65 protein-coding genes (1 of these 65 cut by a window edge) are annotated in these 52,884 nt (G+C 48.0%); 15 read left to right on the top strand and 50 right to left on the bottom strand.

The window, feature by feature from the left end:
• Positions 1-157: 157 nt before the first annotated feature.
• From H9L42_RS06520 to H9L42_RS06505, 4 genes are all read right to left on the bottom strand, one after another.
• Positions 158-481: a LytTR family DNA-binding domain-containing protein gene (locus H9L42_RS06520; RefSeq protein WP_187302579.1), complete on the bottom strand. Its 324-nt coding sequence runs from the start codon at positions 479-481 to the stop codon at positions 158-160.
• A gap of 259 nt (positions 482-740) precedes the next feature.
• Positions 741-938 (bottom strand): DNA-directed RNA polymerase subunit omega, encoded by a 198-nt coding sequence (gene rpoZ, locus H9L42_RS06515; RefSeq protein WP_187302578.1) that lies wholly within the window; start codon positions 936-938, stop codon positions 741-743.
• Positions 939-1,547: a guanylate kinase gene (gene gmk, locus H9L42_RS06510; RefSeq protein ID WP_187302577.1), complete on the bottom strand. Its 609-nt coding sequence runs from the start codon at positions 1,545-1,547 to the stop codon at positions 939-941.
• Positions 1,548-1,660: 113 nt separating this feature from the next.
• Positions 1,661-2,545 (bottom strand): YicC/YloC family endoribonuclease, encoded by an 885-nt coding sequence (locus tag H9L42_RS06505; protein WP_187302576.1) that lies wholly within the window; start codon positions 2,543-2,545, stop codon positions 1,661-1,663.
• A gap of 230 nt (positions 2,546-2,775) precedes the next feature.
• Between H9L42_RS06505 and H9L42_RS06500 the strand changes: the two genes are divergently transcribed.
• The 3 genes from H9L42_RS06500 (at position 2,776) to H9L42_RS06490 (ending at position 5,250) form a co-directional block, all read left to right on the top strand.
• Positions 2,776-3,120 carry a helix-turn-helix domain-containing protein gene (locus H9L42_RS06500; RefSeq protein WP_187302575.1) on the top strand — a complete coding sequence of 115 codons (345 nt, stop codon included), beginning with the start codon at positions 2,776-2,778 and terminating at the stop codon, positions 3,118-3,120.
• Positions 3,121-3,209: 89 nt separating this feature from the next.
• Positions 3,210-4,883, top strand: a complete 1,674-nt coding sequence (locus tag H9L42_RS06495) for an Rqc2 family fibronectin-binding protein (RefSeq protein ID WP_187302574.1) — start codon at positions 3,210-3,212, stop codon at positions 4,881-4,883.
• A gap of 142 nt (positions 4,884-5,025) precedes the next feature.
• Complete coding sequence (locus tag H9L42_RS06490) at positions 5,026-5,250, top strand: hypothetical protein (RefSeq protein ID WP_187302573.1); 225 nt, start codon at positions 5,026-5,028, stop codon at positions 5,248-5,250.
• Between the two features lie 10 nt (positions 5,251-5,260).
• On the opposite strand, the gene H9L42_RS06485 is transcribed toward H9L42_RS06490, so the two are convergent.
• The 13 genes from H9L42_RS06485 to ylxM form a co-directional block, all read right to left on the bottom strand.
• On the bottom strand, positions 5,261-5,902 hold the full coding sequence (locus H9L42_RS06485) for a flavin reductase family protein (protein ID WP_187302572.1): 642 nt from the start codon (positions 5,900-5,902) through the stop codon (positions 5,261-5,263).
• Positions 5,899-6,828: an RluA family pseudouridine synthase gene (locus tag H9L42_RS06480; protein WP_187302571.1), complete on the bottom strand. Its 930-nt coding sequence runs from the start codon at positions 6,826-6,828 to the stop codon at positions 5,899-5,901. Before H9L42_RS06480 ends, H9L42_RS06485 begins: the two co-directional genes overlap by 4 nt.
• Entirely contained in the window at positions 6,806-7,285 is a 480-nt protein-coding gene (gene lspA, locus H9L42_RS06475; RefSeq protein ID WP_187302570.1) for a signal peptidase II, read from the bottom strand. Before lspA ends, H9L42_RS06480 begins: the two co-directional genes overlap by 23 nt.
• A gap of 45 nt (positions 7,286-7,330) precedes the next feature.
• Positions 7,331-7,948 (bottom strand): DivIVA domain-containing protein, encoded by a 618-nt coding sequence (locus H9L42_RS06470; RefSeq protein ID WP_187302569.1) that lies wholly within the window; start codon positions 7,946-7,948, stop codon positions 7,331-7,333.
• Positions 7,949-7,960: 12 nt separating this feature from the next.
• Positions 7,961-8,461 (bottom strand): cell division protein SepF, encoded by a 501-nt coding sequence (locus H9L42_RS06465; protein WP_243235677.1) that lies wholly within the window; start codon positions 8,459-8,461, stop codon positions 7,961-7,963.
• Between the two features lie 12 nt (positions 8,462-8,473).
• Positions 8,474-9,178 carry a YggS family pyridoxal phosphate-dependent enzyme gene (locus H9L42_RS06460; protein ID WP_187302568.1) on the bottom strand — a complete coding sequence of 235 codons (705 nt, stop codon included), beginning with the start codon at positions 9,176-9,178 and terminating at the stop codon, positions 8,474-8,476.
• Positions 9,179-9,193: 15 nt separating this feature from the next.
• On the bottom strand, positions 9,194-10,192 hold the full coding sequence (locus tag H9L42_RS06455) for a biotin/lipoyl attachment domain-containing protein (protein ID WP_187302567.1): 999 nt from the start codon (positions 10,190-10,192) through the stop codon (positions 9,194-9,196).
• Between the two features lie 52 nt (positions 10,193-10,244).
• Complete coding sequence (gene trmD / locus H9L42_RS06450) at positions 10,245-10,985, bottom strand: tRNA (guanosine(37)-N1)-methyltransferase TrmD (RefSeq protein ID WP_187302566.1); 741 nt, start codon at positions 10,983-10,985, stop codon at positions 10,245-10,247.
• A gap of 8 nt (positions 10,986-10,993) precedes the next feature.
• The gene (gene rimM, locus H9L42_RS06445) at positions 10,994-11,491 is read right to left on the bottom strand and encodes a ribosome maturation factor RimM (RefSeq protein WP_187302565.1); all 498 of its coding nucleotides are present in this window, start codon (positions 11,489-11,491) and stop codon (positions 10,994-10,996) included.
• A 78-nt stretch (positions 11,492-11,569) separates the two neighbouring features.
• Positions 11,570-11,803, bottom strand: a complete 234-nt coding sequence (locus tag H9L42_RS06440) for a KH domain-containing protein (RefSeq protein WP_187302564.1) — start codon at positions 11,801-11,803, stop codon at positions 11,570-11,572.
• Between the two features lie 17 nt (positions 11,804-11,820).
• On the bottom strand, positions 11,821-12,060 hold the full coding sequence (gene rpsP, locus H9L42_RS06435; protein WP_187302563.1) for a 30S ribosomal protein S16: 240 nt from the start codon (positions 12,058-12,060) through the stop codon (positions 11,821-11,823).
• A gap of 61 nt (positions 12,061-12,121) precedes the next feature.
• Positions 12,122-13,462, bottom strand: a complete 1,341-nt coding sequence (gene ffh / locus H9L42_RS06430; RefSeq protein WP_187302562.1) for a signal recognition particle protein — start codon at positions 13,460-13,462, stop codon at positions 12,122-12,124.
• Positions 13,463-13,473: 11 nt separating this feature from the next.
• The gene (gene ylxM / locus H9L42_RS06425) at positions 13,474-13,830 is read right to left on the bottom strand and encodes a YlxM family DNA-binding protein (protein WP_187302561.1); all 357 of its coding nucleotides are present in this window, start codon (positions 13,828-13,830) and stop codon (positions 13,474-13,476) included.
• Between the two features lie 274 nt (positions 13,831-14,104).
• Between ylxM and H9L42_RS06420 the strand changes: the two genes are divergently transcribed.
• Positions 14,105-14,635, top strand: coding sequence for a cysteine hydrolase family protein (locus H9L42_RS06420; RefSeq protein WP_187302560.1), 531 nt, complete (start codon positions 14,105-14,107; stop codon positions 14,633-14,635).
• Positions 14,636-14,716: 81 nt separating this feature from the next.
• On the opposite strand, the gene H9L42_RS06415 is transcribed toward H9L42_RS06420, so the two are convergent.
• From H9L42_RS06415 to H9L42_RS06380, 8 genes are all read right to left on the bottom strand, one after another.
• On the bottom strand, positions 14,717-15,313 hold the full coding sequence (locus H9L42_RS06415) for a manganese catalase family protein (protein WP_187302559.1): 597 nt from the start codon (positions 15,311-15,313) through the stop codon (positions 14,717-14,719).
• Positions 15,314-15,316: 3 nt separating this feature from the next.
• Entirely contained in the window at positions 15,317-15,571 is a 255-nt protein-coding gene (locus H9L42_RS06410) for a spore coat protein CotJB (protein WP_187302558.1), read from the bottom strand.
• Positions 15,568-15,822 (bottom strand): spore coat associated protein CotJA, encoded by a 255-nt coding sequence (locus tag H9L42_RS06405; RefSeq protein ID WP_243235676.1) that lies wholly within the window; start codon positions 15,820-15,822, stop codon positions 15,568-15,570. Before H9L42_RS06405 ends, H9L42_RS06410 begins: the two co-directional genes overlap by 4 nt.
• Positions 15,823-15,889: 67 nt before the next feature.
• On the bottom strand, positions 15,890-16,567 hold the full coding sequence (locus tag H9L42_RS06400) for an LrgB family protein (RefSeq protein ID WP_187302557.1): 678 nt from the start codon (positions 16,565-16,567) through the stop codon (positions 15,890-15,892).
• 2 nt (positions 16,568-16,569) lie between these two features.
• Positions 16,570-17,022, bottom strand: coding sequence for a CidA/LrgA family protein (locus tag H9L42_RS06395; protein ID WP_346726291.1), 453 nt, complete (start codon positions 17,020-17,022; stop codon positions 16,570-16,572).
• On the bottom strand, positions 17,019-19,094 hold the full coding sequence (locus H9L42_RS06390) for a heavy metal translocating P-type ATPase (RefSeq protein ID WP_187302556.1): 2,076 nt from the start codon (positions 19,092-19,094) through the stop codon (positions 17,019-17,021). Before H9L42_RS06390 ends, H9L42_RS06395 begins: the two co-directional genes overlap by 4 nt.
• Positions 19,095-19,162: 68 nt before the next feature.
• Positions 19,163-19,432: a DUF6110 family protein gene (locus H9L42_RS06385; RefSeq protein WP_187302555.1), complete on the bottom strand. Its 270-nt coding sequence runs from the start codon at positions 19,430-19,432 to the stop codon at positions 19,163-19,165.
• 117 nt (positions 19,433-19,549) lie between these two features.
• Positions 19,550-19,972: a Fur family transcriptional regulator gene (locus H9L42_RS06380; RefSeq protein ID WP_187302554.1), complete on the bottom strand. Its 423-nt coding sequence runs from the start codon at positions 19,970-19,972 to the stop codon at positions 19,550-19,552.
• A 236-nt stretch (positions 19,973-20,208) separates the two neighbouring features.
• On the opposite strand from H9L42_RS06380, the gene H9L42_RS06375 reads away from it, so the two are divergent.
• The 4 genes from H9L42_RS06375 (at position 20,209) to H9L42_RS06360 (ending at position 23,122) form a co-directional block, all read left to right on the top strand.
• Positions 20,209-20,571, top strand: coding sequence for a metal-dependent transcriptional regulator (locus H9L42_RS06375; protein WP_187302553.1), 363 nt, complete (start codon positions 20,209-20,211; stop codon positions 20,569-20,571).
• A gap of 222 nt (positions 20,572-20,793) precedes the next feature.
• Positions 20,794-21,639 (top strand): amino acid ABC transporter substrate-binding protein, encoded by an 846-nt coding sequence (locus tag H9L42_RS06370; protein WP_187302552.1) that lies wholly within the window; start codon positions 20,794-20,796, stop codon positions 21,637-21,639.
• A 24-nt stretch (positions 21,640-21,663) separates the two neighbouring features.
• Entirely contained in the window at positions 21,664-22,356 is a 693-nt protein-coding gene (locus H9L42_RS06365) for an amino acid ABC transporter permease (protein ID WP_187302551.1), read from the top strand.
• A 10-nt stretch (positions 22,357-22,366) separates the two neighbouring features.
• Positions 22,367-23,122 (top strand): amino acid ABC transporter ATP-binding protein, encoded by a 756-nt coding sequence (locus H9L42_RS06360; protein WP_187302584.1) that lies wholly within the window; start codon positions 22,367-22,369, stop codon positions 23,120-23,122.
• A 165-nt stretch (positions 23,123-23,287) separates the two neighbouring features.
• Here H9L42_RS06360 and H9L42_RS06355 read toward each other — a convergent pair whose 3' ends face one another.
• From H9L42_RS06355 to H9L42_RS06280, 16 genes are all read right to left on the bottom strand, one after another.
• Entirely contained in the window at positions 23,288-24,121 is an 834-nt protein-coding gene (locus H9L42_RS06355; RefSeq protein ID WP_187302550.1) for a metallophosphoesterase, read from the bottom strand.
• A gap of 27 nt (positions 24,122-24,148) precedes the next feature.
• Positions 24,149-26,542 carry a homocysteine S-methyltransferase family protein gene (locus H9L42_RS06350; RefSeq protein ID WP_346726290.1) on the bottom strand — a complete coding sequence of 798 codons (2,394 nt, stop codon included), beginning with the start codon at positions 26,540-26,542 and terminating at the stop codon, positions 24,149-24,151.
• A complete protein-coding gene (locus tag H9L42_RS06345) occupies positions 26,529-27,173 on the bottom strand; it encodes a methionine synthase (RefSeq protein WP_187302549.1) in 645 nt (214 codons plus the stop codon). Before H9L42_RS06345 ends, H9L42_RS06350 begins: the two co-directional genes overlap by 14 nt.
• A 1-nt stretch (position 27,174) precedes the next feature.
• Positions 27,175-28,035, bottom strand: coding sequence for a methylenetetrahydrofolate reductase [NAD(P)H] (metF, locus tag H9L42_RS06340; protein WP_187302548.1), 861 nt, complete (start codon positions 28,033-28,035; stop codon positions 27,175-27,177).
• A 232-nt stretch (positions 28,036-28,267) separates the two neighbouring features.
• Positions 28,268-29,086 (bottom strand): urease accessory protein UreD, encoded by an 819-nt coding sequence (locus H9L42_RS06335; protein WP_187302547.1) that lies wholly within the window; start codon positions 29,084-29,086, stop codon positions 28,268-28,270.
• Positions 29,087-29,097: 11 nt separating this feature from the next.
• The gene (gene ureG / locus H9L42_RS06330) at positions 29,098-29,706 is read right to left on the bottom strand and encodes an urease accessory protein UreG (protein WP_187302546.1); all 609 of its coding nucleotides are present in this window, start codon (positions 29,704-29,706) and stop codon (positions 29,098-29,100) included.
• 18 nt (positions 29,707-29,724) lie between these two features.
• Positions 29,725-30,411 (bottom strand): urease accessory protein UreF, encoded by a 687-nt coding sequence (locus H9L42_RS06325; protein WP_187302545.1) that lies wholly within the window; start codon positions 30,409-30,411, stop codon positions 29,725-29,727.
• Positions 30,412-30,416: 5 nt separating this feature from the next.
• Positions 30,417-30,902: an urease accessory protein UreE gene (locus H9L42_RS06320; RefSeq protein WP_187302544.1), complete on the bottom strand. Its 486-nt coding sequence runs from the start codon at positions 30,900-30,902 to the stop codon at positions 30,417-30,419.
• Positions 30,903-30,919: 17 nt separating this feature from the next.
• Positions 30,920-32,638, bottom strand: a complete 1,719-nt coding sequence (ureC, locus tag H9L42_RS06315; RefSeq protein ID WP_187302543.1) for an urease subunit alpha — start codon at positions 32,636-32,638, stop codon at positions 30,920-30,922.
• Position 32,639: 1 nt separating this feature from the next.
• Positions 32,640-33,014 (bottom strand): urease subunit beta, encoded by a 375-nt coding sequence (locus H9L42_RS06310; RefSeq protein ID WP_187302542.1) that lies wholly within the window; start codon positions 33,012-33,014, stop codon positions 32,640-32,642.
• Between the two features lie 10 nt (positions 33,015-33,024).
• A complete protein-coding gene (gene ureA / locus H9L42_RS06305) occupies positions 33,025-33,384 on the bottom strand; it encodes an urease subunit gamma (protein ID WP_187302541.1) in 360 nt (119 codons plus the stop codon).
• Between the two features lie 17 nt (positions 33,385-33,401).
• Entirely contained in the window at positions 33,402-34,778 is a 1,377-nt protein-coding gene (locus H9L42_RS06300) for a sigma-54 interaction domain-containing protein (protein WP_187302540.1), read from the bottom strand.
• 21 nt (positions 34,779-34,799) lie between these two features.
• Positions 34,800-36,146, bottom strand: a complete 1,347-nt coding sequence (locus tag H9L42_RS06295; RefSeq protein WP_187302539.1) for a Na+/H+ antiporter NhaC family protein — start codon at positions 36,144-36,146, stop codon at positions 34,800-34,802.
• A 383-nt stretch (positions 36,147-36,529) separates the two neighbouring features.
• Positions 36,530-37,447 (bottom strand): SufD family Fe-S cluster assembly protein, encoded by a 918-nt coding sequence (locus H9L42_RS06290; protein ID WP_187302538.1) that lies wholly within the window; start codon positions 37,445-37,447, stop codon positions 36,530-36,532.
• Entirely contained in the window at positions 37,440-38,171 is a 732-nt protein-coding gene (locus tag H9L42_RS06285) for an ABC transporter ATP-binding protein (protein WP_187302537.1), read from the bottom strand. The genes H9L42_RS06290 and H9L42_RS06285 overlap by 8 nt, the downstream gene beginning before the upstream one ends.
• 12 nt (positions 38,172-38,183) lie before the next feature.
• Positions 38,184-38,888, bottom strand: coding sequence for a pseudouridine synthase (locus tag H9L42_RS06280; RefSeq protein WP_187302536.1), 705 nt, complete (start codon positions 38,886-38,888; stop codon positions 38,184-38,186).
• A gap of 187 nt (positions 38,889-39,075) precedes the next feature.
• Here H9L42_RS06280 and H9L42_RS06275 point away from each other — a divergent pair, with 187 nt between their 5' ends.
• Together H9L42_RS06275 and H9L42_RS06270 are read left to right on the top strand one after the other, a co-directional pair.
• Positions 39,076-39,864, top strand: a complete 789-nt coding sequence (locus tag H9L42_RS06275; RefSeq protein WP_187302535.1) for a threonine/serine exporter family protein — start codon at positions 39,076-39,078, stop codon at positions 39,862-39,864.
• Positions 39,861-40,322, top strand: coding sequence for a threonine/serine exporter family protein (locus H9L42_RS06270; RefSeq protein ID WP_187302534.1), 462 nt, complete (start codon positions 39,861-39,863; stop codon positions 40,320-40,322). Before H9L42_RS06275 ends, H9L42_RS06270 begins: the two co-directional genes overlap by 4 nt.
• Positions 40,323-40,331: 9 nt before the next feature.
• Here H9L42_RS06270 and H9L42_RS06265 read toward each other — a convergent pair whose 3' ends face one another.
• The 5 genes from H9L42_RS06265 to H9L42_RS06245 form a co-directional block, all read right to left on the bottom strand.
• On the bottom strand, positions 40,332-41,735 hold the full coding sequence (locus H9L42_RS06265; RefSeq protein ID WP_187302533.1) for an ASKHA domain-containing protein: 1,404 nt from the start codon (positions 41,733-41,735) through the stop codon (positions 40,332-40,334).
• Positions 41,736-41,817: 82 nt separating this feature from the next.
• Positions 41,818-42,834 carry a uroporphyrinogen decarboxylase family protein gene (locus tag H9L42_RS06260; RefSeq protein WP_187302532.1) on the bottom strand — a complete coding sequence of 339 codons (1,017 nt, stop codon included), beginning with the start codon at positions 42,832-42,834 and terminating at the stop codon, positions 41,818-41,820.
• Between the two features lie 14 nt (positions 42,835-42,848).
• On the bottom strand, positions 42,849-43,013 hold the full coding sequence (locus H9L42_RS06255) for a hypothetical protein (protein ID WP_187302531.1): 165 nt from the start codon (positions 43,011-43,013) through the stop codon (positions 42,849-42,851).
• Between the two features lie 15 nt (positions 43,014-43,028).
• Positions 43,029-44,198 (bottom strand): uroporphyrinogen decarboxylase family protein, encoded by a 1,170-nt coding sequence (locus H9L42_RS06250; RefSeq protein ID WP_187302530.1) that lies wholly within the window; start codon positions 44,196-44,198, stop codon positions 43,029-43,031.
• A 10-nt stretch (positions 44,199-44,208) separates the two neighbouring features.
• A complete protein-coding gene (locus H9L42_RS06245) occupies positions 44,209-44,853 on the bottom strand; it encodes a cobalamin B12-binding domain-containing protein (RefSeq protein ID WP_187302529.1) in 645 nt (214 codons plus the stop codon).
• Positions 44,854-45,068: 215 nt separating this feature from the next.
• Between H9L42_RS06245 and H9L42_RS06240 the strand changes: the two genes are divergently transcribed.
• The 4 genes from H9L42_RS06240 to H9L42_RS06225 are packed head-to-tail and all read left to right on the top strand — an operon-like array spanning position 45,069 to position 48,313.
• The gene (locus H9L42_RS06240) at positions 45,069-45,770 is read left to right on the top strand and encodes a GntR family transcriptional regulator (RefSeq protein ID WP_187302528.1); all 702 of its coding nucleotides are present in this window, start codon (positions 45,069-45,071) and stop codon (positions 45,768-45,770) included.
• Positions 45,771-45,787: 17 nt separating this feature from the next.
• Entirely contained in the window at positions 45,788-46,423 is a 636-nt protein-coding gene (locus H9L42_RS06235) for a cobalamin B12-binding domain-containing protein (protein ID WP_187302527.1), read from the top strand.
• Positions 46,424-46,446: 23 nt separating this feature from the next.
• Positions 46,447-47,136 (top strand): DUF1638 domain-containing protein, encoded by a 690-nt coding sequence (locus H9L42_RS06230; protein WP_187302526.1) that lies wholly within the window; start codon positions 46,447-46,449, stop codon positions 47,134-47,136.
• A gap of 19 nt (positions 47,137-47,155) precedes the next feature.
• Positions 47,156-48,313 carry a uroporphyrinogen decarboxylase family protein gene (locus H9L42_RS06225; protein ID WP_187302525.1) on the top strand — a complete coding sequence of 386 codons (1,158 nt, stop codon included), beginning with the start codon at positions 47,156-47,158 and terminating at the stop codon, positions 48,311-48,313.
• Positions 48,314-48,660: 347 nt separating this feature from the next.
• Here the strand turns inward: H9L42_RS06225 and H9L42_RS06220 are convergent, their stop codons facing one another.
• Positions 48,661-49,515 (bottom strand): Mrp/NBP35 family ATP-binding protein, encoded by an 855-nt coding sequence (locus tag H9L42_RS06220; protein ID WP_187302524.1) that lies wholly within the window; start codon positions 49,513-49,515, stop codon positions 48,661-48,663.
• A gap of 111 nt (positions 49,516-49,626) precedes the next feature.
• Entirely contained in the window at positions 49,627-50,772 is a 1,146-nt protein-coding gene (locus tag H9L42_RS06215; RefSeq protein ID WP_187302523.1) for an aldo/keto reductase, read from the bottom strand.
• Positions 50,773-50,877: 105 nt separating this feature from the next.
• Here H9L42_RS06215 and H9L42_RS06210 point away from each other — a divergent pair, with 105 nt between their 5' ends.
• Positions 50,878-51,288, top strand: coding sequence for a MerR family transcriptional regulator (locus H9L42_RS06210; protein WP_187302522.1), 411 nt, complete (start codon positions 50,878-50,880; stop codon positions 51,286-51,288).
• Positions 51,289-51,302: 14 nt separating this feature from the next.
• Here H9L42_RS06210 and H9L42_RS06205 read toward each other — a convergent pair whose 3' ends face one another.
• On the bottom strand, positions 51,303-52,592 hold the full coding sequence (locus H9L42_RS06205) for an FAD-dependent oxidoreductase (protein WP_187302521.1): 1,290 nt from the start codon (positions 52,590-52,592) through the stop codon (positions 51,303-51,305).
• 48 nt (positions 52,593-52,640) lie between these two features.
• Positions 52,641-52,884, bottom strand: partial view of a LysR family transcriptional regulator gene (locus H9L42_RS06200; protein WP_187302520.1) — the end only. It continues 623 nt past the right edge of the window; 244 of the gene's 867 nt are visible here — the last part of the coding sequence; its start codon lies off the right edge, out of view; its stop codon occupies positions 52,641-52,643.

Genomic DNA, 52,884 nt, shown 5'->3' with positions numbered 1-52,884 from the left:
GGGTTCCTGCTGTCAATATTTTAATTATCACGGAGCATAATCTCTCATAAAAGATAAGCCCCGAATCCATCGGGGCCTATCTTAAAGATTTTTTGGGACATTTTCAAAAATGCTTGACAGGCATTTTCGTAAAAATTACTAATTTCGGGCGTTTTTATCATTTAATATATTCCCCAAAGATTTTTCGCCCTCTGCGAAAGCACTCCCTTCCAAGGAAAACCCGAAATCCGCCTTCCATATAAACCGTCTGATCCGCCATACGCAGAATCTTATCCATGTTAAAAAGGTAACTCCGATGGCAGTCAAGGAACCGCTCGTCAACATATTGTTTCAAAAAATCCATATTGCAATAAAAAACTGTTTTTCCGCTCTCCGTGATTAAAATGGCCTGCCTTCTTCTCTTTTCAATATAAAGGATTTCGTCCAGATAGACACGGCGTATCTCCTTTGCTGTTTTGACTGGAATATACTTGCAAACCATAAGGCATCTCCTTTCCATAAAGAAATAAACGCTCGGGCATTATCGCTTTTTTTAACCAGCAATTCCTCTCATATCCGACACTTTTATTTTTTCATAAAAGGCAGATGCTGTCTATCCTCAATTCCGATCAAATAGTCTGAATTTTCAACTATTTTCTAAAATTTCCCATCCCTCGCTAAATCTATCTTTTCTGAATTGAAAAAAATGAGTGATACAAAAACAGCACCACTCACTTCTATCTAACTCTTTGGGATTCGCTCTATTCCTCTTCGCGCCGGTACGTAATCAGGTCTTCGGCGATTTCATTAGCCGCGATGGATACCGGTTTATCCACGTCCGCCTCTGTCAGCTTCGGTTTTCCATCGATAATATCTCTCGCCCGTTTTGCCGCCAAAATTACCAATGTATATCTGCTGTCGGCTTTCTTTCTTATTTCATTAATGGATGGATATAACATTTACAATTCCTCCTTATATCGTTCTATAATCTTATATACGTCTTCTGACACTCTGGAATGCTCTGCCATGATAATGGCTGTAACACGATTTACCGCGTCCTGCAGTTCTCCGTTGACCACGCAGTAGTCATATTTATCAATATAAGCAATCTCATTCAGGGTTTCCCCCAGTCGTAGTTCAAGCGATTCCTCCGTTTCGCTGCCTCTTCCCGTAATTCGTTTGCGCAATTCCGACATGGATGGCGGGAGGATAAAGATAAACACCGCTTCCGGATAAGCCTCTTTTATCTGGAGCGCGCCCTGAATATCGATCTCCAATACCACATCGATTCCCGCGTTCATCATATCCATGACTTCCATTTTCGGAGTTCCGTAAAAGTTTCCGTAAACTTCCGCGTATTCCAAAAACCCGCGTTCTTCGATAATTTTCTGAAATTCCTCTTTGCTTACAAAAAAATAATTGACTCCATCGATCTCACCGTCCCTTGGCGCTCTCGTTGTCATGGAAACGGAAAGCCGAATATTTTCATTTTCCAGTATTTCCTTGCATATCGTTCCCTTTCCAGCGCCGGAAGGCCCTGAAATTACAAATAATCTGCCCTTCTGCATCGCGTTCTCCTTATCCGTTTGTGCGATTATTAATTATAGCATGCAGGAAATTGGCATTCAACCTAAATTTTCGCCTGCTTTTCTAAAAAACATACCTTATGCCCCAGGGCTGTCTATTCAATATTCTGCACCTGCTCCCGGATTTTTTCGATCTCGCTTTTAATGTCCAACATCAGATTGGTAATTTCAATATCATTCGCCTTCGAACCAATAGTATTTGTTTCCCGATTCATCTCCTGAACGAGAAAATCCAACTTTTTCCCTACAGGCTGTGAGCTCTTTTCAATAATACTCTTCAGCTGAATCATATGGCTGTCCAGCCGCACCAGCTCTTCCGTGATACTGCATTTGTCCGCGAAAACCGCTGCCTCCAGCAGGATCCGATCTTCTGGAATGTCCACGTGATTCCCGATGAGATCCCGAATCCGTTCTTTCAGCTTTTCCGCATAGATTTCGGCTACCTGTGGAGAACGGGCTTCAATTTTCTTGACCGCTTCCCGAATCAGTCCGCCGCGCATCAACAGATCCTCCGCCAGCTTCTCTCCTTCTACACTGCGCATATGGTCAAGATTCCGCAGCGCGTCTTCCAGAGGGATCTGAATCGCGCTGCGGATTTCCTCTTCATCTTCTACATCCGGGATCGCCTTCATAACATCAGGAAGCGTTGCTAAAAACTGCAGAGTCACATCATCATGAAGATCGAATTTCTCCCTCAGTTCACTCAGATTATCCAAATACTGCTGCGCTACCATGGTGTTAAGCTTGACTGTCACGTCATCTTCTGTCAGATTCTCAACAATAATGGACACATCTACTTTTCCTCTGCTGACAGTGCGTTTGACGATATTCTTTATCATTTCTTCCGCAAAGGAATATCTCCGTGGCATCTTCACGCTGATGTCTCCGTAACGATGGTTCACTGATTTTATCTCAACTGTAATATTTCTTTTTCCATCGGAATGTTCGCTCCTTCCGAATCCTGTCATGCTTTTTATCATGCGCCTGTTCTCCTTAACCTTGAATCATAATGCGAAAAATAAGTGCCGATTATTTCTATTCTACCACTTTTGCCCTTCCAAGTAAACCAGCGCTGAACGCCTTCTTTCCCATCTGTCGCTTCATATCATCCTATGCATTTTCATGTAAAACTATGTATTTTTTTGTAAAAATCCGCTATGATAGACTCCTGCATTTTTGTTCTGAATTTTTACAAAAGGGAGTGTTATTTGTGGTATTGCAAAAAAATTTATCCGTTATGATGAATGTAATCCGAAGGAGCCGAAATCTATCTATCACCCAATTTTCCGAAGAGCTTGGGCTTTCACGTTCTTATACACAGGCGCTTCTGAATGGTCGTGGAAATCCCAGGATGGATACCATCGAACATATTGCCTCGCGTTTACAAATCAGCCCTTTGCTCCTGCTCTGCTGTTCCTATTCGGAAGAACAACTGGAAATTTTCCTGCTTCTTTTACTTCTCATCCGGCGGATCTCCGCGCTTTCCTCAGCAAAACAGACAGAATTTCTTGTCTTATTTCAAAAACTACTCTCACTGATGCCAGCTGAATCCTAGTATATCATAAGTTGCGATAAACCATATTCTTGTGTTAAACTGATAGACAGCCGCCGCTTCCTATGCGGCAGCAGAATCGAGGTGAAATTATGGCTTTTGATGGAATTGTAACAAACGCGGTCGCGCACGAATTAAAAGATACGCTGCTTCTCGGAAAAATCGAGAAAATCTACCAGCCGGAATCGGACGAGCTGGTTTTTCACATTCATACAAAAAAGGGGAACTATCGGCTGTATGCTTCTTCAGGAAGCGATCACGCTCGGATTCATCTGATTACAGAAAATCCACCTAATCCTCCGGTGCCTCTGGCTTTCTGCATGCTCCTGAGAAAGCACCTGCAGGGCGGGCGCATCATTGAAATCAGCCAAAAAGATTCGGAGCGAATCATTGAAATCGTTCTGGAGACCATCGACGAACTGGGCTTTTCCGCAAATAAAAAGCTGATTTTCGAAATCATGGGAAAACACAGCAATATTATTTTAGTCGACATGCGGACCGGAAAAATTATGGACAGCATTAAACGAGTCTCTATCGATAAAAATCGTGCCAGACAACTCCTTCCCGGAAAGATTTATGAGTATCCGCCCGCGCAGGATAAAATCCCCTTCCTCCTTTTGACTCGATCCCAGGCAGAAAGAATCGAACCGGATCCCAAGACCCTCCTTAATACCATCGGCGGCATTTCCCCCGCTGTCGCGCAGGTCCTGGCAGACAGCCCGGATGTCTACGAAAAAATAGAGGAAATCCGAAGAAATCTCGCCAGCGGACACCTGAGTCCCCGGGTTTATTTGAAGGAAGACGGCAGCCCCGGCGACTTTCATGTCATACCTCTGGAAACCTATCCGAAGCAGATCGAGTTCGACACGGTCAGTGAAATGCTTGATTATTATTTCGTACACAGGCAGTCCTCCAACCGAGTCAAACAAAAATCTTCTGATTTAAAAAAAGTCCTGTCCTCGGCGCTCAACAAGCTTTATCTCAAGCGGCAGAGACTGGGCGAAGATCTTCTCCGTGCAGAGAATTCGGAGAAGTATCGTCTCTACGGGGAACTGCTGACCGCCAACATTCATCAAATTCCTTCCGGCGCTGATTCTGTTACGGTAACCAGCTATTACGACGGAAGCGAAGTAACCATCCCTCTGGATCCAAAGTATCCGCCCGCAAAAAACGCTCAGCGATACTTTAAAAAATATGGCAAGGCCAAGACGGCCCGCAAAGAGAAAAAGATTCAAATGGAAGAAACGGATCAGGAAATCGCTTATCTGGAATCCGTATCCTCCTTTTTGGAAACGGCATCTTCCATTGACGAGGTAGAATCCATCCGCGAGGAGTTAGTAGAATCCGGCTATCTCAAAAAGCGTAAAAGCACAGGAATCCAAAGGAAAAAGAAAGCACAGCCTTTTCAGTATACGACTGAGGATGGCTTCCGTATTCTTGCCGGGCATAACAATAAAGAGAATGATCTTCTTACCTTTAAAATGGCCGGACCAAAGGATTACTGGTTCCATACAAAAGATATTCCCGGCTCCCATATTATTCTTTTTACAGAAGGAAAGGAGCTGACTGAAACGGCTATTTTCGACGCGGCGGCAGCGGCGGCTTATCACAGTAAAGGAAAAAGTTCGGAAAACGTACCGGTAGACTACACCCAGGTACGTTATGTGAAAAAGCCCGCGGGCGCAAAACCGGGGATGGTAATTTTTACGCATAACCGGACGGTTTATGTAACGCCGCGGCTCCCGGGGGTGGATGCTTCCTCTTAATTACAAAAAAAGGCAATCACATTACATTATATGTTCTTTTTGTTAATTTTTTCAATTTTTTATTGATTTATGTAAAAAATTGGTATATTCTAGTAATACTACACTGCTAGATCCCATTTTTTTCTAAAGGAGGAATTACGAGATGGAAAAAAATCTTGCAACAGAACGAAAAGAACAAATGCAACCAATGGAACCCGGAATAATGGAACACAGAGGGAACAGCACAGATCCGACGCAACATTCCTGCTCCCTCTGCGGCCAACTATATCACAGTTTTGCCTTTAAAGGCGGCTATATCTGTGAAGACTGCCTGCAATCGATCAAATATCCGGAAAAAGCTTCGGATCCCCCTGCAAAAAAAGCCTGATAACACAGCGTCAGAGCCGCCGCCCGCGGCTCTGCTTCTTTTTGCGGAAAGTATTTCGCCTCTGCTCTGCGGCCAGCCTTTTTTTCGTCTTTGGCTTCATGACTGAAAATCCGAACCTGCCGAGAGGCTGCCTTCTCAGCCCAAAGTATTCTCCATGATTATAGCAGATCAGTCCAGCTTTATCCAGTCGTATTCTTCCCGTCTCATCGATCCATTCCTCCGCCGCCTGCACATTAACGATTTCCGCTATGAACATATCATGGCTTCCGTATTCATGGATTTCTTTTACTTTGCACTCCAGATTAACAGGCGACTGCGCGATCAGAGGCGCTTTCACCTTTTCCGCAGGCAGCGGCGTCAGCTTCTGCTCTTTAAATTTGTCGGTATCCCGTCCTGATTTTACGCCGCAGTAATCGGTGGCAAAGGTCAGCTCCTCTGTTGTCAGATTAATAACGAAATCTCCCGCGTTTTTTATGATTTCATGGGAATATCGTTCTTTGCGGATTGATACATAGGTCATTGGTGGATCCGAATTAACAATTCCTGTCCACGCGACCGTAATAATATTTCCGTGATTTACATCTCCACAGGAAACCATCACGACCGGTACGGGATTCAGCATCGTTCCCGGCTTAAAGCTTCTTTTTTTCATAACCGTTTGTTTCTCAACCTTTCTAAAACCTTCTGAAAATCTTCCGGAGGCTCTGCCTCAAATTCCATATATTCCCCTGTAGCAGGATGGCGAAATCCCAGCACCCTGGCATGGAGCATCTGCCCTTTCAGGCCAAAGGGATTTTTGGAAGGTCCATAGACGGGATCTCCCAAAAGGGGATGGTGGATATAGGCCATGTGGACCCGAATCTGATGGGTACGCCCCGTCTCCAGCCGCGCTTCAATCCGCGTAAAGGTTCCAAAGCGCTCCAAAACCCGATAATGGGTAACCGCTCTTTTGGAATTTTTCTCTGTTACCGCCTGCTTCAGCCGGTTCTTCGGATCTCTGCCAATAGGCGCGTCTACAGTACCTTCCTCATCCGGAAAGTTGTTATATACAATGGCCTCATAGACTCTGGTAATACGATGCTCTGCCAACTGCTCCGCCAGAAAATTGTGCGCTCGGTCGTTCTTGGCGATCATTAACAGACCGCTGGTATCTTTATCAATTCGGTGGACAATACCTGGCCGAATCACACCATTGATGGAGGACAGACTGCCCCCGCAGTGGTATAAAACCGCGTTTACCAGCGTGCCCCTGTCATTGCCCGCCGCCGGGTGGACAACCATCCCCCTCGGTTTATTTACCACCAGCATATCTCCATCTTCATAGACAAGATCCAGCGGAATCGGTTCCGCCGCGACTTCCAATTCCTCCGGCTCAGGTATCGCCAGCGTAATTTCCTGCCCTTCTTCGACTTTATACTTTTTACTGTCACAAACATCGCCGTCCACCAAAACGCCTCCCTCACGGATTCGCTTCTGCAGAAAGCTTCTGGAGATTTCCGGAAATGCCTGAGAAAGCACCTGATCCAGTCGGCTTCCCTGCTGTTCCGCTTTCACCTTATATACTTCCGTTTTCTCCATTTTTCTCCTCTTTTAAACCTTTTCCATCTATAAAGAGCATATAAATCACCAGCAAGCCGCAGCCTACACATACAAAAATATCCGCAATGTTAAAAATCGGAAATACCCGAAAATCAAAATAGTCCACCACATATCCGAGAACCGCCCGATCTACAACATTTCCAAGGCCCCCTCCCGCCACAAAGGCCAAAGATAGAAGAAGCAGCGGATGCGCTTCTTTTCTCTTTTTAAAGATATAAATCAGTGCCGCGAAAATCACAATAAGGGGAAGAACAATTAACAGGACCCTTAAACCTTCCATCAGACTGAAGGCGGCCCCGGTATTGTGAATATACGTGATGTGAAAAAAATCAGAAATAACCGGAATGGACTCATTCAGTTCCATATTAATGGTCACTCCCTTTTTTACAATCTGATCCAAAACCACGATTACGGCAATTATTATATAGTATCGCATCTAAAAATTACGGGGCATTTCTGCCCCGCCTCCACTCTTATTTTTTTAAGCTTTTCTGTGAACCATAGTTTTCATTCGGCTTTCTGCCCCATTGGCGCCTGTTTTCTTTGTTCCCGCTTCTGGTAATTCCTCCAGATCCTTCATTTTCAATCCACTGCGTGGTTTTTCAGCGGATTTAGGCGCCGCGGCCTGCGGACTGCTTTTCAGTTCCGGGAACAGTTCCTCTGTCATGGAATCGAAATGCTGAAGTTCCATCTCCAAAAGTTGCCTATATTTTGCGCGAAAGCTTTTTACACGGCCGCGCAACGCGGCGCTTTCTTCATTCATACGCTCAATAGCCTCTTTTGCCTCTCTCTGCATATTCTGAGCTTCCATCTCCGCGTTTTTCAGCAGAATCTGGGCCCTTTTTTCGGCGCTGGCAGAAATGTCCCCCATTAGAGCCTTAGCGGTTTCCAATGTATCCAGGACAGCGCTTTCCGAACTTTTATACTTTTTTAATTCCTCGGTCAGCTGCTCTTTTTCAGCTCTCAACTGGCGATTTTCCTCCAGAATCCGCTCCAGATCCAGTGTAATTCGATCCAAGAACTCATTGACTTCATCTTCCTTAAACCCTTTCAGGCTTCTCGAAAACTCTTTTTCCTGTATTTCTAAAGGGGAAATCATATCATACCTCCGTTACTTCCAAGGGTTACTGTTCTTTTTCTCATTTTCAAAGGAGAACCCTTTGTGGTTGACACCCGCGGTAATATCCACATTTTCCGGCGCGAAAACGAAGATATTGTTCGCTACTTTTTGTACGTTTCCGTTCAGCGCGTAAGTAGCTCCGCTCAGGAAATCAAAGATCTTTCTCGCCGTATCCGACTCAATACGCTCCAAATTAATGATAATCGGCTTTTTGCTTTTCAGGCTATCCACTAGCTTTGGACATTCTTCAAATCCGGAAGGCTCAATTACCACGAGTTTGAACGCGCTGGTGATGGCGCTGACCGTGCGGTTCTGCATCGGAATTACCTTTCCATCATTATGCGATTCCGGGCGAGACGCCTGAAAGGACGTCCTCGTTTCTGAGTACCGCCGTTCCGCTGACTTTGTCGCCGGCTGAATTTCTTCGTATTCTTCCTCTTCTTCGTAATCGTCAATTCCTACTAAATCTTTAAATTTTCCTAAAATACCCATAACAACCTCCCGTTATTTTTGTTTGCTGTAATCTCTTTCCCCAAAAATTGCCGTTCCCACGCGAATCAGATTGGAGCCCTCCAGAATCGCCACTTCAAAATCATGGGACATGCCCATGGAAAGATATTGAAAATCCAACCGTTCATGCTCAATCTGACTGTATTGATCGTAAAGCTTTTTCACTTCCGCGAAATAGACGCGTATGTCATTGGGATCTTCCGCAAAAGGCGCGATACACATCAGTCCCCGGATTTTGATATTCGGGCAGTTTTCCAGGATTCTGCGGATCAGTTCTTCTGTTTCATCCGTGGAAATGCCGAATTTGCTTTCTTCCTGGGCGGAATTGACCTGGATCAGGATATCCATCGTAATTCCATGCTGTCCCGCCCGTTTATTAATCTCTTCCGCAAGCTTATAAGAATCCACGGAATGAATCATGGACACCTTATCGATGATATATTTTACCTTGTTTGTCTGTAAATGTCCAATCATGTGCCATCTGACCGGCTTCACAAAATCGTATTTGTCCATGATCTCCTGAACTTTGTTTTCACCGATATCGGTCAGTCCGGCGTCAATTCCTTCGTTGATTTCATCAGCACTCCTGGTCTTAGTTACACCGACCAGAAGAATATCGTCTCCATTCCTGCCGCACTGCTTTGCGGCCGCTTCTTTTCTCTCATTGACTTTTTCAATATTTTCTTTAATCGTGCTCATTTTTTAATCACCTCATCAGGACCCCTTTCCTGGCCTTTTTAAAATTTCATCGTACACATTGACCGTATCGACTGTATTCCCGTCTTCATCTATAAAGGTACCGTCCTCCAGCACGGAATATTCCCCATCGCTTGCAATCACCTTGATTCTGGTAAAAGCAAAATCGCCGCTGGTCTGCCGTACCATGACTCCGGTTTCTCCATTCCTTGTAGTAATCGCTCCGTTATCTACAATCAGCCCGTCATACTCCTGGGAAACCAGCCTCGCTTCCGCAATACGGCTCTTGGCAAAGGATTCGTAGTACTGATTGGATCGCAAAGTAATCTTCCACTGTTCGCCATCTTCGGTAATGTCATGAATGGTCGCCGTCACATCTCCGTCCGGCAGCTGCACAGTTACATCATTTCCCACTTCGTATCTGGCAATGCTTGCTGCTTCTACCCAGCACAGCAGGTACCAGTTTTCGTTGTCGCAGATTTTAAAAAGCGGCTCAGTCTGCATCGCGTTCTCTCGTTTTAAGGAGCTGGCCTCTATCTGCAAATCTTTGACGTTCTTGTAACGGAGCTGATCCATTGTGTCCGGTGAAAAAAAGTTCTCATATCCGTCTGCATAGTAACTGAGGACTCCGCTGGACTGCGCTTCGCAGCTTACGGTTCTTACCACATGATCTCCCAGTCGTTTAATCACATCCTTATATTCCGATCTTTCCTCCGCGTCCTTTTGGGAAGCATTCTCGTCACCGCTTTCTGTAAGCTTTAAAACCCTCGTGCCTTTACGGATGTGAACACCTTCTTCAACTTTGTAGTCCAGAGTTCCCGCTTCCCCTGCTTCATACACGGTCTCATTCCGGACAAAATAACAAGTTGTTTCCTCTGTAACCTGAAGCGTTCCCGCTTCTACAACCTCCGTTGTGTCGAAGAGTCCGGTGGCTTTTGGAATCACGTAAATCGCAATATATAGTACGATCAGTGCCAGAACGAATATATATATGGGTTTTCTGTTTTTTTTCGCCATAATCTCTCTCCACTAGTACATTTTACACTAAATGCCTGATTCTTTCAACGTATCATCGGTCTATTTCCAATATTTTCTCCAATAATTTCTTTTCTTCTTTGGTCAGGCTTTCCCCTTTTGATAAAAACTTCCGGAACAAGTCCGGTCTCCGCTGTTTTGTCAGCCGAAGAGACTGTTCCAGCTTCCACAGATGGATGTTCTTATGGTTGCCGCTCACCAAAACCTCGGGAACTTCCATATCTCTGTAGTTTCTGGGCTTTGTATACTGCGGATACTCTAAAAGCCCGGAATAAACAGACTCATCCAGAGCGGCGTGGCTGCTGCTGAGAACATCCGGAATCATTCTGGCTACCGAATCAATCAGTACCATGGCGGGAAGTTCCCCTCCGGTCAGCACATAATCACCGATGGAAACCTCCTCCATATTCCAGTAATCCAAAATACGCTGATCCACACCTTCGTAATGTCCGCAGAGAATCACCAATTCCTTTTCCTGCGCCAGCTGCTGAATCAGTTCCTGGTCCAGGATTCTGCCGCGCGGCGACATATAAAGGCTTCGTTTCCCCTCTGCCTTCACAGCTTCCATAGCCCGGAACACCGGATCGGCCAGCAGTACCATGCCGGCGCCGCCTCCAAATGGATAATCGTCTGCCTTTTTATGTTTGTCCATACTGTAATCCCGAATATTAGTAAGACGAATATCCAGAATTCCTTTTTCGCCTGCTTTTCCCAGTATACTGCTCGTCACTGCCGTAAACATCTCCGGAAACAGGGTCAGAATATCAATGTTCATAATTGCCCTCACAGTTCCAGAAGACCTTCCGGCAGCCTTACCCGGATCGTCTTCTGTTCCGGGTCTACATCCAGCACAAACTCTCTGACAACCGGCAGCAGAATCTTTCTGCCTTCTTCCAGCCGGATTTCATAAAGGTCCTGAGCGCTGTTCTGAAGTACATTATTCAGAGTTCCCAGAGGCTGTCCTTTTTCATCGAGTATTTTCATGCCGATCAAATCCCGGATGTAATAGGTACCTTCCGGAAGCTCCGCCAGATCCGTTTCTTCGATATATACGCCTTTATTTTTCTGCGCTTCTGAAGCATTTCGGTCTTCAATCCCGCGCAGCTTCAGAATTGCCACGTTTCCGTGGTAGCGAACGTTCTGGATCTCCCGCGGTTCCTCCTCGACCCAGATACGCTCCAGTTCTTCAAACCGTTCTTTTCGATCTGTGTAGCAGTAAACCTTCACTTCCCCCTTGAGGCCTACCGCGTTTACAATTTTTCCAATTAAAATTTTTTCCATGTTTCCCCGTCTATATACAGCAGAGGCACATACTCCCGCGCCTTGCGGGAAACATGTGCCTTTACATTTCTTTTCTAACTATTGAACAATTTCTACTACAACTTTCTGGCCGGCCTTCGTAGCTGCCGCTTTTACGACAGTGCGGAGGGCTTTGGCAATCCGCCCCTGTTTACCGATGACCTTTCCCATGTCTTCCGGAGCGACTTTCAGCTGTATTACCGTTGTCTGCTGCTTGCCAGCGGATTCCGTAACTTCAACGGCGTCCGGATTGTCAACCAGCGACCTGGCAATCGCGCGAACCAATTCTGTCATAAGAACTCACCGCTTTCTTACAGGATGCCTGTTTTCTTGAAAAGACCTCTGACCGTATCGGTCGGCTGCGCGCCTGTCCCCAGCCATTTTTTCGCTTTTTCTTCATTAATCCGGATGTCAGCCGGGTCTGTCAGAGGGTTGTAGTAACCAATCTCCTCGATGAATTTTCCGTCTCTCGGCGCGCGGGAATCCGCTACTACCACTCTGTAAAACGGTTTTTTGTGCGCACCCATTCTCTTTAATCTGATTTTTACCATTTTTTTCTTCCTCCTAAACACTCTTCCATTTTTTCTATTTTAAACTCAAGTTTTCCCTGAATTAAAAACCTCGGAACATGCGGTTCATTCTGCCCGCTCCGCCTTTTCCGGAGAATTGTTTCATCATTTTTTTCGCTTCTCCGTACCGCTTTACCAACGAGTTGATCTTGCTGACCGGCTGTCCGCTTCCCGCGGAAATGCGACGTCTTCTGCTGGCGTTGAGAATGGAAGGATTCTCCCGTTCCTCTCTCGTCATGGATTGAATGATCGCCTCCATTTGCACAAATTCGCGCTCACTTTTCTCTACATCCACATTTTTCATGGCGCTGGAATTCATCCCCGGGATCATTCCCATCAGCTTGGTAATGCCGCCCATTTTTTTAATCTGGCCCATCTGCTCCAGAAAATCCTCCAGAGTAAACTGGTTCTTGCGGATTTTCTTTTCCAGGGCCGCTGCCTGTTCATCATCGTAGTTCTGCTCCGCCTGTTCGATGAGAGACAGCATATCTCCCATCCCCAGAATCCGGCTTGCCATCCGCTCCGGATGGAAGGGTTCGAGAGCGTCGAATTTTTCGCCGACACCGATGAACTTAATCGGCTTTCCGGTTACTTTTTTCGCCGAAAGCGCGGCGCCGCCTCTGGAGTCGCCGTCCATCTTTGTCATAATGATACCGTCGATTCCCAGCTTTTCATTAAAGCCTTCCGCCGCGTTGACCGCGTCCTGTCCGGTAAGGGCATCGACTACCAGCAGAATTTCATGTGGCTTGACTGCCTGTTTGATGGTGACAAGCTCGTCCATCAGAGCCTCGTCAATCTGCAGACGGCCTGCCGTATCGACAATGAGTACGTTATAGCCTTTCCGCTCCGCTTCGTTCATAGCCGCAAGGGCGATCTTTTCCGGTTCTTTGCAGTCCCTCATAGTGAAGACCGGCGTATCCACGGCCTTTCCTACGACTTCCAGCTGATCGATGGCTGCCGGCCGATAAATGTCGCAGGCGCACAGCATCGGTTTTTTGCCGTTTTTCTTAAGGTAGGCCGCCAGCTTTCCGCAGGTGGTCGTCTTACCGGTACCCTGCAGTCCCACCATAAGCAGTACCGTAAATCCGCGGGGCGAATAAGTCAGTTTACTGCCCGCGCCGCCCATCAGTTCGGTCAGCTCCCGGTCTACAATTTTGATCACCTGCTGGGCCGGAGTCAGACTTTTCATGACTTCTTCGCCCAGGGCTTTTTCTTTCACGGACTGGACAAATTCTTTCACCACTTTAAAGTTTACATCCGCTTCCAGCAGCGCGAGTTTGACCTCGCGCATGGCGTCATTGATATCTTTTTCACTCAGAGAGCCTTTGCCTTTCAGGTTTTTAAAGACGCCCTGAAGCTTTTCTGATAATCCTTCAAATGCCATCCGCATCCTCCTTATTGATCCAGACTGTCAATAATCTCTTTTATTTTCCGCAGTTTTTCCGCCGTTCTTTTATCGGTACACTCCGCCGCCAGTCCGTCAATCTCCCGGTCAATCTTTCCGATTGCCTGGCGGCTTTCCTGAAATCTGCTTACAAGTCCTAACTTTTCCTCATATCTTTGCAGCGCCTTCTCCGCCGTTTTCAGCGTATCGTGGACGCCCTGGCGGCTGATGGAAAACTCATCGGCAATTTCGGATAACGTCAGGTTTTCCTCATGATACAGTTCCATGACTTCCCGCTGCCTTTCCGTAAGCAGCTGCCCGTAAAAATCGTACAGCAGACTGGTCTGTGCAATTTCATTAAATTCCATAAGTTCATTTCCTCAATCGACAAGTCTTTTCACTTGACACTGGTATAGTTTACAAAAAAGCGCCGGGTCTGTCAAGTATTTTTGCTTTAAAGATCCGCACTTTGTGTATAAATCGTATAAGGAATCCGGCTGCGGGCAAACAAAGTACCGATTGCAAGCGCAATGTTTGCCCCCCCAGATATATTACTCTGAGGCTTGCGTAGGAACGGATTGACGAATATAATGGAATTATCTGAAATGATTAAAATTCCGCAGAAAGAAGAGGTTCATTGACATGAGCAAATTACTGATTGTGGTAGATATGCAAAATGATTTTATCGACGGCGCTTTAGGTACGCCTCAGGCGCTGGAAATCGTGGATTCTGTAAATCAGAAAATTAAAGAATACGATGGACGCGGCGATCTCGTTATTTTTACAGCCGATACCCATGGGGACGACTATCTGAAAACCCAGGAGGGACGGAATCTGCCGGTTCCTCACTGTATCCGGGACACCCGCGGCTGGGAAATCAGCGACAGCCTGTTTCGTCCTCAGGATTCCCCTGTTATTGAAAAAGATACTTTCGGATCAAAGGAGCTGGGAATCATGCTCATGGAGCTTGAGCGAGCCGGTGAAGTTCCGGAGGAAATCGAACTGGTCGGTCTGTGTACGGACATCTGCGTCATTTCAAACGCCATGATTGTGAAAGCCTTTCTCCCGGAAGTACCCGTTACCGTAGACAGTGCCTGCTGTGCCGGGGCTACGCCGGAGAGCCATGAAAACGCGCTGCGGGCCATGGAAGCCTGCCAGATACGGGTAATTTGAAAAAGCAAAAGAGACTTTGGCTCAGATGAAGCTGTCCGCTGCGATCTGATGACAAAGTCTCTTTACCTTACCTTGTTTTCTTTACTTATCAAACTCCGGGTTAATCGCGTAAAAATTCTTGCAGTCCAGGTTATCCTGAACTACCCTGAGGGCTTCGCCAAATCGCTGAAAATGCACGATTTCCCGTTCTCTCAAATAGCGGATCGGATCAATGACATCCGGGTCGTCTACCATTCGCAGGATGTTGTCGTAAGTGGTACGCGCTTTTTGTTCGGCCGCCATATCCTCCACCAGATCGGTAATCGCGTCTCCCTTGGAGGCGAAACAGAGGGCATCAAAAGGAAAACCGGCCGCGGCCTGCGGATATACGCCTGCCGTGTGGTCGACAAAATAGGTTTCAAATCCCGCGTCTTTAATCTGCTCGATGGTCATATTGCGGGTAAGCTGATGAATAATGGTACTTACCATCTCAAGATGAGCTAGTTCCTCGGTTCCCACATCCGTCAGCGTCGCGATAGCCTCATCATAGGGCATGGAATAACGCTGGGACAGATAGCGCTGAGAAGCGCCCAGTTCTCCGTCCGGTCCGCCCACCTGGCTGATGATGAACTTTGCCAGAGCCGGGTTGGGATTTTTAATATTAATCGGGTACTCCAGTTTCTTTTCATACTTCCACATATCCTAATCCTCCACTTCCCACGGCCATGGCCTGTGAATCCAGGACCATCCGTCCCGTTCTGTGCGAATGCCGTCGTAATCCAGCGGTCCGAAGGCCTCTTCATATTCCATTTTCGCTTTTCTATGCAGTTCCTGATATTTGCGGAATAACTCCAGGGCTGCCGGAGATTCCGGCTGGTTATTCAGAAAAAGCCCGGCGTCAATCATCACGAAATTCAGCTGCTGCACCTTTTTCAGCATTTCACTCCGCTCTGTCATCGCGTGCCACCTCCCATGAACCACAGATCCAGACTGGGAAAAATCGTTCCCGCCTGCAGCGCCTTCTCCGGATCGTAGGTAGATTCCCATTGCTGCATAGGCGTATAAGTCATTCCAATAGGCCAGTCTTCAAAGCAGCACTGGTTCATACACGGATCCTGCCCGCCGCTCCGTTCCCCGAACAGATCGTCACAATCGCAGTCATCCAAATATATCGGCATACCTACATAAGGTTCCTCATTCTTTTTCAAAACAAAAAATCCCCTTTCATCGTAGTATATGGTTTATACTATGACGCGAGGATTTGTTTTGTTCATCCTACAAAAACATCGAAAACAGAACCGTCATAATTCCGCAGACTCCGATGGCAAGCCCGCTCATGGCGCCTTCCGTTTCGCCGAGTTCCACGGCTTTTGACGTGCCCACCGCATGGCTGCAGGCTCCAATAGCCGTTCCCGCTTCCAGCGGCTCTTTCACCCGGAACAGACGAATCAGAAGAGGCGCGAAGACACTTCCCAGAATTCCGGTAAAAATCACAGCAACGATGGTGATGGGGACAATACCGCCGTGAGCCTGGGAAATGCTGATGGCGATTGGCGTTGTGACAGACTTTGGCAGCAGAGAAGCGGTCAGTTGTTCATCCAGCCCCAGCAGGCGGCACATTCCGAAAATACTTGCCATCGAGGCCAGGGAACCCATGGCGCAGCCGATGAGAATCGGCAGCCAGTTTTCTTTTAAAAGCTGCAATTTTGTATAGATGGAAACCGCCAGACAGGCTGTGGCCGGCGCCAGGAACAGATCAATCAGCGCTCCGCCTTCCTGGTAATACGAATATGGAATCCGGAAAATCAGCAGCACGCCGATAATCAGAACGATTGCGATAATAATCGGATTGCAGATGCTCAGCCCCGTCTTTTTGTGAATCCGTTCGCCAATCCAGAAAGCCACAATACTGAGAGCCACTCCGAAGAAAGGCGATTTGCAAAGCTCCAGCAAGCCTACCGCCCCCTTTCCATCAGCCTTTTTGTAAGGCGGATACTGAAAGCGGTCACGCCAAAGGTCACAAAAGTGGAAACAGCGCAGATAACGGCAATCTGCCACAGGTTACTCTTCAAAAGATCGAAGTAATTGATAATACTCACACCTGCCGGTATAAAAAAGAACGCCATATTCGACAACAGAAAATCCGATTTTTCCCGGATATGCTCGATTTTCAGTACCCCCGCCAACAGACACCCGAACAGCAGGATCATTCCGATAATGCTGGCGGAAAAGGAAAAGGGCAGAAAATGCTCAATTACCAGGCTCAGCCAGCAGACCGTGAACAAAATTCCGATTTGCTTTATAATCTTCAACTTGCTTCCTCCAAAAATAAAGAATTCGCGGCCGCCTTCCAGCAGCCACGAACCATTATACCTGTTTTTCCCCTGAAAGGAAACATTTAAAATCATTTCAGAAGATGCTCCATGCTCTTTACTCCAATGGCCAGAGTGGACATATTATGCAGGAAAGCCGATGTTGTCGGCTGGATGACGCCGCTGACGCCAAGGGCGATAAGGCTGGTATTGATCCCCACAATTTTGCGGTAGTTTCCGCGTATCCGCTCCATCAGGCGCTGGCTCAGGTCTCGGAGCGTCAGGATTCCGTACAGGTCATCGGCGGCAATGGTAATATCGGCGATTTCCCTGGCGATTTCCGCTCCGTCACTGATAGCGATTCCCACATCCGCGGCGGAAAGCGCCGGTGAATCGTTGATGCCGTCACCGATCATAATTACAGTCCTGCCTTCTGCTTTCTCCTTTTCAATAAATCTGGCTTTGTCCTCCGGCAGAACCTCCGAATCATATTCATCCACTCCGATCCTTGACGCCACCGCGGCAGCCGTCCGTTCGCTGTCCCCGGTCATCATGACGACTTTTTCAAAGCCCATGTCTTTCAGGCCGCGGATTACTTCCGCCGCTTCTTCCCGCAGGGGATCTTCAATGCAGATGACCGCCTGCAAACGATTTTCTACCGCAAGATATAAATGGGAGCATTCCTCCGGAAGATTGTCGAACCGCTCGCGATGCTCCTCATCGATCGCGCAGTTTTCATCTTCAAAGACAAAATGGTAGCTTCCGATTACCACTTTCTTTCCATCCAGCCGTGAGGAAATGCCATGAGCCACGATATACTCCACTTTGGAGTGCATCTCCTCGTGCTCCAGATTTTTGTCCTTCGCCGCTTTTACGACTGCCTTTGCCATGGAGTGCGGGAAATGCTCTTCCAGACACGCGGCGATCCGCAGCATCTCATCGGCGCTTTTTTCGCCGAAAGGAATCACTTCCTTCACCGTTGGTCTGGCTTTGGTCAAAGTTCCGGTCTTATCAAACACAATCGTCTTCGCGTCCGCCACCGCTTCCAGATATTTGCCTCCTTTTACCGTAATATGGTACATGCTTGCCTCCCGGATCGCCGACAGAACGGAAATCGGCATAGCCAGCTTCAGAGCGCAGGAAAAATCCACCATCAGAACAGCCAGCGCCTTGGTTGTATTTCTCGTCAAAAGCCATACGAGCCCTGTTCCCAGCAGGGTATAGGGAACCAGTCTGTCCGCCAGATGCTCCGCTTTACTTTCCAGAGATGACTTCAGCTTTTCCGATTCCTCGATCATGGTTACAATTTTTTCAAAACGGGTCGAACCGGAAACCTCTTTGACCTGAATCGTCAGCTCTCCCTCTTCCACGACTGTGCCGGCATAAACATATCCGTCTTCTTCCTTCTTTACAGGAAGCGGTTCTCCGGTCAGAGACGCCTGGTTCACCATGGCTTCCCCTTCGGTTACCACACCGTCAAAAGGAATGATATTTCCCATGTGGACCCGCACCAAATCGCCGGCTTTCACCTCGGAAGAGGCAGTCAGCGACTGTTGTCCGCCTTCTACTTTCCATACTTTGTTTACATTCAGCGACATGCACCTTGCCAGATCTCCCACGGATTTTTTGTGAGTCCATTCTTCCAGAATTTCACCGACTCCCAGCAGAAACATCACAGATCCGGCGGTCTGCAGATTTCCCCGCAGCACCGATACACTGATGGCAATGGCGTCCAACACCGGCACCTCCAATTTCCCCGCCGCCAGGCATTGAATTCCTTTATACGCGTATCGCAACGCTCTGCACAGAATATAGACTGCCCGGACCGGATAAGGCACGATCCACCTTCTCGCCAGACGCAGCACCACTTTGTTGATCAGTTTTTCTTTATACACCGCGTTCAGCTCTCTGCCGGAATGTTCAATCACTGCCGCCGGGACATCAACTTCACTGTAATGAAACGCTTTCAGAGCCCGGATCACGGCAGTTCTGTCTCCGGTAAAACGGATGGCCGCGTCTGCGGTCTTTTCATAGACTTTCGCGTGTGTCACCTCTTCCAGACGTTCTAAATAATACTGAAGAATATCCGCCTCTTTATACGACATCCTGTCCTGTATCAGATGAATACGGATACGCCCTCTGATTTCATGTTTAATGATAAATTTCACTTGTATCCCTCCAATAAAAAGCGGGGCTGTGTTTCTAGCCAGCCCCGCAGCTTTTCTATTTTTTCGTTTTATTCTTCTTCGACCGCCGCGGCTTTTTCCGCGTCCCTTTTTTCATTCACCTGTTTTGCCTCCGCAAGGATATCTTCCGCGTTTTCCTGCACCGTCGTCGCGGTTTTCATAACACAGTCCTTCGCGCGCAGCGCGGCTGCCGTACAGCCTGTATATACCTTTTTCGCGTCCTTGCTGGACAGCACTTTAATTCCTGCCGTGCCGAACGCAACCCCCGCGGCGAACAGTCCGCCTTTCTTCAAATTCTCTTTCTTCAAAATATCCCACATACTATCTACCTCCATTACTTTAGACTCCGTTCATTTGAAACATTATCCCTATTATAACGAGCCTGCCGCGCAAAAATACAATTTTTTTGTTTTGTTGATAAACTTTATCAACATATATCAATACACCCCTTTTTTCCCTCTTCCCTGCATTTTTACAGTGATACAGCTGACATCCTGATCCTCCAGATAGCCATATATCCGCAGTCCTGCCCGCAGCACCATATTCAGATTCTTTTCAGACAAATATCGGGTCGTATGATCGTTAAGCACAACAACGTAGCCTTTTTTCCCTTCATTATGCTCCGTTTCTGCCACCCGGTACATATTCTTTCGATCAATGGCTCCGATTTCCTCTAAAATATTCACCATACGATAAACCGTCGCTGTACCGATGCCCGGATCACGCTCTGCCGCCTTGTAATAAATTTCTTTACAGCTGGAACACTCGCTTTCCAGTATAATATCCAGCAGCTCTTGCCGCTGCTTCGTAATACGGTATCCGTGTTCTCTCAGTTTTTTTACAATCTGTTCCTTTCTCATTTTAATCTCTTTCGCGGCATAAATGTCGGTTTATGCCGCTTTTTACCCTTCCGATCCTGTTTTTCAAATGGACCCTGGTTGAGATTAGTATACACTAACCAAAGTTAGCCGTCAATAACTTAGTTGACTTTTTTTCTCAATTTTCCCTGTTCTGTTGGTTCTTTCCTTTAAATATGATATACTTGCCCCGTAAGTGAGTTCGTTTAAACTAACTATTCGATAAGAGGTGAAAAAACATGCATTCAAATGAATCAGCAGAAAACTATCTGGAAGCAATCCTGGTACTCAGTCAGACGCTGCCTGTTGTGCGTTCTGTCGACGTGGCCGAAAAGCTGAGTTTTCGAAAATCAAGTGTCAGTGTTGCCATGAAAAACCTTCGGGAGAAGAAACAGATCACTATGTCGCCGGAAGGCTATATCCAACTTACAGCCTCCGGTCGGGCGATTGCGGAAATGATCTACGAGCGCCATCGTCTGATCTCCTCCTGGCTGAAAAATCTGGGCGTAGATGAAAAGGTCGCCGCCGAGGACGCCTGCCGCATTGAACATGTAATCAGCAAAGAAAGTTTTGAGGCAATAAAAAGGAATGTTCTTCTTTAAGTTCCGCATTCTCCGCATTTTTTTCCAAAAGAACATCCGCTTCCTTTGCAAGCCGTAAATATCCGCAAAGGATAAACTTTTCTCAAGGAATCTGTCCCTTTCGATTGCATTTCTTCCTCTATTATGATACTATTCTACTATATCATCGCTTTATCCCAATAACGTATTGTTGTTGGGATAAAGCTTGTTCAATCTTATTTATTATGCTATGGAGGAAACAACATGAAAAAGAAACTGTTGGTACTGACAACGGTACTGGTGCTCGTTGTCAGCGCGTTTGCCCTGACCGGCTGCGGAGGCAGCAGCGACAGCGGCGACGCTTCGGAAGACACATCCTGGACGTATGTAGAAGACAAGGGTGAACTGGTAGTCGGCCTGGACGACACTTTCGCGCCAATGGGATTCCGCGATGAAGACGGCAATCTGGTTGGGTTTGACATTGACCTTGCCACCGCGGTTGGCGAAGAACTGGGCGTAAGCGTAAAATTCCAGCCCATCAACTGGGATTCCAAGTACATGGAACTGGAATCCAAAAATATCGACTGCATCTGGAACGGAATGTCCATCACTTCCGAAACACAGAAAAAGCTGACCCTTTCCAACAAATATCTGAACAACAAAATTATCATCATGACCTTAAAAGATGATGTAAAAGTGGAAAAAGCAGAGGATCTGGCCAATTACAACATCGCTACCCAGGTGGATTCTTCCGCTCTGAACATGCTGACAAAAAACGAAGCCTACGATTCCTACAAGGATAATATCAGCGAATACAAAACTTACGATCAGGCAATCATGGATATGCAGACCGGAAGAATGGACTGCATGGTCGTGGATCAGGTGCTGGGAGAATACAAGAATTCCCAGATGGAAGAAAAAATGACGGTCTGCGATTTTGACTTCGGCGATGACTTTTACGCGGTAGGCTTCCGCAAAGGCGAAGAAGCGCTGGCTTCCAAAGTAAACGACGCCATCAAGGCAACCATTGATAATGGCAAGGCTGAAGAAATCAGCAACAAATGGTTCGGAAAAAATATTGTAATCTTTGAACCGATTGACGAAGAATAATAACTTTCTGGAGGAGTCCTTTTTATGAGTGATTTTATTGCAAATCTTCAGGAGAACCTCGCTTATGCCGGGGTCCTGATGCCGACGCTTCTTACGGGGGCATGGTATACGGTAAAACTGTTCGTGGTGACTCTGATCCTGTCGATTCCCCTGGGGCTTCCTTTCGCTCTGGGCGGAAACTGCAGGTTTCGGCTCCTTCGGTTTCTCTGTAAAACTTACATATGGATCTTCAGGGGGACTCCTCTGCTGCTGCAGCTGTTCTTCTTTTACTTCTTTATTCCGATTGCGTTCGGGATCCGCTTTTCCGCGTTTACGACGGCGACCATCACTTTTGTTCTGAATTACGCCGCCTATTTCGCGGAAATTTACCGCGGGGGAATCAACAGCATCGACAAAGGGCAGTATGAAGCGGCTCATTCTCTGGGGCTTTCCCGCAGCCAGACAACGTTCGGGATCATTCTGCCTCAGACCATGAAAGCGGTGCTGCCGCCTGTATCCAATGAAGCGATTGTTCTCATCAAGGATACGGCTCTGGTTTCCGTTATGGGCGTCGGTGAACTGATGAAGGCTGCTAATTCCGCGGTCAACCGTGACGTTAATTCCACCGCTTATCTGATCGCGGCGATCATTTATCTGATTTTTACGTTCCTTCTGACGCTGCTTTCCAGCTATCTGGAACGGCGGTTCTCAAAATACGACGCAAAGGAGGAATGGTAATATGGAACCGATTCTGAAAATGGAGCAGATTGTAAAGGACTTTTCAAACTGCAGGGCTCTGGATCATGTAAACTTTTCCATGAATAAAGGAGAAACCGTTGCGATTATCGGACCTTCCGGCTCGGGAAAAAGCACGCTGCTGCGATGTGTCAACTGCCTGAACCGAATTACCTCCGGCAAAATCACACTGAACGGGAAAACCTTTGTGGATACGCCGCAAGGCGGAAAAGCGCAGTATCTCTCCGACAAAGAGCTGCGCATCCTTTGCGCGGAAACGGGAATGGTCTTTCAGCATTTTAATCTGTTCCCCCACATGACCTGCCTGAAAAACATCTGCTACGCGCCCATCAAGGTGAAAAAGGAGTCCAAAGAATCGGCAGAAGCCCGCGGCCGCGAGCTTTTGAAGCTGGTCGGTCTGGAGTCAAAGGCCGATGTCTATACGGCGCAGCTGTCCGGCGGGCAGAAACAGCGGATTGCCATCGCAAGGGGCCTTGCCATGAATCCGCAGATCATGCTCTTTGACGAACCCACCTCCGCTCTTGACCCGGAAATTACCGGTGAAGTGCTCAGCGTTATGAAAAAGCTGTCCGATGACCATATCACCATGGTAGTCGTTACCCATGAAATGGGATTTGCCCGGGAAGTAGCGGATCGGGTCATTTTCATGGATAAGGGAAAGATCGTAGAAGAAGGGGCTCCGGAAGAAATCTTCCAGAACCCGAAAAGCGAACGTTTAAAAGAGTTTCTCAGCTCTATGCTGAAATAAGATGCAAGAAAAAACCGGTGTTCCTATATGGGAAGTACCGGTTTTTTTCATGTCTCCTGCGATACAAAATATAAATACCCCGCCGTAACCTTCACACTCTCTTCTCCCCTTAACGATTAAGCCCCTTGCAGGAATCGGCAAGAGGCTTAATCACTTTTTCACGGTCTATTTATCATCCGCATGACCGGAAGCGGGCACTCTTCGCTCGAGCCTTACCTCCACCACTTCCGGCGGGTTGTTCAGGCGGAAAGGAAACAGGCTGTTGCCAAGACCTCTGCTGACGATCATAGCCGCTCTGTCCCTTTGGTAAAGCCCGCTTGTATATTGGGGAAACAAGCCCTGATTGGGAGCAATGATCCCGCCCAGACCCGGCAGACGGATCTGTCCGCCGTGAGCATGGCCGCACAACGACAAATCAATCCGGTTTTCTCCATAGACGGGAAAAAGCTCCGGCCGGTGTGAAAGGAGGATGGTATAGGTTCCGGCAGAATCCGCAATCATATCTTTTAGCTGGAAATCCACCCGTTTCCGCCTTACTTCCGCATCCTCCGTCTCTGCAATAAATCCCGGGTCTTCCAGCCCCAGAACGGAAATACGCGCCGCTCCCCGCTTCAGCAGGATCTGCCGATTGCGCAGTACCGCCGCGCCCGCCTGAGCCAGGGCGGCTTCCGTCTCTTCATAGACAGCGATTCTCGATTCATGGTTCCCCGGGACATAATAAACCGGCGCAAGTTTCACCGCATTGCTTACAAATTGTACCGCGATTTCCGGTTCTGTGCGCCGGGAATCGAGCAAGTCTCCGGTAACCGCAATCATATCCGGTTTCATCTCCGCAAGCAGTTCCAGCAGTCTCCTGTTTTTCTCTCCGAACTGGGTATTATGCAGATCCGAGATATGGGCAATCCGAAACCCCGAAAAAGCCGCGGGCAGAAACGGGCTGCCCACGGCGATTGGCGTTCGCTCAATCCTGCTGCCACTTTGATTGCGTCTCTTTCTCATATCCGTTACCCCCCCTCTGTGGAAACTCTATACTCCGAAGACTTCCTTAGCGGCTTCCACAGATTTCATAGCGTCTTTGCAGTAATAATCCGCTCCGATCTTCTCCGCGTAATCCGGAGTTAGTACCGCACCGCCCACCAGGAACTTGCAATCCGGCGCGGCCGCTCTGACCGCGGCGATGGTCTCTTCCATGCTTTTCAGAGTTGTCGTCATAAGGGCGCTCAGCCCCACCAGCTGGATATTCTTTTCGACAACCGTGTTTACAATGGTCTCCGCCGGCACATCCCGTCCCAGATCGATCATTTCAAACCCGTAGTTTTCCATAATCACCTTTACAATATTTTTGCCGATATCATGAATATCACCCTTTACGGTGGCGATTACCACCTGACCTTTGGAAACGCCCGCTTTTCCGCTGGCAGCCAGACGTTCCTTAATCACCTCGAAACCTCCCTGCGCCGCGGTCGCCGCCTGCATCATCTGAGGAAGGAAGATCGTGCCTTTTTCAAATCCCTGTCCCACTTTATCCAGCGCCGGAATCAGATAATCGTTGACAACAGCCATCTCGTCCTTTGTTTCCAGCAGCTTCTGTACCGCATGGACGGTTTCCCCTTTCATTCCCTTTTCCAACGCGTGAAACAGCTCATTTTCCGTTCCCTCCGGCTTCCCACCGCTCGGCGTGCCGGAATCGTCATTTCCTCTAGTCATTGTTCCCAGAGAAACATCACGATAGCGCTCAATAAAGTTCTGCGCGTTTTCATCCCGGTTATGAAGCATTTCAAAGGCAAAGATCGTCCCCATCATATCCTCGTCGTTGGGATTGATAATCGGAAGATCCAACCCGTTTTCCATAGCCAGCGCCAGGAAGGTCCGGTTCACCAGCGGCCTGCAGGGAAGCCCGAAACTGATATTGGAAACGCCCAACACCGTATGGAGTCCCAATTCCTCTTTCACCATGCGCACCGCTTTCAGCGTTTCTTTTACCTCCGCCTGCTGAGCCGAAGCGGTCAGCGTCAGACAGTCGATAAACACATCTTTTTTGGGAATTCCCAGATCCATCGCGCGCTTTAAAATCCGCCCCGCAATGGCCAGCCGATCCTCCGCCTTTGACGGAATTCCATTCTCATCCAGAGTAAGACCTACCACCGCGGCTCCGTATTTTTTCACAACCGGCAGAATGGATGACAAGGATTTTTCTTCCCCATTGACCGAGTTGACAATGGCTTTTCCGTTATAGACCCTGAGAGCCGCCTCAATCGCCGCGGGATCGGAAGAGTCAATCTGCAGCGGCAGATCCGTCACTGCCTGAATCTTCTTTACCACCGCCGGAAGAACCCGCGCCTCTTCAATATCGGGAATGCCCACGTTCACATCCAGCACCTGCGCCCCGGCGTCCGCCTGCTGTACAGCCTGAGAAAGCAGATAATCGTAATCTTCTTCAATCAGCGCCTGTTTGAGACGTTTTTTCCCGGTAGGGTTAATCCGCTCTCCAATCACTGTCACATGATCGATCGCGGCGCAGTTTGTAGCGCTGCACACGCAGCTTTCTCTGGCACTGGGCGTTCTCTGCTTCCGTTCCATTCCGGCGAACACCGCTTTCATCCGCGCGATGTAATCCGGGGTTGTGCCGCAGCAGCCGCCTGCCATGGCGATACCCAGGTGTCGGTATTCCGCCATTGCCCGCGCGAACTCCTCCGGTCCGATGGTATAGGCTCCGGTTCTCGGATCCGGCAGTCCCGCGTTGGGCTTTACGAAGACCGGTAGATCGGTCAGCTGACACATTTTTTCCGCCAGAGGGAAAATTTCTACCGGTCCAAGGGAACAGTTGATCCCCACAGCGTCTACCCCCAGCCCTTCCAGCACAGCCGTCATACACTCGATGCTGGTTCCGGTAAACGTCCGGCCTGTTTCCTCAAATGTCATGGAAACCATAACCGGAAGGTTCGTTTGCTCTTTTGCCGCCAGCACTGCCGCCTTCACCTCATAAAGATCGGTCATGGTTTCAATGACAATCAGATCCGCCCCGGAAGCTTCCCCCTGCTTTACCACCTCACAGAAAGCGTCGTAAGCTTCCTCAAAAGTCAGGGTTCCCATGGGTTCCAGAAGCTCGCCCAAAGGATCCACGTCCAAAGCCACCAGCGTGTCTTCTTTGCATGCTGCCCGCGCCGCCTTTATGGCGCTGTCAATGATCTGCCCCGGCGAATACCCGTATCCTTCTAACTTATAACGATTGGTTCCAAAGGTATTGGCGTAAAGAATATCCGCTCCCGCCTCTACATATTGCCTGTGGATGGACGTGATCAACTCCGGGTTTGTAACCGCAAGCAGAGCCGGCGGCTCTCCCGGTTCCAGCCCATAGGCCTGCAGCATGGTTCCCATACCCCCATCCAGCATATAAAAATGTTTGCTAAAATCCAGCACAGTTTCTTCCTTCCTTTCTCAGGACACAGGTGTCCCTCAGTGTACATTCCCCGCAGGTCGCCAGATACCCGCTGACCGGATGATCCGCCCCGCCCATGACAGCGGTGATGGATTTTCTCGGAATCAAAAGATGACTCCGGCTGACATTCAGTCCGATTTTCCGAGCTCCGTCCAGCAGACGAATCAGCTCATCCTGGCATTCCAGAGGGTAATCTCCATATCCGGGACTGTATCTTCCCGTAAAGTGCATGCTGTTTTCCCGCCGGATCCGTTCCTCAAAAAGATCGCAGACCTGCTCTGCCAGAACCGAAGCGCCGCAGTCTAAAATAAAGGCTTCCGCCATATCCCGAATCTGGCTGCCGCGAATCAGATGATCCACTCCCGCTCCAAGAGTCACCCCCAGAAGAACCGCTTCCGTGCAGCCCGCCAGATGCTTTCGGATGGCTTGCCCTTTCAATTCCAGCGCCTCCGGCTTTACCACGCGGTAGACTCCCTGAGATGCCGCCGCGGAAAGCAAACGCTTCTCGCAGAGATCCATACGCCTGAGAAGCCCTGCGTCTCCGTCTCCCTTTACCCCCATACGGGAAAGCCACTGTTTTCGATCAATCGGCCCCGCAAAATCAATCCGCATCTTACAGCAGATCCTTTATCTTTTCGTAAACAGCCAGGGCAACGTCCGGATTGTTCATGGTGTAAAGGTGGATGCCGTCCACGCCATGTTCCAGCAGATCCCGGATCTGATCGACCGCGTACTGGATTCCGTGCTGATACAGCTCTTCCGGCCGGTTTTCATAAAGGCTGATCATTTTGGTAAATTCGTGAGGGAGACTGGCCCCGCTGAGCGCCACCGTCTTTTCGATCTGTTTTTTATTGACAATCGGCATGATCCCCGCGGAAATCGGGATCTGAATTCCGGCATTTCTCACCTGGGCCAAAAATTCGTAAAACAGCTGGTTATCAAAAAACAGCTGCGTAATCAGGACCTTGACGCCGGCGCCGATTTTATACTTCAGATTCTGAATATCTTCTCTCAAATTTTTGCTCTCCGAGTGCCCCTCCGGATAACAGGCTCCCAGGATCTGCAGCCCGCTGTTCCGCTGGACTTCAATGGCCAGTTCGTTGGCATGAAAAAATTCCTTCTCGATTTGTTCTCCCGGAACGATATCTCCTCGCAGCGCCAGAACATTTTCGATATCCGCGGCCGCGAACCGCTTGATCATTTCTGTCACATCCGCCATGGTGGAGTTTACACAGGTCAGATGGGCCAGCGGCTCCACTCCGAATTTCTTTTTGATATTGGCGGCAATGTCACAGGTGTCATTGTTCGCGATATTTCCTCCCGCTCCGTAGGTCACGCTGATAAAGTCCGGCTTGCAGACGGTCAGCTTTTCAATGGTATCATAAATCTTTTCCAGGCCGGATTTTCTTTTAGGCGGAAAAATTTCCAGGGAAAAAACCGGCTTTTTCTTTTCAAATAACTCAGGTATCTTCATTCATTTATCCTCCTGCTTTTTCTTTAAAAGCTTTGCATTTATTAAAATTCCGGCCCAGCCGGTATCAGTCTATTATACTATTTTTGTTCTTTTTTGTCATCTGTCTTTCTCCAGCGCGGTTTATGCTCGCCAAATCATCTCCATGGGTCCACGCATAAAACAAGCGCTGGAATCCGGAGCACAGTTCCTTTTTCCAACGCCTAAAACAGCAAGCTCTGGCAATCCAGCGCCACTAATATTTTCTCACCCGAATCGGTTCTTTTTTTAGTACATCCCGCCGAATCTGCCCCCAGATGGCATCTACGGCCTCTTTAAGTTCTACCATACTGTTTCCGAGAAAACGGACGATCATTATACTGTCGTCGATTTTCCCCGCCGCCAGCAGTACCCCTTCCGGCTTCATCCGATTGAGCGTTTCCGGCAGCTGATCATTTATGTGTCCGGCATATACATAGACTGTGCCGTTCGTTAAGTATCCCTCCATATATCCCAGCTTTTTCATATCAATCTGTTTTGCGTCCATATGGCTGTGATCATACAGTCTAAGATGTCCGTCCACATAGATTTTCGTCTTTGAGGAATACAGATCATAGTCAAAGATCTCCCCTCGGGAAACTCTTCCCGCCGTAACCATATCCGAAGCGATCAGTATGGCATCCTTATGAAGATAGAATTCATTTTCCTGATAGGCCTCCGCCATGGCAAAGGGAGTGTTATGCTCCGGCAGATACTCTAAAACCGCGCCCGCTCCTACGGTAATTTTATTCACCACTTCCGCGTGTCCGTCATCCATTTTATAAAACTTGGTACTGGACGGCGTAGTAATATATACCTTGCTGTTTTCTTCCAAAACAATTTCCGTATAAAGCCGGTCATGCTGCAGGACCCCGCCGCTGGGGTTCAGAAGATAAGTGTATGCCGTACCGTCATCCTCCTGATAATGGGTTCGCATTACCTGGAGAGGAAGCTTGTAGTACTGCTTCGCCGGGTATGTCTGTCCGTCTTTTTTCTGTCTGAATACCAGTGATAATGCGCCTGTTGGTTTTTCCATATTAAAACTCCCTATTCCTCAAACAGCATATCTTCTTTGACCCATCTTATCACTTCATCAAGGCCGGTTCCGTCAAATAAGTTGGTAAATACATAAGGCCGCTCCCCTCTCTGCGCCTTTGTATCCCGATCCATTACATCCAGGTTACTGTGAACATAAGGGGCGATATCAATTTTATTGATCACCAGCAGATCTGATTTTGTGATTCCCGGTCCTCCCTTTCTCGGAATTTTTTCTCCTTCACCCACATCAATTACAAAGATAAGTCCATCTACAAGTTCCGGGCTGAAGGTCGCCGCCAGATTGTCGCCGCCGCTTTCCACAAAGATCAGATCCAGATCGTCAAAGCGACTCAGCAGGACATCAATCGCGTCCAGATTCATGGAAATATCTTCCCGGACCGCCGTATGGGGACATCCTCCTGTTTCTACTCCGATAATCCGATCTTCCGGCAAAGCTTCCGCTCTGGTAAGAATCAGAGCGTCCTCCTTTGTAAAAATATCGTTGGTGACGACCGCAATCTGATAGTCATCTCTCAGACGTTTGCATAATTTTTCGATCAAGGCTGTCTTTCCCGACCCTACCGGGCCTCCGACGCCAATTCTTACAGGTTTTCTCATAATCTCCCTCCAATGCTGTTAAGACATATATAGTCGTGTCGGTAAAGACTCATGGGCAATGCTGGCAATATCAATTCCCGGACAGAAGTTGGAAATTTCGCTCACAGGCGTTTCCAGACCCTTTCTCACGGTTTTTTCCATGGTAGGGTACAACTCCAGCAGGATCTTCTGCGCCTGCTTATTTCCCAGAGGAATCAGTTTGACCGCGCTCTGTACCAGCGCGTTTACGGTACTGAAAACAAAGCTTTCCATCGCGTTTTCCATATCCAGGCCAACCCGCCCGCATACAAGGCCATATATTACCGGATATGTGATTCCTTCCGGTCCGCACAATTTTTTTACCTGCGGCAGCTTTTCATCCTCCGTAATATCCGCCATAATCCGCATGAAAGCTTTTCCCATTCGAACGCTGGATTCTCTGCTCTCTTTCGTCACCTTGACCGCGCAGCTTAATTCCTCCAGTTCTTTAATTCTCTCACTGTCCCAGTCTCTGGAAAGCTCATACGCTCGGCACATAATCGGACCTTCGCACAAAGCCAGGGTGCTTTCCAGATACGTTTCCGCGAACTCCACAAAACTTTGTTCATCCGCTACTTTCCCGCAGGAAACATAGGTTTCCAGACCCCAGGACTGGCTGAAACCGCCGGAGGGAAAAGTTCCTCCGGCGATCTGCATCAAATAAAACAACTGATTCTTATTTGTCATGACATCTATTCCTCATTGTGATGATGATGATGGTGGTGATGGTGCTGGTGGTTTCCCACAGTCTGAGCCGCCTTTTCTCCATCCAGTTTTCTTTCACACCGGGTATACGCTACGCCGATGGATTTCATAAGATTTTCCAGAATCCCGTCATATGGAATCCGGATACAGTCGTCATAGAGATATGCCGGATGGTGCATGTTCCCTATGTTAAAAGCGGTTTTCGCCCACTGCCGGTTTCCCTCCGGTCTGATTTCAAGAACATCCTCAGGCAGCATATCCACAACGATCATCCGTTCGCTGTCCTTATAAAGCACTGCTCCGCAAAAGAGATGTTCTCCATGATCCAGCGATATAGCGATTTTTTCCCCGCTCTCGGCGGTAAGCTTCTGATGAGGTTTTCCCATGCCCAGATAGTCCAGATACACTTTGTCAATCTTCAGGTCCTCTCCCTGAAAGTCACGCGCATCACCAATAATTTTTTCGACAATCATACTAACTCCCAGTTCTTTTATCTGAAGAAATACTTATGATTCAGGCAAACCACTTCTTCCGGTTCGCAGGTTATGTATTCCCCGTCAATATATACTTTATACGTTTCCGGATCGATTTCGATCTTCGGACAGCAATTATTCCTTACCATATCCGCTTTTGTCAGGTTCCGCGTATTTTTTACCGGCAAAAGCTTGTCTTTTGAGTTCGGAACTTTATCGCCCAGCCCCGCGTCGATGGCCGCCTGGGTTACGAAAATCTTACTGTACCGGTTCAAAGCGCTTCCGCACGCGGAATACTGTTTTCTGTAAATCATCGGCTGAGCGACCTCAATCGCAGCGTTTACATCGCCGGAGGACGAATATGCCACCTGTCCGCATTTAAACACCAGCCACGGCTTTGCTCCGAAAAAGGCCGGATCCCATACGCAGAAGTCCGCCAGTCTTCCCGGAAGCAGAGAACCTACGTATTCGTCGATTCCGAAAACTTTCGCCGCATTGATCGTATATTTTGCCATGTACCGCAGAATCCGCTCGTTATCGTTGTCGCCTTTTTCTTCCGGCAGAGGCCCTCTCTGCTTTTTCATCTTCGCCGCCATCTGCCAGGTTCTCAGGATCGTTTCCCCGACTCTTCCCATTCCCTGAGAGTCCGAACCGTGTATGGAAATCGCTCCCATATCATGAAGCACATCTTCCGCCGCGATGGTTTCGCCTCTTACTCTGGAATCAGCAAAAGCTACGTCTTCCGGAACTTTCGGATTCAGATGATGCACTGCCATGATCATATCCAGATGCTCCGCGACAGTGTTTACGGTATACGGGTTCGTGCAGTTCGTAGAGGACGGAATAACGTTCGGCTCGCCAACTACTCTCATAATGTCCGGAGCATGACCGCCGCCGGCTCCCTCGGAGTGATAGGTATGAATGGTTCTTCCGCCAAAAGCGTCGATGGTCGTCTCCACGAATCCGCCTTCGTTCAGGGTGTCGGTATGGATCTGAACCTGAAAATCCATCTTATCCGCTACATCTAAGCAACATTTGATTACCTGCGGCGTGGCGCCGAAATCTTCGTGAATTTTCATGCCGATAGCGCCGTTTAACGCCTGCTCTTCAATGGCTTCCGGCAGGCTGGAATTTCCTCTTCCCAAAAATCCCGCGTTAACCGGAAGTTCCTCATGGGCCTCGATCATCATCAAAAGATGCTCCGGCCCCGGCGTTTCCACGCTGGTGGTTTTGGCTCCCGTACCGCCTCCAAGCATGGTGGTAAGCCCGTTACTCATCGCTTCCCAGGCCTGAGCAGGGGATTCAAAATGAACGTGAACATCAATGCCTCCCGGCGTAACCATAAGCCCTTCCGCGGACACGACTTCTGTGGCACACCCGATAATCAAGCCCGGTGTAATATTCATAGTATCCGGGTTTCCCGCCTTTCCGACACCAACAACCTTTCCGTCTTTAATCCCGATGTCTCCTTTGATGACGCCCAGCATCGGATCGATAATGATGGCATTTGTCACACAGACATCCAGCACCCCGTCTTCCGTGGTTTTGCCGGACATATTTCCCATTCCATCCCGGTCGGTTTTTCCGCCGCCGAACAGGATTTCGTCTCCGTAACAATCCGCCGCGTAATCTTTTTCTATCTCCGCAATCAGGCCGGTATCCGCAAGGTGGATCTTGTCACCGACGGTCGGTCCGAACATTTCACAATATTCCTGTCTGGATAACTTGACTGCCATATTATTCACACTCCTTTAAGATCGCATTCATCTTTTCAACCGCTGCTTTCTTTACCTGCGGATCCTCTATGTTTCCCATCGTCACGCCCATAAACCCGTACAGGTTTTTATTGCCCTTATAGGTTACCAGCGTTACTTTTTTCTCTTCGCCGGGTTCAAAGCGGATCGCGTTGCCCGCGGGGATATCCAGTCTGTAACCGAAGGCTTTCTCACGGTCAAATTTCAGCGCTGTATTCGCTTCAAAAAAGTGATAGTGGGAGCATACCTGTATGGTTCTGTCTCCTGAATTGGTTACCACAAGTTCAATTGTATCCAGACCCTCGTTGACAATGACGGGGTCATCGGCAAATATAATCTGTCCTATTTGATAGTTCATGACACCCTCCTTAATAATTCATTGTTATCAGCTCTGATACAGGGACTGCCTCTTCCCTTGTCTCCAGCCTGATCGGATCCTGAATGGAAACCAGTTTATTTCCGTCCGGAAGCATAACCTCCAGCTGGATAATCGGTACCAGCGCCGGAGTGCCTTCCATAACATCTTCTTCCGTAATAATTCTGGAACCGATGTCGATCAGATCGGATATGGAGCTTTTTCCTTCTCTCGCCCGCTCCAGAACCTCATCGCATATGATGGACATCGCTTCAATGTAATTCAGTTTAATGCCGCGTTTCCATCTTCTTCTGGACATTTCCGCCACATTGAACATGAGCAGGCGTTCCTGCTCTTTTAATGTTAGTTTCATAAAATTCCTCCCGTATCCTAATCAATGCCTAATCGTTTTAGTTTTCTATACAGCGATGGCCGCGCGATATCAAGATATTCGGCGGCTTTGCTTTTGTTATTGTTAAAATATTCCAAAACCTTCATGACAACTTCCCGCTCCGCATCATCCCTTGCTCTGTCTATAAGACCAGCCCCTTTCGTCTTTGATAAATCCGGCAGATTGATATTCAGGGTTTCTGCGCTTTGATCCCACTGAAAATCTTCGCTCCGAAGAATATTCCCGGTAGCAAAATTCATGGCGCGCTCAATATTATTCCTCAGTTCCCTCACATTTCCCTGCCATTTTTTCTGCTTAAGCATTTCCAGCGCCTTGTCATCAATGTCATTCACAGATTTTCCCAGCTGCGCGTTCAACTCATCAATGATCGATCTTGATATGCTTTCCAGATCCTCGATTCTTTCTCTTAAAGGCGGAATATACAAGCTTATTACATTAAGCCTGTAGTATAGATCCTTTCGGAACTGCCCCTCTTTAATGAGGTTTTCGAGGTTTTCATTGGACGCGGCAATAATCCGTACATCGACAGAGATCGGCCTCTCACCGCCGATCCTGTCGATTTCTTTTTCCTGAAGCGCCCGCAGCAGTTTTGGCTGCACGGACAACGGCATCTGATTAATTTCGTCAATAAACAGAGTTCCCTTGTCCGCCAGTTCAAATTTTCCTTTTCTGCCTTCCCTGTTAGCGCCTGTAAAGGCGCCTCTTTCGTATCCGAACAGCTCCGATTCGATCAGGCTTTCCGGAAAGGATGACGCGTTGACCTTGATGAACCGCTCTTTTCTCCGGCTGCTGAGATTGTGAATCGCGTGCGCGACCAGTTCTTTTCCTGTGCCGGTTTCTCCTGTAATCAGAACGGTCGATGATGTTTTCGCTGTTGAGATAATTTTTTCTTTCAGCTCGGTCATAGGTTCCGATGTCCCGACCAGGTTATTGATCGTATATTTCGTTCCCTCAAATGTCATCAGTTCGCCGGCAAGCTGTTTCAACTCCTGATCCAGAAATTCTTTATAGCTGTCCGACAATTCATACAGACGTTCGGAATGTTGAACCATGTCGTATTCTGCCAGGCCTACCTTTTTTCCATCTTCATAAAGAGGGACATGCATGGAGATCCCGATCCCTAAAAAAGAATTGTAAAACACAAGCGTGGGTTCCTCTATCTCAAGATTCTCCATCATCTTTGTCTCCGGGAAAACATCTTTAATGTATTTCCCCAGAAAATCTTCCTTCCTGGTCTGAAAGTACCTGGCGCACTGATCGTTAATGTAAAATACAGTGCCTTCCATATCGATCATGATAAGTCCTGGGATCTGATTGAAATATTCCTGTAATTTCCTGCAGTCTATCCCATCCATATCATCCCTCTCTTTGTTTCACTACATCACGAAGCCGAAAATGAGATACAGTATAATTGTAACAATAATCGGCGGAACCACCATTGGCAGGCCGGTCCTGAGGAAGTCGTTGTTTCGTATCTGCGAAATGCTGCACGAAAGTGTAACCGAATCACCAAAGAAGCAGGTAGAGCTTCCTGCCGCGGCTCCGGCGATAACCGCGCCGATGGTCACATACAGGTTGGCGTCCAGCGACTCTGCCAGTGGAAGCATAATCGGGAAGCATACAGCTGCCATTCCCCAGAAACTTCCTGTTACAAATCCTAGAATCATCATGATGATAAAGGCGATAACCGGAAGCGATCCTCCGCTGATAATGTCTACTACGCTGTTTACAACGTAAGGCGCCAGTCCCAGCTCATCATTACAGTTCTGAAGAACAAACGCGCTGATAACGATCGCCGTAACGACAAACATCTCCTCAAATCCTCTGAATATCGCGTCAAAAGCTTCGCCGAATTTAATCAGCTTCTGCGGTATGTAAAGAATGTAGCAAAGTACGATACCTACAATCAGACCATACATCAGTTCCTGCGTAATCAGCGTCACCGCGATCAGGCAAACCATCGGAATCAGGAAATTCCATACGCTTGTTGGTTTCTTTTCCTCTTCTTCTTCATGTTCTGCCGCAAGATCCGGAGGAAGAACCATGCCTTCCTGCTCCGCTCTCAGTTCTGACTTTTTCATATTGCCGAACGGTTTTATGATCCGGAACTGATACAGCAGTACAAAGATCAGCAGCACCCAGGCAAACAGAGTAAACGGAAGAGCCTTGATGATTTCCGCCAGGCCTTCTCCTGCTTCAAGACCAAGAGACATTTCAACCTGTCCGCTCATGAATACTCCCCAGAGTGAAAGGGGAACCAACACGCAAGTCGCGCTGGCCACGCTGTTAATAGAAAAGGCAAACATCTCTCTGGACATCTTGTTTTTATCAGCAATCGCTCTGTTTGAAACACCCGCGGCCAACACGCTGAAATAATTGTCCAAGAAAAATATGATTCCCATAACCCAGGTCAGAAAACCTGCTTTCTTTTTTGTGTTGGCAAATTTCAGGCCCAGTCTTGTAAAACCGGATACCGCGTTGGCTTTATCAAGCATGTGGATAAAGATGCCGAACAGCCCGAAAATAACTACATAATACGCGGATTCACCAAGTTCCGTATAAAGTGAATCCAGATACGCCACAATGAAGCCTTCCTTCGCGATAATGGCATATCCCACGAGAGTTCCCAGTATCAGCGGTTCTACCGCTCTCTTTGTAATGATCGCAGTAACGATAACTACAAATACTGGAAGTAAACTAAGAATTCCATATGTCCCTTCCATAGCACACTCCTTTCCGAGACAATAAAATAATAACGAATACGTCAATACATATTGCAAATAGTATGCCATTTTTAAATTTTTAGAATTCATTGAAATCTGCGCATTTCCAAATCGAGCCCGCGCAACTCTTTCGAAACATCCGTCTCTTTAAAGCAACACTTTCGGCGCATCCATTGAATTTTGCGCTCTTACCTATGTATCATATAGTTTACACTGTTCCTCAAAAGCTACATTTTTTTCTACCTTTTTCTAATTTTACAGCAAATTTCCATAAAAAGAAACGAAGATATTCAAAAATTATTCCTTTTTCACATTTCGATCTTTGAAAAAGGGGGGGCCTCCTCGATTTTAAGGAGTACGCCCAATTTTGCTTATCGATCTTATCATTTCAAGAAGCCGGATATAATGCGTTCTTCCGCCTCTTCTTCAGTCAGACCCAAAGTGCGTAGTTTGAGAATCTGCTCACCCGCGATTTTTCCGATCGCCGCTTCGTGAATCAGCTCCGCGTCCACATGGGAGGCTTCCAGCGCCGGCGCCGCGGAAACGGTGCCTTCATCGGCTAAAATAGCGTCGCATTCGGAGTGTCCGGTACAGCGGTTCTCCCCCCGGATACAGGAATTAAAAATCTGATGGGAATGTCCCCTCGCTACGGACCTGGATACCAGATCCGCGCCGGAATCCTCCCCTGCCAGCGTTACATCAAAATCGGTCTGCGCGGTTTCGTAGCCGTCTGTCATAATCCTCTCCCGCACAACCAGCTTTGCCCGGGCGGCCAGAGTTCCCGTCGTCTTCCGCACCGTGCTGTCCACGCCCCGAATCTGAACCGTATCCATTTCCAGGCTGGCGTCTTCCGCCAGGTTCACTTCCGTTACCGGATCAATTCGCTTTGCTCCCGTACCGGCTCCCGTTCCCACATGTTTTTCCGTATACAGCACATGGGCGCCCTTCTCCAGGAAGAAGCGATGAATTCCGTTGTGGCGCGCCTCTTCCTCATCGTCAGAGTGAACGCCGCAGCCCGCAATGATCGTTACATCCGCGCCTTCTCCCACGAAAAAATCGTTATAGACCAGATCGTCAATATTTCCTCTGGTTACGCAGGCCGGAATAAATACTTTTTCTCCTTTGGTTCCCGGTTTAATATGGATCTCAAGCCCCGGCTTGTCCTTTTTCGATTCAATCTTTATATTATCCGTAGACTGGCGCCCCGCGCACAGTCCGTCCTCTCTGATATTGAACGCTCCCTTAAAATCTCCATCATATTCGGAAACAATTCGGAGCAATGTTTCGGTTATCTTATTCACGGCAGATATCCTCCTTTCCCTGCGGACACCGCACGGTCCGCTCTTCCGAAAGCAGGGTCGGGAGAACCTCGTCTCTCGGTCCCGCGGCTCTGACCTTTCCGTCGGCAATTACAATAATTTCATCGGCAATGGACAAAATCCTCTCCTGATGGGAAATCACAAGGAGCGTGCCTTTCTTCTCCCTCTGCAGTTCCTGGAAAGTTTCCACCAGACGGGTAAAACTCCATAGATCGATGCCCGCCTCCGGCTCATCGAAGATAGAAAGCTTGGCATTCCGCGCCAGAACCGTCGCGATTTCAATCCGCTTGCTTTCCCCGCCAGACAGGGCCGCGCTCATTTCCCGATCAATATATTCGTCCGCGCACAAGCCCACATTTCCAAGAAGCTGGCAGATTCCATCATGATCCAGCGCTCCGCCGGAAGACAGTTCCAGAAGATCCCGTACCGTCAGACCCTTGAATTTTACCGGCTGCTGAAACGCGTAAGCAATTCCTTTTTTCGCCCGCTCGGTTACATTGGCGTCGGTGATATCCTCTCCGTCCAGTAGAATCCTTCCGGACGCCGGCTTTACAATTCCAGCGATCAGCTTTGCCAGGGTCGTCTTCCCTCCTCCGTTAGGACCGGTTACAACCACCATTTTCTGGTTTCCTACTGTAATATCAATATCCCGAATAATTTCCTCTCCATCCGGAAGATCCCAGGCAATATGTTCTAATTTTAGCATATCCTTCCTCCTTTACAAGTTTTTTAAATACTCAATTTCGTTCCTTGTCAGCTTTCGGTAATGGCCTTCTTTGAGCCTGCCCAGGCGCAGATCTCCAATGGCTGTTCTCTGCAGCTCCTGAACCGGATTGCCGACTGCGGCGAACATTTTTCTTACCTGCCTGTTTTTTCCCTCATGTATGGTTATGTCCACGACCGCGGAGCGCTCCGCCTGCCGGATAATTTTCACCTGAGCCGGTGAAGTTACAAACCCGCCGATATCCACGCCCTTTCGCAGCCGGAACAGTTTTTCCTTTGACAGCACGCCGGACACCAGCGCCCGATAGGTTTTCGTTACCTGATGCCTCGGATGGGTCAGCCGATAGGTCAGATCCCCGTCGTTTGTGAGAATCAGCATTCCTGACGTATTGTAGTCCAGCCTTCCCACCGGAAACAGCCGCGCGTCCACATCCGCCACCAGTTCGGTTACAACCGGTCTTCCCTTTTCATCCTGCATGGAAGTAATATATCCTTTCGGCTTATTCAGCAGGACATATTCCATCTTTTCCTGTCCGCTGATCCGCTGTCCGTTTACTTCTACAACATCCCCAGGTTTCACATTATACCCGGGTTCACGCATTGTCAAACCATTTATTTTAACATTTCCATTTATCGTAAGCTCGTCCGCTTTCCGCCTGCTGGCGATCCCGGCGTGAGCGATGTATTTGTTCAGCCGCATGGTTTCTTCCCTCCCGAAATTTATCCCGATCGATTTTACCACATTTGCGCGCAAATGAAAAGGTTATGATTCATTGTATTTTCAGCAAGTTTTAAGTGTTTCTTTATTTACTCCCCTGCCGAAAATTTGTTATAATGGGGCAGGATTTGCTTATAGAAAATAAAATGTTGGAGAAAGGTGTTTCAGTATGATTAATCCTCTTCATAAAAAGGTATTGATCCTGGCGGTCAGAGCCGGGGAAATTATGATGAAAAGCGGCGCGGAGATCTACCGCGTAGAAGATACGATCGAACGCATCTGCAAGGCCTGTAAAATTCCCTATGTGGAAGTGTTCGCCATGCAGACCGGTATTTTTGTGTCACTGGATTCCGGCGACGACAACAGTGATATGTACACCTATATCAAACGCATCCGCGGAGGCGGGGACACGGATCTTACAAAGATTTCCGAGATCAACCGCTTTTCCAGAGAATTTACAACTACGGATCTTTCGGTGGACGCCGGCATGAAACGGCTGAAGGAAATCGATCATATCAAACGGCTTCCCGTTACCGTACGCCTTCTCGGAGCGGCGCTGGTCGCTTCCTTTTTCTCCCTGATCTTTGGCGGAAATATGCTCGACTTTCTCTGCGCCTTTCTGTTCGGCGGGATCAGTTATCTTGTATCTCTGCTGCTGAACCGTTATGAGATCAATTACTTTATTCGGGGATTCTGCTGCTGCGCGGTGGCGACCTTCCTCGCCCGGACCGCGACAGCGTTTATTCCCGATACCAATTATAACGCGATTATCATCGGGGCGGTCATGATCTTTGTCCCCGGTGTCGCCATTACCAACTCTATTCGGGATTTTCTCTCCGGCGACATGCTCTCCGGAGTGGCCAGAGCGGTAGAAGCCTTTATCATCGCCATTTCTCTCGCCGCGGGCGCGGGTATGATTCTCAAACTCTGGAATACGCTGGGAGGTGCGATTTTATGACTTCCCTTCTGCTGGCGTTTGTATTCGCCCTGTTTGCGACTCTGGGATTCTGCATCATCTTTCATGTGCCCGCCAGACATATCCCCATCGCTTCCGCAATCGGCGGTCTGGGCTGGACCTTTTATCAGATGTGCCTGTTTTTTGAAGCCTCCACGGTAATTGCCTGTTTTTTCGCGGCATGCTTTGTAGGGCTGCTCAGCGATCTGGCGGCAAGATTTTTTAAGGACGCGGCTACGGTCTTTATTATTCCCGGAATTCTCTGCCTGGTTCCCGGATCAGGGATGTACAACACCATGGCGGAGTTGGTAAACGGAAATCTGGATGCCGCCGCCTCCACCTGCAGCCAGACGGTAGCTATGGCGGGCGCTATCGCCCTTGGACTTCTGGCTGTAGGCGCGGTAACGAAAATCATCGTTTCCATTGCCCGCCGGGCGGTAGATATCGCGAATAAACTATGATCACGATTGTCAACTTTCCAGGCGGAAAGCCATCTCCCGCATATAGATTTTCTGAAAATCTTCGCGGGCAGCCAGTTCCACATGTTCAAAAAAATCGGGAACGGCACAGAGCCTTTCCATTTCGTTTTTGCTTGCCATTGCCATCACAGCCCCTGCTCCCGCGGTATTGCCGACTGAAATGATTCTTCCCTCGTCAAGCTCCGGCAAAAGCCCAATCGTGATCGCGCTGCGAACATTGATATGATTCCCAAAAGCTCCCGCAATCATTATTTTTTCAATCTTAGTTCCCATTTTTTCAGCCATAATTTTAATACCCGCGCTGATTGCACCTTTCGCAAGCTGAACTTCTCTCAAATCTTTCTGCGTGACTCTGACACAGCCGTCTGGAACCTCAGACAGTACAAAATATCTTCCATCTTTACCTTCTCGGATCCTTGCGGCAATCTTTGTTCTTCCCGTTCTTGTTTGATAATCCTCCGCTTTGCATATCCGTCCGGAACGGTTTACAATCCCAAGCCTCACCATCTGCGCAACCGCGTCAATCAGTCCGGAACCGCATATCCCGACCGCATCTGTGTTTCCCACAACCTGGCACTGGATATCTCCATCTTCCAGCGTTACTTTTTCAATTGCGCCGACTGCCGCTCTCATCCCCTGTTCAATTGAAGCACCTTCAAAAGCAGGTCCTGCCGCGGTCGAGCAGGCAAACATTTTTTTGCCATTGCTGCACGCGATTTCTCCATTGGTGCCGATATCAATGAAAATCGTACTTTCGCCCGCGTCGTATAATCGGACGGCTAATATTCCCGCGGTTATGTCTCCGCCGACATGCCCCGCAATGTTTGGGATCACTGTAATTTTCGCCTGTTCATTGATATCAAGTTCCATTTGTTTCGGAGTAAAATTCAGTATGCCTTCATACTCCGGCAGATATGGAGCTCTCGCCAAAGTCTCCGGATTGTGTCCGGAGACAATATGAGACATGGTTGTATTCCCACACATTACAACTCGCATCACCTGATTTACAGGTAAACCGCATCCCGCACATAAACGCTTTATCATACCATTAAGAGTCTTCACAATTTCATCTCTCAACAACCGCAAATTACCGACCGCAGCCTTTGCAAAAGCAATCCTTGAGATCACATCCGATCCATACGCATTTTGTGGATTCGTTCCTGCCAGCGTGGCTATCTGTCGCGCCTGGCACAAATCCCATAGCACACCGACAACCGTTGTTGTGCCTATGTCAAATGCCACACCGTACCCCTTCTCGCCTGTATCCGGAACGAAATCCCTTGGAAAATATATCATCTTTGTTTTGGCCGCGTTAGCCGTTGTAAGACTGCTTTCATTCCGGCAACGTCCGCATTTGCTGCAGATCCCCGTGCATCTGTATGTGTTCATAGTCATTTCTGTCCGCCCCTGTTCTTAAGAATAATAAAGGAATGCAGTATGCATTCTGTCAGACTGCATACTGCATTAGTATATCTTACTATTTCTGTTTATAAAAGTCTTCTACCGCGTGATAGAATGCCTCAACATTTTCCATTGGAGTGGCCGGCGGTATATCACATCCGGATGACGGTGCGTAGTTTGGGTATTTCCCGCATTTTTCCATCATAGCCTTTGTTTCTGCCGCAACCAGTTCCGGTGTTCCAAGACAGAATACATTTGACGGATCAAGATTTCCCATTGCCAGAATACGTTCCGGAAGAATCCTCAAGGCCTCCTCCATATCAATGGCATTTCCCAAATGTACGGCTTTGATTCCTGTCAGCTCAGGAATGTCCTTAAGCTGAGGAATCGTATCTCCGCAATTATGGTAAATAAATAGAAAGTTATCATCCTCACATGCCGCCCGGATTTTCTCAACATATGGAAGCGAAAAAGCCCTGTTGAATTTCGGATTAATTAATCCTGCCGCAGGCTCAGCCATTACAACACCATTTGCGCCGGCCGCTTTCATAGCCAATACATACTTAATTAGGAATTCTGTGTTCTTTTCAAGCAGCTTATGCAGCATATCTGGCTTTTTTCTGCATGCAATCATGGTCTTTGACATGTCCATAAGCCTTCCCGCAAGTGTAAACGGTCCGATAATTCCCGCCAACACAGGTCTATCCGTTATCTTTTCACAAGCCAGCCTGATGCCCTCAACACATTCACCTGTTCTGCCTTCTCCTACTTCAGGAACCCTGAGCGCGTCTACATCCTCTTCCGTTTCGATTATGGAATCAATTACAGCCGGCGGTTCTGTGTTATTGAAAAAAATTTTGCTGCCGAAGGCTTCCGCTTCAACAGAAAGATCCATCAGGCTTACCGTCGCCGCTGCCTGAGGAAACGCTTTTGCGACAGCTTCCATACAATCGGCCTGCAGTCTTCCGCTGTGAACAAGAGCATCCAGTTCCGCGTCTATCAAAGTCTTGCCAGGAAAAGAAAGTATCGGCATTGCCTTTTTTTCCGCTGCATTCCTGTATTCTTCCAACCATTTGCTCATCTGGCGTTTCATTTCTTGCGCCCCCTTTAGAATGATGACATAAGTATGACAGCAGCAAAAAGGTCGTCGACTTCTTTTTCATACTGTTCTTTTACTATGTCTGGCGCATTAGCGTACTCCGGATATTTTTCGATATATTTTTCCCAGGTCAGAAATAATTCCGATTCGATCGGTGGTGTTTTAATTATCATTGCATCCTCCTGACATTAATACTTACCGTATTCTTTTACGGCCTCAAATACTGCCTTTAAAGTGTCCATATTGGCATCGTTTGGCGCGATGAGCACTTTATCCAAAGCGAAAATATAACCGCCTCCCGGAGCCAGATCATCAACCAACTGCTTTGCGTAGTTAATCGCTTCTTCCTTGCTGCTGTTATTAATGACATCCGTCGGCATACCGCCCATAATGCAAATCGTATCGCCAATAGCTTTTTTCGCTTTTTTAAAGTCGCCGCTTTCGATAAGTCCAACAACTTTGCGCTTCGGAAGCTGGTTGATAAAGTCATAGTATGGCTCCCAGTTGCCTTCCATAAACAAATGCGGTGTAATATCATTTTCCACCATTGTATCAATCATCTTCTTAAACGTCGGCCAATAGAACTTTTCAAAGTCTTTGGGCCGCAGATAGGTAGGGATATGGAGCGGTATGAATATGGTAGGGAAGATACCTGCTTCTACTCCGTGGATCGCTCGTTTGATCATTAATGGGTAGAGCGCTTCGCAAGCCGCGATGACTTCTTCTTTTCTTCTCTTAATGTCCATACTAATGCCTTTGAACCCTCTAAAATAATCCATCAGACAATCCATGGGCATTTCTGTGCTTCCCTTGAAAAGAAGAGGCATTCCATATTCTTCCGCTAAGATACCACCCAGCTTCGCAACCGCCTCAGCCATATAAGTCTGATACGTCATTGCGCATTGCGCCAGTACCATCGCCTTATGTTCCGGCGTTGTGTCAAGTTCTCTGTATCTTCTAGGCAACTGCTTTTCAAGGATAAATTTATATGGATCCGCGATCAGTTCGGGATACTCTTCAGCCCTCATAACTCCGCCAGGCGCCTCAGTATGCTGTACAGAATTGTATGATTTCCCCTCTTTATCAAAGAAAAAGAATTCATTTGACGCGCCTGCGGTATACAGATTCCCGCATCTTACCCCAAGAGGAGGAGGGAGAACATCAACTCCCAATTCTCTGGCCATAGCGATATTCGCTTCTCTGAGCTTAGAATAATCGTACGCCTGATCAACAACATTTTGTCCGATTGTATGACCTGCCCATGTTTCGATCATCGCGGAAACAGGGACTCTGTCTCCGGGAGTATGTTTGATCGCATTGGCAACACGCTCACATCTTTCATTATATAATTTCCGCATATCTGTCATCTTACATCACCCACTCTTTGCATTGTTTAACCCCTGTAGACGCGTTCGTACTGTACGCGTCTGCACCAACTCTGAGCATAACAGCTTCTGTTACAGGATTTCCACCAATCATTACTTTCACATTATCTCGGATGCCTGCCTCCTTAAGGGCGTTGATAACATCTCCCATAGTATCAAGCGATAATGTCAGGAGTCCGCTAATACCCACAATGTCAGCGTTTACTTCTTTCACTTTTTCTACAAATTTCTCCGGCGCGACATCAACTCCCAGATCAAACACTTCGAACCCTGCCGCTTCAGCCATTTTCATAAAGATGTTCTTTCCGATATCATGCAGATCCCCGGGGGCGGAACCTAATACGATTTTTCCAATTTTGTCGCCTCCGTCTGTCGCCAGGTAAGGAGCCAGCAAGTCGAACCCGTTTGTCAGAATATCTGCCGCGAAAATCAGATCCCCGACAAAGTACTCTTCCTCTTCAAAATAGTTGCCAACGATCTCCATGCCTTTCGCGCACGCTTTCACTGCTTCGTTCGCAGTATCTTCTGTTGGATCCGCTTTGATCAGCGCATTCAGTTCTTCCATAAACTGCTCTTCGTCCAGTTCTCCTAATGCGTTAGCGATAAGTTCAAACTTATTTTCCATCATCCATCATCCTTTCTGAATATGCTCCACGTCCTTTTGTATATACTTGTATATACAAGTTATCTTGTTGTTACTATACACGGTTCCGATCCGTCTGTCAACATCCGAATCGATAATTCTAAGAAAACTTTTCTTTTTCCCGCAAAGTAATTGCCAAGCAAAGCGGTTTAATGTTATCATGCTGTATATACAACTTACACAGAAAGGACTCCTCTTTCATGGCACAAGCAAAATATCTGCAGGTCAAAGAAGATATTCTGAAAAAAATACAAATTGGAAAATTGTGCCCCATGGACATGCTCCCATCGGAAAACGCTCTGTGCCAGGAGTACTCCATGAGCCGTATGAGTATCCGCAAAGCGCTCAACATCCTGCTGAGCGAAGGATATATTTCTTCCGTTCCCGGAAAAGGCTATTTTGTAAACCGCCCTACTATAGATCAATATATTCTGCGCTGCGACAGCAATCAGTTTACCGAAGTGACGATAGATCAGATCCGGCTGAAAACTTCTACCATTGTCCGCCCGGATGATGATATCCGGCTCCGTCTAAAGCTTCATGAAAAAGAAAAAGCCATTGTACTGGAGCATCTTTACTACGCAAACCAGAAAATCGCGGCCTGGTCGCAGAAATATCTGCCCTATCGTAAAGGGAGTCCTCTCATCGAAGAAGTCATTGGATACGCGACCCACCCCGACAAGGCGTATGAAAAACGTTATCCCTTTGCCCTTGAAAAAAGTATTGAATTGAGTACAATGCTGACAGATGAAACTCTGATGCAGATCTTTCAACTCAGCGCGCCCGATTCTGTCCTTGTGATTTCCCAGAGTTTTCACGACCGTGAGCAGGTTCCGATTCTTTGGGGGAAAATGTTTATACTGTCCGAATACAGCAAATTAACGGCTGAATCATTATTATAAAGCAGGAGATTCGTGTTATGAAAAAAGATTTAATCCAGGCAGTTTATGAACTCGATGAAGATCTAGTTCTCGAACTGGTTCAGGAAAAAATCGCTATCGGTGAAAACAGTCTTTCGATTGTCAATCAGATACAGCAAGGTATCTCTCTTATCAGCGATGCATATGACAGCGGCGAATATTTTATCGCCGACCTGATCATGGCAGGTATTATTTTTGAAAGCGTCATTGGTATTCTGGATTTTTCGGATCCATGTGATGTTTCTCTGCCGGAAAAATTGCAAGTAAAGGTCATTGCCGCAACCGTAAAAGGGGACATCCATGACATTGGAAAAAACCTTTCCAAAACCTATTTCCTGTCACGGGGGGTAGAGATAGAAGATCTCGGCGTGGACATCCCGCCGCAGGAGATTGTGAAGCAGGTCGCTCAGTATAATAAGGTTCTGCTGTTTCTATCCGGCCTGGTATCCGAGTCTTACGATTCCATGAAAGAAACCATCAATCTGCTGGAAACATCCGGGCTTCGGGACCGGGTTCATGTGGTAATCTGCGGCGCTGTAGATAAAGATGTCTGCCGTTTTACAAGAGCGGATAATTGGGTAAATGATCTCGTTTCCGGTTACGATATCTTTAAAAAAATTTTAACTGGAAATTAACGAAAAAGCAGGAGGGTACGAAGATGTCTACTATAATTTATGCCTGCGAAATGATTCGCGACGAAGTTGTTCTCGCCTTAAAAAACACCGGTTGTAATACCCCGGTTATCTGGGTTGACAACCAGCTGCATACATATCCGGAAAAACTCCGCGCCTATCTTCAGAGCGCTATCGATCAAACTGATAATGTTGATACGATCGTTTTTGCCTTTGGATTATGCGGAAACGCGTTTATTCATATTACAACCGGCAATGCGCGCGCCGTCATCCCCGCCTTCAACGATTGTACGGAAATGATTTTGTGCAACCAGGACAAACCGACACACAACTGTGGCTGTTACTATCTGACACGCGGGTGGCTCTCTAGTGAAAAGAGCATAAAAAATGAGATCGAATTTTATACCAGGCGATACAATGAAAAAAACGCGTACCGCATTATGAAGCGTATGTTTGCGAACTATCAGCAGCTGATGCTCATTGATACCGGAGCCTATCCTGTAGATGAGTACCTTCCGGAAGCGGAAGAAATCGCTGATGCGCTTGGCTTGGATCTGACGGTGTCAAAAGGCACTGTTGCGGCGCTGGAGCGCCTGTTTGAAGGGATCGGTTCCGGGCGCTGGGGGACCGAATTCCATGTGATCCCACCACATACAGAGATCACGTACGATCATCTGGGCCATGGCGAAACCATCAACAGTCTTGAAGCTAGATAGCAGAGGAGGCATGGCGAATATGGGACAAACTTATCCGATGGAGCAGGCTTATCAAGAAAAGCGAATTACTGCCGCAATCGAACACAGACCGATTTACCCGGTTTCCTGTGCGCCGCTGATCGAGTGCTACGCGGCGCGTTACGCCAATGTCTCCACTTTTGATTTTTTGAACAATCGGGATTTGTATCAGCGAATTTTCAAGATGCTCCGGGCGGATTACCGCGTCTTCAACATCCGGCGTTCTCTCTATTTCCTGCATCACGCGCCATACCAAAATATCATCGGGCTCATGAAAATGAAAATTCCTGCTGCCATGTATGACAAAGGGGGCAAATTTTCGGAGTTTCAGTTTATTGAAGATGAATATATGCAGCAAAAGGATTATGCAATTATTTTGCAACACAGTTATCGGCAATATCTGCTTGAATTTTATAAAAGAACCTACGCCGCCTCGGAGGAGGATGTCCTCAAAGCAGAGCGGCAGATGTTGAATATGCACAAAAAAGAAGTTGCTTCCGCGCAGGAATGTGGCCAGACTTTCCTGTACGGGGCGCATTTGTATTTTCCCGCTTCCCACTTTTCAAACCTCAGGAAATTTTCTAATTTTATTCACGATTTGTATTCCGACCCGGACCAAATGGCCGAATGTGTGATGATCGGAACCAGAGAGTTGACAGAGGGTTGTCTGAAAACCGCGGAAGAAACGGGGATCCCACGAATTATGATCGGTCCGCCCAGGCTTTCCGGAGAATTTTTTTCGAACAAAATTTTCGAGAAGGTGTTCTGGCCTTCCCTTTCCTGGTCCGCAAAAAAAATCATCGCAAAGGGAGTCACGCCAGTATTTCACCTTGATGGAAACTGGATACGAAACCTTGAATACTTCAAAGAACTTCCTCCTAAGAAAGTGATTATCGAATTGGACAGCTATACGGACATTTTTCATGCAAAAAAAATTCTGGGCGGTCACACCTGCCTGTGCGGAGATGTGCCTGCCAAGCTTTTCACCTTCGGCAATACCGAGGACATGGAACGCTACTGTTTTAAACTGATCGATACCATCGGCGCAGATGGCGGTTTTATTCTGGGTTCCGGATGCACGCTGCCTGTAACAGCCAGACATGAAAATGTCAGCGCGTTTATGAATTCTATCCCAAAATACTATTTTCAGCTGGCATAAAAAAGCCAGGAATTCATACCTCAATCCGTAAAAAGAAGAAAAAATATATTGCGAATCCAGGCACTAAACCGAAAACTTGCAACCAAAGAGAAATGGCGCGCATAGAAAAATGCCTACACTTCAAAGTGAAATGCAGGCACCCTCTGCGCTTTATTTTAAATATTAACCTGTCTACTTAACAATGGACATACCACCGTTCCGCTGTACCGCTTTTTTATAATTCTGCTATTTTCTTTTATTTTTGCGCCTCGTCTGAAGGCTGACCAGGACAAGTACAACAGCGATTATTCCCGCCATTGCCCAGGGGACCCAGTAATTTCCCTGTAAATTCATATTTCTTCTCCTCTTTATTTCATGTTTTCCAGTTTATGAGCCAGTTCCTCCAGCCATTCTCCCTCAAACAGCTCGATCATGCCTTTGTCGCAGGCCGCCGCCAGTTTCGGATCGATTGGAATTCTTCCCAGAATATCCAGTCCGTGTTTTGCCGCTACTTCTTCGATATGGCTGTCGCCGAAAATCTGATAGTCCTTTCCGTTGTCCGGGCAGGTAAAGTAGGACATGTTTTCCACAAGACCTACAATCGGAATGTTCATCAGTTCCGCCATTTTTACCGCTTTCGTAACGATCATGGACACCAGCTCCTGCGGTGAGGTCACGATAACAATACCATCCACCGGGATGGACTGAAAGACGGTAAGCGGCACATCTCCGGTTCCCGGAGGCATGTCGATAAACATATAGTCGATATCTCCCCACAGCACGTCCGTCCAGAACTGCTTGACGGTTCCCGCGATGACCGGGCCTCTCCACACAACCGGATCCGTGTCGTTTTCCAGAATGGAATTAACGGACATGGTCTCGATTCCGGTTTTGGTCTTTACCGGGAAAATTCCCAGCTCATTGGCGACCGCTTTTTCCTCCAGCTTGAACGTCTTTGGAATGGACGGGCCTGTAATATCCGCGTCCAGAATCGCTGTTTTATAGCCGGCTCTCTGCATGGTTACCGCGAGCAATGAAGTAACCAGGGATTTTCCTACGCCGCCTTTTCCGCTGACAACGCCGATAATTTTTTTGATATCATTATATTCGTTCGTCGGTTCGATCAAGCTGTCAGGCTGCTGTCCTCCGCACGCATGTTCACATCCGCTGCAGCATTCTTCCGTGCAGCTGGTATCGCCGCATTCTCTTTTGTTTTCTTCCATCTTCTCAAATTCCTCTTTTCTGTTTTTGACATATGTTGTTTATATTATATCGTCCGCAGGCCCGGCGGTCAACCGGGCAGAGAGGAAAAGTCCCTATTTGTATGCGGATTTTTATTCTGCCTGATGTGCTTCCTTCTTCATATCAAAGGCGTTGGCGACGTTTTCCAACTCTTTTCGAATCTCGATATGCTGCGGACAGGCCTGTTCGCATTTTCCGCACCGGATACAGTCTATGGCGCGTTTTTTTCCGTGTCCGCCCACCAGCCAGTTTTCCTGATGCAGCGCCCTCGCGTGATTTTGATAAAGGGTCAGGTAATTCAGCGCTGTAAAGGATCCGGAGATCCCGATATTTTCCGGGCAGACCTTGGAACAGTAATTGCAAGTGGTACATGGAATCAGCGGGATGCGGCTCATCTCTTCCTGGGCAGCTTTCAGAACCTCTTTCTCCCCATCCGAAAGTCCTTTAAATTCCTTCATAAAGGAGAGATTGTCTTCCATCTGCTGCAGATTACTCATACCGGAAAGTACGGTTATGATTCCGTCCAGATCCGCCGCGAACCGAATCGCCCAGGAAGCGCAGGAGGCGTCCGGATCTGCTTTCTTAAAAATTTCCTGCACCGAGTCCGGCGGAGTGGCCAGCATTCCGCCCTTGACCGGTTCCATAATAATGACCGGCTTTCCGTGCTTTCTCGCCACTTCGTAGCAGGCTCCGGACTGGACTGCCGGGTTGTCCCAGTCCGCATAGTTGATCTGCAGCTGCACAAACTCCATTTCCGGATGCTGATTCAGAATTTCATCCAGCTCTTCCGCCGTGGAATGGAAGGAAAATCCCGCGTGTTTAATAAGGCCTTCCTTCTTCTTTTCCTGAATCCAGCTCCACATATCAAAATCATCAAAAAACTGTGTCCGGCTTTCTCCCAGATTGTGAAGCAGATAATAGTCAAAATACCCCGCTCCTGTCTGCTTCAGCGAAGTCTCAAACTGGTTCACCGCTTCTTCCCGGGTTTTACACTTAATCCAGGCTGCATTTTTGGTCGCCAGCTGGTACGCTTCTCTCGGATACCGTTCTACCAGCGCCTGCCGGATGGCGTCCTCGCTGCCCTCATAAGCCCATGCTGTATCAAAATAGGTAAACCCCGCTTCCAGAAAACGGTCCACCATTTCTTTCACCTGTTCCACATCAATCTTTTCGTCTTTCTGCGGCAGACGCATCAGACCGAATCCCAGTTTTCTTATTTCTTCTCCTAAATATGCCATTGTTCTCCTCCCTTTACTCTTTTCTTGACAGGATTTCCTGCCTGTACTATGATTAGTTTAACACCTTCGAGCAACTCGAAGTCAATCTTTTGTGAGGAGTTTTTTATGTATACAGTCAAGGAAGTTTCCCGCCTGCTCGGACTTTCGGAACATACGATTCGGTTTTATTCGGACAAAGGACTGGTTCCCTCTCTTAGGCGGGATAAAAATAACAACCGTATTTTCGATGAAGAAGCAATAAATTGGCTGACCGGAGTCAAGTATCTGCGTGACTGCGGGATGCCTCTCCACGCGATCCGGCACTATATTGAACTTTGCCTGGAAGGCGATGAGACGATCCCGCAGCGCTATCAGATCATTTTAGAACAGAAGGAAGCGGCTCAGGCGCAGCTGGCGGAAGCCCAAAAGCGGCTTTCCTATCTGGAAAAGAAAGCCGCCCTCTACGAGGAAACGATGGAGAAACACATTCCTGATCCCATGAACCCCGCAACGTGGCCTTCCAAATCCGTGGTCTGATTTTCAGCGGCCCGTCAGAGCATACGCTCGCTGTAAATATCCTCCAGCCCGTACCGTCTGACGCGCTCCCGGATTGCTGCCGGATCGGTGGAATAGAGGCCTTTTTCTTTCATTCGCTTGAAATATTCGGCCCCCGCGAATGTGTATCTGGTCATGAGTCCGTCTTCGTGCCGCAGGTTTTCGTTGGCAAAGGAAATCAGATCACCGATCGCAAGGCCGGTGGGAAGTTCCAGAAGTTTCATGCCTTTTAAGTAGCGCACCGCGTTATGTCCCGCCAGACTGCCGGTGGAAATGGCTTCTGTGTGGCCGACGAACAGTCCGGATTTTTCTCCGCCGCAGAAGATATTCTCTATGCCCGATGCCTTCATGGTATTTTCCCGTTCCGCCACGGACAGATAGCGGATGGAGTTTCCTTTTCCGCCCGCGTAGGGGTCCACATACCGGGCGTTTTCAAATCCCGGCACGCGTCTCAGGCTCTCCAGAGGAAAGAACGGGGTCATAATTTTCGCATAGCCTGTGTCCAGCAGAATAATATTTTCCGCGTACTCATTGAGCGCGTACTGCTGACAGACTTTCAGATCCAGTTTTTCTTTTACAATCTCTTCTTTTGGCACCGGAATTACGGCTACGCCGGTTTCCTCCAGTTTTTTTCGGATTTCATCCGACAGGGAGCTTTTTTCCAGTTTTCCGGAACCGCTGAACGCTCCGAACGCTCCGTCCTTGCGCTTTCCCATAATGTCGCTTTTTCCGGATTTCTGGGTGATGCTGACCCGCGGGCCGAAGGCCGGGCAGCGCAGAATGCACATGCAGCAGCCGTTTCCGTAAGTAAGACAGTTTCCCATTGGGCCGGTTGAGCCTGTCGTTTCAATAAAGACATCGCCTTCTACCTTCTCGCCGTCAGCCAGAAGGATCCGATCCACAACAATCGGCTCCTCCCGGCGCTTTTCCACGTCAATAGCTCTGCTCATGAGGCGAATCTCCACGCCCATGTCTTTGAGCAGGCTTCTCACCTGCGGTTCCACCTTCACCACATCATAAAGGCTGGCGTGCCTGTGTCCCGGGAAATTCACATTCGTATGCCTCGCGCAGCGATCCGTAATGTCAAAAAGTTCGCGCGCTCCCAGAGCGATATTTTCTTCCGCCGCTGTAAATCTGCCGTTATTGCGCATAATGCCGCCTACGTTGCCGAGACCCAGCAGAAGGTCGGTTTTCTCAAGAAGAGTCACTTCCGCTCCGGCTTTTCGCGCGGATACCGCGGCGGCGCAGCCGGACCAGCCTCCTCCGATGATTACTACTTTATACAAAAAAATTACCCCCAATCGTTTTAATATATGATCGATTGGGAGTTTTGGTTATCGGTCAGAATGTTTTTCAAATCTGCGCAGTTCCTGGTACAGCGGCTCAAACCTCTTTTTATCTTTCTTCGCGCATACGCAGTAATACGTCACATTGGCCTCTTCATCCAGAATCGGAATTGCCTTCCGCCCTTCGGGAAGTTCCCCTCCCGCCGCTGCCTCTGTTACAAAGGAGGGAAACGCCCCGGCTCCGGCGACTTCTCCAAAGGCGTCAAATTCGTTCATCATAAGGAAATGCGCG

The organism is Zhenpiania hominis, from assembly GCF_014333425.1.
Taxonomy (GTDB): domain Bacteria; phylum Bacillota; class Clostridia; order Peptostreptococcales; family Anaerovoracaceae; genus Hominibacterium; species Hominibacterium hominis.
This window is presented reverse-complemented; position numbering and strand designations above follow the sequence as displayed.

Bases quoted from the DNA above. Each gene is read 5' to 3' on its own strand.
- H9L42_RS06520 (WP_187302579.1), bottom strand. From the start codon at position 481: ATGGTTTGCAAGTATATTCCAGTCAAAACAGCAAAGGAGATACGCCGT.
- rpoZ (WP_187302578.1), bottom strand. From the start codon at position 938: ATGTTATATCCATCCATTAATGAAATAAGAAAGAAAGCCGACAGCAGA.
- gmk (WP_187302577.1), bottom strand. From the start codon at position 1,547: ATGCAGAAGGGCAGATTATTTGTAATTTCAGGGCCTTCCGGCGCTGGA.
- H9L42_RS06505 (WP_187302576.1), bottom strand. From the start codon at position 2,545: ATGATAAAAAGCATGACAGGATTCGGAAGGAGCGAACATTCCGATGGA.
- H9L42_RS06495 (WP_187302574.1), top strand. From the start codon at position 3,210: ATGGCTTTTGATGGAATTGTAACAAACGCGGTCGCGCACGAATTAAAA.
- H9L42_RS06490 (WP_187302573.1), top strand. From the start codon at position 5,026: ATGGAAAAAAATCTTGCAACAGAACGAAAAGAACAAATGCAACCAATG.
- H9L42_RS06485 (WP_187302572.1), bottom strand. From the start codon at position 5,902: ATGAAAAAAAGAAGCTTTAAGCCGGGAACGATGCTGAATCCCGTACCG.
- H9L42_RS06480 (WP_187302571.1), bottom strand. From the start codon at position 6,828: ATGGAGAAAACGGAAGTATATAAGGTGAAAGCGGAACAGCAGGGAAGC.
- lspA (WP_187302570.1), bottom strand. From the start codon at position 7,285: ATGCGATACTATATAATAATTGCCGTAATCGTGGTTTTGGATCAGATT.
- H9L42_RS06470 (WP_187302569.1), bottom strand. From the start codon at position 7,948: ATGATTTCCCCTTTAGAAATACAGGAAAAAGAGTTTTCGAGAAGCCTG.
- H9L42_RS06465 (WP_243235677.1), bottom strand. From the start codon at position 8,461: ATGGGTATTTTAGGAAAATTTAAAGATTTAGTAGGAATTGACGATTAC.
- H9L42_RS06460 (WP_187302568.1), bottom strand. From the start codon at position 9,178: ATGAGCACGATTAAAGAAAATATTGAAAAAGTCAATGAGAGAAAAGAA.
- H9L42_RS06455 (WP_187302567.1), bottom strand. From the start codon at position 10,192: ATGGCGAAAAAAAACAGAAAACCCATATATATATTCGTTCTGGCACTG.
- trmD (WP_187302566.1), bottom strand. From the start codon at position 10,985: ATGAACATTGATATTCTGACCCTGTTTCCGGAGATGTTTACGGCAGTG.
- rimM (WP_187302565.1), bottom strand. From the start codon at position 11,491: ATGGAAAAAATTTTAATTGGAAAAATTGTAAACGCGGTAGGCCTCAAG.
- H9L42_RS06440 (WP_187302564.1), bottom strand. From the start codon at position 11,803: ATGACAGAATTGGTTCGCGCGATTGCCAGGTCGCTGGTTGACAATCCG.
- rpsP (WP_187302563.1), bottom strand. From the start codon at position 12,060: ATGGTAAAAATCAGATTAAAGAGAATGGGTGCGCACAAAAAACCGTTT.
- ffh (WP_187302562.1), bottom strand. From the start codon at position 13,462: ATGGCATTTGAAGGATTATCAGAAAAGCTTCAGGGCGTCTTTAAAAAC.
- ylxM (WP_187302561.1), bottom strand. From the start codon at position 13,830: ATGGAATTTAATGAAATTGCACAGACCAGTCTGCTGTACGATTTTTAC.
- H9L42_RS06420 (WP_187302560.1), top strand. From the start codon at position 14,105: ATGAGCAAATTACTGATTGTGGTAGATATGCAAAATGATTTTATCGAC.
- H9L42_RS06415 (WP_187302559.1), bottom strand. From the start codon at position 15,313: ATGTGGAAGTATGAAAAGAAACTGGAGTACCCGATTAATATTAAAAAT.
- H9L42_RS06410 (WP_187302558.1), bottom strand. From the start codon at position 15,571: ATGACAGAGCGGAGTGAAATGCTGAAAAAGGTGCAGCAGCTGAATTTC.
- H9L42_RS06395 (WP_346726291.1), bottom strand. From the start codon at position 17,022: ATGATTTTAAATGTTTCCTTTCAGGGGAAAAACAGGTATAATGGTTCG.
- H9L42_RS06385 (WP_187302555.1), bottom strand. From the start codon at position 19,432: ATGTGGGATATTTTGAAGAAAGAGAATTTGAAGAAAGGCGGACTGTTC.
- H9L42_RS06380 (WP_187302554.1), bottom strand. From the start codon at position 19,972: ATGAGAAAGGAACAGATTGTAAAAAAACTGAGAGAACACGGATACCGT.
- H9L42_RS06375 (WP_187302553.1), top strand. From the start codon at position 20,209: ATGCATTCAAATGAATCAGCAGAAAACTATCTGGAAGCAATCCTGGTA.
- H9L42_RS06370 (WP_187302552.1), top strand. From the start codon at position 20,794: ATGAAAAAGAAACTGTTGGTACTGACAACGGTACTGGTGCTCGTTGTC.
- H9L42_RS06365 (WP_187302551.1), top strand. From the start codon at position 21,664: ATGAGTGATTTTATTGCAAATCTTCAGGAGAACCTCGCTTATGCCGGG.
- H9L42_RS06355 (WP_187302550.1), bottom strand. From the start codon at position 24,121: ATGAGAAAGAGACGCAATCAAAGTGGCAGCAGGATTGAGCGAACGCCA.
- H9L42_RS06345 (WP_187302549.1), bottom strand. From the start codon at position 27,173: ATGCGGATTGATTTTGCGGGGCCGATTGATCGAAAACAGTGGCTTTCC.
- metF (WP_187302548.1), bottom strand. From the start codon at position 28,035: ATGAAGATACCTGAGTTATTTGAAAAGAAAAAGCCGGTTTTTTCCCTG.
- H9L42_RS06335 (WP_187302547.1), bottom strand. From the start codon at position 29,086: ATGGAAAAACCAACAGGCGCATTATCACTGGTATTCAGACAGAAAAAA.
- ureG (WP_187302546.1), bottom strand. From the start codon at position 29,706: ATGAGAAAACCTGTAAGAATTGGCGTCGGAGGCCCGGTAGGGTCGGGA.
- H9L42_RS06325 (WP_187302545.1), bottom strand. From the start codon at position 30,411: ATGACAAATAAGAATCAGTTGTTTTATTTGATGCAGATCGCCGGAGGA.
- H9L42_RS06320 (WP_187302544.1), bottom strand. From the start codon at position 30,902: ATGATTGTCGAAAAAATTATTGGTGATGCGCGTGACTTTCAGGGAGAG.
- ureC (WP_187302543.1), bottom strand. From the start codon at position 32,638: ATGGCAGTCAAGTTATCCAGACAGGAATATTGTGAAATGTTCGGACCG.
- H9L42_RS06310 (WP_187302542.1), bottom strand. From the start codon at position 33,014: ATGAACTATCAAATAGGACAGATTATATTTGCCGATGACCCCGTCATT.
- ureA (WP_187302541.1), bottom strand. From the start codon at position 33,384: ATGAAACTAACATTAAAAGAGCAGGAACGCCTGCTCATGTTCAATGTG.
- H9L42_RS06300 (WP_187302540.1), bottom strand. From the start codon at position 34,778: ATGGATGGGATAGACTGCAGGAAATTACAGGAATATTTCAATCAGATC.
- H9L42_RS06295 (WP_187302539.1), bottom strand. From the start codon at position 36,146: ATGGAAGGGACATATGGAATTCTTAGTTTACTTCCAGTATTTGTAGTT.
- H9L42_RS06285 (WP_187302537.1), bottom strand. From the start codon at position 38,171: ATGCTAAAATTAGAACATATTGCCTGGGATCTTCCGGATGGAGAGGAA.
- H9L42_RS06280 (WP_187302536.1), bottom strand. From the start codon at position 38,888: ATGCGGCTGAACAAATACATCGCTCACGCCGGGATCGCCAGCAGGCGG.
- H9L42_RS06275 (WP_187302535.1), top strand. From the start codon at position 39,076: ATGATTAATCCTCTTCATAAAAAGGTATTGATCCTGGCGGTCAGAGCC.
- H9L42_RS06270 (WP_187302534.1), top strand. From the start codon at position 39,861: ATGACTTCCCTTCTGCTGGCGTTTGTATTCGCCCTGTTTGCGACTCTG.
- H9L42_RS06265 (WP_187302533.1), bottom strand. From the start codon at position 41,735: ATGACTATGAACACATACAGATGCACGGGGATCTGCAGCAAATGCGGA.
- H9L42_RS06260 (WP_187302532.1), bottom strand. From the start codon at position 42,834: ATGAAACGCCAGATGAGCAAATGGTTGGAAGAATACAGGAATGCAGCG.
- H9L42_RS06255 (WP_187302531.1), bottom strand. From the start codon at position 43,013: ATGATAATTAAAACACCACCGATCGAATCGGAATTATTTCTGACCTGG.
- H9L42_RS06250 (WP_187302530.1), bottom strand. From the start codon at position 44,198: ATGCGGAAATTATATAATGAAAGATGTGAGCGTGTTGCCAATGCGATC.
- H9L42_RS06245 (WP_187302529.1), bottom strand. From the start codon at position 44,853: ATGATGGAAAATAAGTTTGAACTTATCGCTAACGCATTAGGAGAACTG.
- H9L42_RS06240 (WP_187302528.1), top strand. From the start codon at position 45,069: ATGGCACAAGCAAAATATCTGCAGGTCAAAGAAGATATTCTGAAAAAA.
- H9L42_RS06235 (WP_187302527.1), top strand. From the start codon at position 45,788: ATGAAAAAAGATTTAATCCAGGCAGTTTATGAACTCGATGAAGATCTA.
- H9L42_RS06230 (WP_187302526.1), top strand. From the start codon at position 46,447: ATGTCTACTATAATTTATGCCTGCGAAATGATTCGCGACGAAGTTGTT.
- H9L42_RS06225 (WP_187302525.1), top strand. From the start codon at position 47,156: ATGGGACAAACTTATCCGATGGAGCAGGCTTATCAAGAAAAGCGAATT.
- H9L42_RS06220 (WP_187302524.1), bottom strand. From the start codon at position 49,515: ATGGAAGAAAACAAAAGAGAATGCGGCGATACCAGCTGCACGGAAGAA.
- H9L42_RS06215 (WP_187302523.1), bottom strand. From the start codon at position 50,772: ATGGCATATTTAGGAGAAGAAATAAGAAAACTGGGATTCGGTCTGATG.
- H9L42_RS06210 (WP_187302522.1), top strand. From the start codon at position 50,878: ATGTATACAGTCAAGGAAGTTTCCCGCCTGCTCGGACTTTCGGAACAT.